The sequence below is a fragment of the Streptomyces sp. NPDC012888 genome, from assembly GCF_042900645.1.
Classification (GTDB): Bacteria; Actinomycetota; Actinomycetes; order Streptomycetales; family Streptomycetaceae; genus Streptomyces.
This window is the reverse complement of the sequence record NZ_JBIBBM010000010.1, coordinates 169,846-227,516: the sequence shown is the minus strand read 5'-3', so window position 1 is coordinate 227,516 and position 57,671 is coordinate 169,846. Positions and strand designations below refer to the sequence as shown.

The window sequence follows — 57,671 nt, the reverse complement described above, 5'->3', positions numbered from 1 at the left end:
CCTCGCACAGCGCGGCGAGCGTCGTGAACCGCACCGCCTTGGCGCGGCCGTTCTTGAGCACCGCCAGGTTGGCGGGCGTGATCCCGACGCGGTCCGCGAGATCGCCCACGGACATCTTCCGCCTGGCCAGCATCACGTCGATGTCGACGACGATCGGCATCAGATCACCTCGTCGAGCTCGGCCCGCATCCGTGCGGCCTCGACGTCGCGCGCGACGGCCTGGGAGAGCAGCATCCGCAGCACGAGCACGATGAGGGCGACCCCGAGGATGGCCACGCCGACCCCGCCCATGATCAGGGTGACGCCCGGGTCGTCCCGCTGGCCCGGCGCGTTGAGGGCCGTGACCGCGAACCACACGAGGGCCGCCGACACGATGGCGCCGATCACCAGGTCCACGTACCGGAAAGCGGCGAGGGAGAACACCGTGCCGCGCCGCACCATCGTCACCAGCCGCCACACGCTCACCAGAGCGACCTGGGCCGACACCATGCCGAGGATCGTGCACACGCGCAGCGGGGCCAGCGGGAGCGTCCCGTCCTCCGGGTCGGTGGCCATCGCCCACACCATCAGCGCCTGCACGAACGCGGTACCGGCGAGCACCACCACGAGCACGGCCCGCAGAGCACCCACTGTCAGCTTTCCCACGGCCCCTCCTTCCATCGAGTCACGATGGAAACCTATCGAAAATCGATAGGTCAGGGCAAGGTGTGTGCCGGACGGGGAGGTGCGGGCCCCGCCGGTGTCAGTGATCGTGCCGCGCGCCGTGCTCCAGCCGCTCGGACCGGGAGGCGCCCGAGGCCCCGCCGAAGGGCGTCACCGCCGTCCGTCCGCCGGGTCCGGTGACGGCGAGGGTGACGCCGAGGCTCTGGCACATCCGCTGGGCGCGGGCCAGCGCGCTGAAGGTCATGGGGGATGGGTCCTGCGTCGGCAGCTCCACCGCGACGTGACGGGGCCGGTGCGCGTGCACGAGCGCCTCGATCTGGAGGGCGGCCGCGGCGCGGTTGGTCACGTCCAGGTCCCGGACGATCCGCACGCGCAGGGTGCCATCGGTGATCTGGTGGGTGATCACCACGGTCCACCTCCCGCCCGCCGGCAACCGGCACCGTCACGTGCCCGCCGTGCGCGGGCGGGCGCCCGACACCAGTGTGGGCCACACCCCCGGCCCCGGCGAGTCCGCCGGATGGGCCGACGGCCCCCGGGGTCGCGCGCCGGGCTCCGGCGATGAGACGCCCCCATGAGTCCGCTACGTGGACGGGACGTGTGACGTATCGCGCGTTTACCCCGCGCCGTCGCCATCAACGCCGAGCTCGCGGCAGTGGGGTCGGAGCATCCGGAGGAATAACTCCCTTTACCCATTAGCCCCTTGTGCTTACGGTCCTGCGATTGCGTGCCCATTCGCACGCATGTCCCATTCTCCAGGGAGAGGACTCGACAGCTCGTGTCGTTACACAGCTCCATAGCGAAGCGACGTCTGCGCCCCGGGATCGTTCTGGTCGCCGGGCTGATGATGGCCACCGCCGTACCATCCGCCGTCGCGGCGGGCGGACCGTCCGGTTCGCCAGTCGCACCGCCCAAGGTCCACGGGGCGGAGCCGGCGTTCTCGGTCATGGCCGGGTCGCGGCCCGTGTCCGGCAGGACCCCGTCCGCCGGCCCGAAGTTCACCAAGTCCGGGGACACGTGGCGCGTCATCGCCCCCGAGGTCGTGCTGCGCAACACCGTCACCGACGCCGACGGTGAGAAGTCGACCCTGACGTTCGAAGTGTGGACGGCCAACGCGGACGGCACACCGGGAACCAAGGTCAAGCTGACCGACGCCAACCCGTACGGGGTGCTGGTGTCCCCGTACGTGGCGTCCGGCGGAACGGCGTCGGTCAAGGTCGACTACGGCAGGCTGAAGCCGCGCCACACCTACCTGGTGCGCACCAACGCCTACGACGGCAGCCTCTACGAGACGACCTGGTCCCCGTGGGCGAAGTTCCGCATCGAGCCCTACGTGACGTTCCCCACCGCGCAGTCCACGTCGGGAATCGACTCGACCGCGCAGACGACGGTGGAGTTCACCCGCACCGACCCGGACGGGTCCGCCACCGCGACGCCGTCCACGGCCACCGCGAAGTCCTCGCCCACACTGGCGGACTTCGGCAAGGAACAATGCTCCAAGCAGGACGGGGCCGACCGCACGGTGTGCTTCCGCATGGTCAAGCGGGAGAAGGCCAAGGCGGTGCAGGCCCCGCCGAAGCCCGGCAAGACCCGGGAGACCAAGCAGACGTTCACCGCGAAGTCGGCCGAGTCGGCGGGGATCATGTCGACGCCCGGCGGCAACGACGCGGTCGACCTGGTCGACTGGTGCACCAACGCCGCCGAGGGCCTGGACTACATGAACCGCACCGAAGCCTGCCTGAAGACCCTGGGCGAGGGCGAGCTGTGGTTCTTCGACGCCGATCCGCAGAAGCCGGCCATCGGACGGGGCACGTTCCTGTTCGAGCAGCGGATGAAGACCTACCGCAACAAGTCCGAATCCGGCAGCGACTTCGCCGAGTTCGACCAGCAGCTGGTGATCGCACCCACGTACATCGACCCCGCCCTGGAAGGCGTCACGATGCGGTGGGACATCGACTCGTCGTGCTCGGCGTGCGACGTGGCGCCGATCCAGTGGACCGACGACGGCGCCAACCCCGTCAGCGGCGCACACTGGGACTACGACCCCGCGCAGGACTACCGCAGCATGTGGGGCACCGTGGTGACCCGCTGGCTCGGCACCGGGAAGGAGCAGATCGACCTGGGCTGGTCGATCACCGCGACCGTCGACGCCAGCGACTCGGTGGACGCGACGGCGGACTTCGGCAGCAGCGGGGTCGCGTCCATGCGCGAACTCGCGCCCCGGTGCGACGACATCACCCGGGGCGCGGTGACCCCCGGCTGTGTGCTGCCCTTCTTCAAGCCGACGTTCACGCTGGACACGAACCTCTACCCGGCGGCCGGTGCCTACTACTGGCTGATGCAGGAGCGGATGCCCGACCATGCCGGCTCCAAGAAGTGGGACAGCCTGGCGCACTACCTGGGTGCGGACACCACGGTGAAGAACCCCTCCACGGGTGCGGCCTGGTCGTCCGACGACAGCCGCAAGGTCGTCTGCCCCAGCACGTGGACCAAGCACCCCGCCGACAGCATCGTCGGCACGACCGACTGCGACGAGTACGCGCCGGCGTCCACGCACGAGAGCGGCGGGTTCCCGGGCGGGGTGAACCAGGTCACCAGCGGCAACCAGTGCGCCCAGCTCTACACCGACTGGGTGTTCAACGGGGTCGGTGACGGGTCGACGTCGTTCGGTCTGCTCGCGGACACCCGCGTCGCGACCAACGGCCCCACCGGGACGGAGCGGTGCGGTCGCGCGGCGATCGACTCGTCGCAGAACCAGGGCGCGTTCCACAAGCTCCAGCCCAGCGTGTGGCGGCTGACCGACGGGGACGGGTTCTTCATCGACACCCCGGGCTTCAACCACTGCTCCGGCGTGGCGGTGACCTGCACCTGGCGCAAGGTGTGAGCCGCGGCTGACGGCAGGGAGCGGGAAGGGGCGGACACGCAGCGGCCTGTCCGCCCCGGCGCCCGCTACAGCCGTGTCAACCGTGTCAGCCGCTTCAGCGTGTCAGCCCGGGAACGGCCGCCACAGTTCGGCCTCCTCCGCGGCGAGCGGCGGACCCCACACCAGACGCTCACCGATCAGACCGGGCCGGTGGCCCACGGCGAGCTGCGGGTGCTCCAGCGTGTCGGCGATCTCCTCGAGCAGCTCCGTCAGCGACTTGTCCGACACGGTCCGCACAGCCGTGTCGTCCCACTGACCGATCTCGCCCGTCTCGGCGTCGACGAACAGACCGGCACTGACGTCCGTCACCGACCACGAGGCGAACGGGATCCAGGACGGCTTCCACAACCAGCCCTCGCCCACGTGTTCCCGCTGCCACTGCGACTGGCGCAGGTACACCCCGTGCACGGAGTCCAGCGGCATCAGCGCCCACCCGTGATCGGGAACCAGCCCCGCGCCCTGCACGTCCCGGGCCCCCGCACACAGTGCCCACAGCGCCCGCAGCTCGACCGGCACGGGCACCCAGAGCTCCCGCTCCAGGGCATCGACGTCCCCCTTGGCCGCGCCGGGCAGCAACGCCCCGTGCGAGGCCGGAGCGTTCGCCTCGAGCCATGTGGTGATGCGCCGCCAGGCACCGGTCACCTGCCGTGCCGCGGGCTGCCGCAGGAGCCGCTCGGGCGCGGAGGGCCGAACGTCGCCGGAACCGGGGGCGAGGCGGGAGAGGACGGTGTGCGCGTCGTAATCGCGCATCCCGGAGCGGACGAGCCGGTCGGCCTCGCGGACGAGGGCGAGGATGCCCACGACCTCACGGGTTCCGGGCCGGTCGGCTTCGCTGCGGGTGACCTCGGCCGCGCGAGCGTACACGGCGGACGCGGCTTCGAGCGCGGCGGAACGGCTGACGTCCGGCTCGGCGCCGGCGTGTTCGGCGGCGAGGCCGCCGAGGTGGTGCAGGAACGCGGTGACGCCGGGCGCGGTGAGGGCGGTGGCCCGGTTGATGCTGCGGCGTATGTCGTCGGGCAGTTCGAGGGGCATGGAGAGGTGGCCCTTTCCGGTGTCGAAGTGCTGGCGCTGGCCGTACCCCCGGAACGTTACTGCCGGCGCGCCCGGAGCCGTGCGCCACGACGCACGTCGGTGCGCCGCCGGCCTGCTCCGTCAGTCCGCCCGGCGGACCAGGCCGGCCATCGGGGAGCGCGGGGTCCAGCCCAGGGACTCGTACCGGGCCCTGCCCTCGGACGTGGCCACGAACCCCGTCCCGCGCCCCCGCCTCCCACGCGGCGTTCTGCAGCCTCCGTCCTCGCCGCGGACCAGGGCCTTGATCACCCCGCGCCGGGTCCAGGACGTCAAGGCGTAGCCGGTTCGCCGGGCCGGTCCTCTGACATGTCTCCCCCTGCGTACGCGCGTGGAGCCCGTGCAACACCCCAACACCCCAATGCCCCACCAACGCCCACTGGTTGTGCCGCCTCACGGGCCGGCGCCTGGACCGGCCGGCCCACACCGGTGGACGCCGCCCCCACGGGCGGGGTCGCCTGGTGTTCCCCGTACTCCCACTCCGTCACCGGACGCCGGCCACCGGCGACGGGCCGGCGAGGATCGCCCGGCGGGCACGGAGCGCGGCTGCCAGCAGACGCTCGTCGACCTCCGTCTCGGCGTCGCGCGTCGAGTCGTTGACGGGGATGCGCGTCCGCCGGTCGATCACCGCCCCCACCGCCGGCAGCGCCGGCATCGCGTGACGCCCCATACGCGCGAGGCCCGCCAGGTAGGCCTCACCGACCGTGTACTCCGCTACCCGCGGCGTCATCAGGGCGAGCAGCCGCGGCAGCGCCGCCGGCCCGGCGTGCCGCAGCCACAGCGGGGCGCATTCCGCCTGCACGGTGCCGGGATGGCGGAAGGTGAGGTTGTACAGCTGGGCCGCCTGCCGGAACGTCAGCGGGCCGGCGTCCAGCAGGGCGCCGAAGACCGCCGTGGCGTGCCGCAGGCGCCCGATCCCCACGGGCTTGGCGGCGAGGAGCGCGGCGGCGGACCCGCTGTCGTACGCCGGCGGGTCCGCGCACGGGCACCGGCGGGGTCGCGGGCCCGGCGCCGGGGAGCCGTACGGCAGCCGCGTGAGGAGGGCCGCGTGCGTCCGCCGCGCCTCCGCCGAGAGCAGGGCCGTCCGCAGGGCGTCCGCGAGACCCGGGTCGGTGTCCCGGCCACCGCCGTACCGGACGAGCAGCGGCAGCAGGGCCACCGGGGCCGCCCGCCAGGCGTGGCACGCCGTACGGGCGAGGCCCGCGCCGAGGCCCCGGGTGGCCGGGTCGGCGAGGAGCCGGGCCACCAGGGCGTAGGCGTGCCGCTCACGCCCCAGCCCGTACAGCACCCGGCCCCACCGGCACGCGAGGTCCTCCAGGTGGAGTGCGGCCTCCCGGGCATCGGAGAGGAGGGCCGTGTCCAGGGCGGGCCACCGCACCGGGGGAGCCGTCCGCAGGTTCTCCAGGTGGGCGAGGAAACGGACCGCCGCGAGGCGGTCGCTCCCCAGCCGGGCCACGGCGGGGCCGAGCGCCCCGGCCAGGACGGTACGCACCACGGGGTCGGAGAGGTCGCCGAGGACGGCGAGGAGGAGGCCGGGCTCCCCGCGACGCCCGACGAGGTGGGCGGCCGTCCGCCGTACCTCCTCGTCGGGGTCGGCGAGCCGGGTCAGCGCGACGTCGAGGGCCGCGGGCCAGTGCCGTTCGCCGCTGAGGCTGCGGAGCAGGTCCATGGCCGCGCGGCGTACGGACGGCTCTCCCGGGTGCCCGGCGAGCCGCAGGAGCCGGCGGGCGACGGGTCCGGTGCGGTCGGGGTCGGCGCGCACCGCGTCGAACAGGGCGATGCGGGAGGGGTGGGCGGCCGCCGTGGCGGTTCCGTCGGCCACGGCCGCGTCCAGCCACTTCACCGGCCGGGGCGGAGGCCGCCCTTCCGTGCAGATGATCCGATCATGCGGCCGATCCTGTCACGCGGACCCCGGCTCAACAAGCGAACACTGGCCGGCGGCGACCTCCTGGACCTCTTCGGCAGGGCCGGGACCGCCCGGGCCTGCGTGTCGAGACTTCCGCGCCGGATCAGCCGCCGGTGGAGCAGCCGCCCGCGAGGGAAGTCCCGCGAACCGGGGGCGGGATCAGGCCAATTCCCCTGATCCCGCCATACCGGGCCGCGCGCTCGGTAGCGTCCCGATACGGAAGATCCGTGCCGTCCGGCACATGACACCAACGGAGGACAGCCATGGCGAACGTGGAAGTGTCGCTCAAGGAAGCGATGACCTCGATCGAGGGCGCCCTGGGAGTGGCGCTGGTGGACTACGCCAGCGGGATGGCGCTGGGCACGCTCGGCGGGGGCAAGGACCTGGACCTCATGGTGGCGGCCGCCGGGAACACCGACGTCATCCGGGCCAAGCTCCGCACGATGGAGATGCTCGGCCTCCAGGACGAGATCGAGGACGTGCTGATCACGCTCGGCAGCCAGTACCACCTCATCCGCATCCGGCGCAGCCGGTCCGGCGGCGGTCTGTTCATGTACCTCGTCCTGGACCGGGGCCGGTCGAACCTGGCGATGGCCCGCCACCAGCTCAGCCGCATCGAATCCGATCTGGAGGTCTGACAACCGCGCCTTCGGGCCCACGCATGCCCAGGAGTTGAAGAAATCTTCAACTCGGAACATGTGAAACCGGTCAACATCGGTTCCGCACGGCTCGGCGAGACGCGACGATGGGTGAGGTGGTGAGCCTCACCCGAGTCGGAGTCGCAGCCGTTCGAGGAGGAACAGGAGCGTCGTGGGAATCCAGGTCCCGCTGTACCAGGCCAAGGCCGAGTTCTTCCGGATGCTCGGCCACCCGGTCCGCATCCGCGTACTGGAGCTCCTCCAGGACGGCCCGATGCCCGTACGGGACCTGCTGGCGGAGATCGACGTCGAGGCGTCCAACCTGTCACAACAGCTGGGAGTCCTGCGGCGCTCCGGCATCGTCGTCTCCACCCGCGACGGCTCGACCGTCACCTACGCCCTCGCCGGCGGCGACGTGGCCGAGCTCCTCCGCGCCGCGCGCAGGATCCTGACGGAGATGCTGGCCGGCCGCAACGCCCTGATCGCCGAGCTGAACGAGACCGAACCCGCCCCCGTCCGCACGTAGGGAAACCGGACCCCGGCGCCCGGGGCGGCGCTCGGACGGCGCCCGGACGGTCAGGGCGGGGTGATGCGGGACAGCAGTGCGCGCAGCGCGGCGGTGCGGGGGTGCGCCGGGTGCAGGTACCGCTCGCAGGCGGCCAGCGCCCGGCCGGCTTCCGCCCGGGCCTCGTCATCGCGGCCGAGGGCGTGCAGCGCGGTGGCCCGGTGGAGCTCCAGGTGCCCGGCGGCCCGCGGCGGCTGCTCCGGCAGGGGCACCAGGGACTCCGCCAGCGCCTCCTCGTGGCGCCCCAGGCCCGACAGGCCGCGCACCAGCAGCACACGGAGCGGGCCGGCCGCCTCCTCGTCGGCCCGCGACAGGTTGCCGCGGGCGATCGTCTCCGCCTCCTCGTAGCGGTGCTGTGCGCACAGGGCGTGTCCGAGGCAGATCAGCGCGGAGAGTTCGACCTGCCGGTCCCGGGCGGGCTGCGCGCGCCGCGCCAGGGCGCGCAGGACGTCACGGGCCTCCACCTCCGCCTCGACGGGCCGCTCTTCGTCGATCAGCACCCAGGCCCGGTTGAGGCGGGCGGGCAGCAGCAGGCCGTGGTGGAGGTCGTGCGTCTGCCCGGCCTCCGCGATCAGTTCGTCGAACTCGACCAGCAGCGAAGGCTCTTGGCGCCCGTGGGCGCGAGCGGCGAGGGCCGCGACGTAGGCGGCGAACCAGACGGTACCCGGGCGGCGGTCCCGCCCCGACCGGCCCGTCCGGGCCGCGGCCAGGGCCCGTGCGCGCGCCTCGGCTTCCTCGAACCGGCCTTCGCCCATCAGCTCGTACGCCTCGTCGAGGGCGGCGAGGTGCCATGGGGCCGGAGCGCCACCCGCCCACCCCACCCAGGAGTTCGGCCTCGCCATCCGTTTGAGGTACGTCATGGCAGGTGAGAGTACGTGGCCGCCGAGGAGACCCGGCCGGTACCCCAGTGGCGGGGGGCGGGCCGGCCGGGCTCCCGGCGTCCTCTCCCGTTACGCGGCCGAGCGCTTCGTTCCCGATCCCGACGCTCCCGAACGGTGGAGGGGCGGGTCGGTGATCGCCGGGTCCGGAGTGCGGTGGACCCAGGGGCCCGCACCGTCGTCCTGACGGTCGTTCGCGTCGTCCACGCAGTCGAGCTCGAACTGGCGCGGGGTCTGCGGATCACCCTCGTTGACGACGAAGCAGATCGTCTCCCACACCTCGCCGCTGTCGGTGAGGACCTCGACGGAGACGACTCCCGCCTGGGCGGCGATGGAAACGGAGCACGCGTCCGGGGGGTAGCCCGTGTGCGGCGCACGGGTCAGGTTGTGCCAACTCCACGGCGTGAGGTTGTCGTTGTTGACGAACCCGCCCTGGATGTCGCGGATGCCGACGTAGGTCACGCGGTCGACGAGCACGGCCTTGACCTCCTGGCTATTGCTCGGGAGGTAGGCGTCCACGTCGTTGCACGTACCGGCCGGCCCCTGCTCACCGGTCTCGCCCTGCAGCCCCTGCGGCCCCTGTGGCCCTTGCGGCCCTTGCGGACCTTGGGCGCCGGTCTCGCCGGGAGGACCCGCCGGACCCTGCGCCCCGGCAGGCCCCTGCTCCCCGGTCGCCCCCTGTTCCCCGGGCTCGCCCTGTTCGCCCTGTTCGCCCTGCTCACCTTGCTCGCCCTGTTCGCCCTGGGGCCCGGCCGGACCGCGGGCTCCGGGCGGGCCCGCCGGTCCCTGCGGGCCGGCCGGCCCCCGGGGCCCGGGAGGACCGGCCGGGCCCCGGCACTTGTCGTGCCCGCGCCCGTCACCACGGGCGGCGCCCTTCCGGGCGCCCCGATCCCGGTCCCGCGGCGGCTTCTTACGGAGCGGTTGACACCTGTCCCCTCCGCCGGCTGCAGCTTCGCCCGCGCTCACGGCGAGGGGAACGGGCTGCGCCGTCGCCGTACCGGGCTGCGCCACACCGACCAGCACGAGCGACAGCGCGGCCAGCACGCCTCCGGCCAACCGTCTCCGCCTGCGGCTGAGGGGGCCGAGGGCCGGGCCGGCCCTGTACTCACGGCTCATGCAGAAGCTCCTCTACGACAGCGTTCCACCGGAAGCAGGCGCTCCAGCGGGAAGGCAGCGCCTCTCCGGTCATATCGGATGATTTCCGCCACGCCCTGAGCGCTCCGCCCCCACGATCACCAGGTCGGCCCCATCCGGATGACCGGCGAGGTGGGCGAGTCCGGTCGGGGGAAGACGGGCAGGGCAGCAGGCCGGGCCGGCTCGCCGCGACCCTGCGGAGCACCGGTTCCCGGGACGCGGCGCAGGCGGCGAACCAGTCGCCGGACGGCTCGGTGACTGCACCTACGCCATCACCGAGCCGGTAACCCGGTCGCCCGGTTACGGACCGTCAATCCGCACCCCCCGCTCCAAAACCGTGGCGGCGCGGCATCGCCGATCCCCGGGTTCGTGCCCTGGGGGCAGCCGATCCCGCCGTCCCGGTTCCCCTGGTGGACGACCCCGAGGAGTCGATGCGCCGTGTCGCTGCGGCCAACCCGAGCCTGACGCCTCGAAAAGTTCACCTTCGGCGACGGCGGCGACGGACGAACCGTCAGTTTCGCTACCGCGGCCGCACTCAGGGGCGTCGGAGCGGCGTCGGCGGGTAGACGCGTGCGCACAAGGACTCCGGCCGTACAGGGAGGGAGCGCGCCATGGGGATGCGCGAAAGGCTCGCCGACGCACGGTTCCGGGCACGGCCCGGCCACGCACGGACGCGTACGGGGCAGCGGGAGCAACGCCCCGCGCCGCCGGTACCGCCCCATCCGCCCCGCGCGGGCGGGGTCGGCGAGCCGGCGGCGCCGCTCCAGCCGCCCGCCCGGCCGGTGGTGCGCACGCTCGCCATGCTCGCCGCCTTCGCCGGCACCGTCCTGTTCAGCCTCGCCCTGGCGCGGCTCACCCTGGAGCCGTCGGCGGCGTCGGCGGACCTCGTCCGCAGCAACGTCCGCCCGGGCGCCTCGATCAGCCTCTACCTCGACGGCACGTCCGTACGCGACGCCGCCAAGCAGCTCGGCGGGAACCTGCTGCTGGGCGTCCCGTTCGGCGTGCTCCTCCCCGTACTGCTGCCGCAGACCCGGGGCCTGCTGCGGGTGGCGGCCGTGACGGCCGTCGTGATGACCCTCGTGGAACTCATCCAGGGCGCCCTGGTCACCGGGCGGGCCTTCGACATCGACGACGTCATCCTCAACACCGTCGGCGCCCTGCTCGGGTTCCTGCTCCTCGGCCGCCGGATGAGCCGGGCCGTGCACCCGCGTCGCCGCCACTGGTGGCACCGGCTGTCCCGCCCCGGCCGCCGGATCCCCGCACCCGCGCCCGCACCGAAGGGCGTCCTGCCGCCGGAGCGGTGACCCGGGCCCGGGCGGGGCGGCGATCCGTCGGGCAGCGCGGGCCGCGAGGCTGCCGGTGGTCAAGCGCAGGAAGCTTGCGTCTGGTGGACCGGCTCCGCACACGGCGGGGAGATGGGCCTGGCCGCGTTCGCAGTGCTGTGCGGGCTGCTCATCGGCGGACTCGGAACGTTCGGCGTGGTCATGAGCGCCACGGACCGGGTGGCGCTCGCCCGGGGGCATCGGTGCGATCGCGCCCTGCCTGTGAGCGAGCCGGCGGTGCGCGCGCACGGAAGGGATGGAGAGGGCGTTGTCAGTCCCGGATGAGAGTCTGCGTGTCGCGGGCGGCCGGCATCGCCCGACGACGACGAGAAGGGGGCGACGATGGCCGACCACACGGCTGGAGTGGGTTCGAGGCGACCGGGCGGGCAGGTCGACGTCCTCGCGCGACCCGTCGAGTGCGCGGGTACGCGGGGAGCGACCGGCAGCGGGCGCCGCTTCCACGTGACGACGACGTTCCGGTCCGGCGGGCCCGTCGCCGAAGGCATCTGGCAGAGCGAGTCCGCCGCGCTCACCCGGTTCCGCGGCTTCATCGGCTCGTACGCCACCACCCGCGGCGGCGCCGTCTCCCTCACCCTCTGGGCAGAGACCGACGGCGAACCCCGCCCCCTGCGGACGTGGTCGACGGACCGGGGCGAGGAGATCCACCCCGTGCACTGAGACCCGCGCAGGCGCCCGCGCCGGCCGCCGGGCGGCCCGCGGCGGGGAGCGCCCCGCCGCCCGGCACCCCGGTGCCCGGCCCCCGCCCGGCGGCGGGGGCCGGGATGTCACGCCCCGCTGCCCTCGCGCGCCGACACCACGGCGTCCGCCGTCCCGATCCGTTCCGGGCCGGACCCGGCGGCCGCCGGCACGCGCGGCATCCGGCCCGCCCCGAGGGTGATGAACAGGGCGACGCCGATCGCCATGGCGATCCCCGTACGCAACGAGGTGGCCTCGGCCACGAAACCGATGAGCACCGGGCCGACGAGCAGCCCCGCGTACCCGATCGCCGACACCTGCGCGACGGCGGCGTCCGAGCCGCCCGGCACGGCGGCCCCGGCCAGCGACATGCACAGCGGAACCACGATGCAGACCGCCAGACCCGTCACGCCGAACCCGGCGATGGCCCAGGCGGCGGAGGGCGCCATGACCACCGTCAGCACCCCCGCGGCGGTCGCCCCACCGGCGGTCGCGAGGAGCCGGCGGCTGCCGAAGCGCAGCCGCAGTCGGTCGCCGAAGAGCCGCCCGGTGAACGTGGCGACCTCGTACAGCGGATAGGCGAGCGCGGCGACGGCCTCCGTCGTGTGCAGCTCCCGTGTCAGCAGCAGGCCGCTCCAGTCGGCCACCAGGCCCTCGATCAGCAGCGCCATGAAGGCCACGGCGCCGATCAGGTAGACGACGCCCGGCAGGTTGCGCCGCTGCCCGGTCTCGTCCTCCTCCTCGGCCGGCTCGTCGAGGTACGTCCAGCCCACCGCCAGCGCGAGCGGGAGGGACACGGCGGCCACGCCCAGCACCGAGGCGGTGTAGGGCACGTCCAGCGCGGCCAGCAGCACCGCGAGGAGTCCACCCGCCACCGCGCCGGCGCTCCACCCGGCATGGAAGCCGTTCATCAGCGGCCGCCCGGCACGCCGCTCCACCAGGCTGCCCTGGGCGTTCATCATCGCCTCGGCCACCCCGGAGGCCACTCCGAAACCGGCCGCGGCGGCGAGCAGCAGCGGGAACGACGGGCTGAGGCCGATCAGCCCGACGGAGACGGTGACCAGCGGCGTGCCCACGCGGAGCAACAGCCGGTTCCCCAGGGCCGCGACGATCCACCGCATGCACTGCATCGTCACCGTGGCGGCGACGCCCCAGGAGAGGATGACCAGCCCCACGTCACCGGTGTCCAGGCCGATCTTGGCGGCGAGCCCCGGCAGTCTGGCGGCCAGGACGCCGTTCACCACACCGACGAGGGCGAAGGTGGCGACGACCCCTCTGTGGGCACGTCGCAGGGCGCTTGCCGGGGAACTCCGCATGGTCCTCTTCCTGTGTGCGCCTACGGGCAACTGTCTTGCATGTCAAGCCTGTACGGCTGAAATTTCTTCTTGATCAGAAGTGTGCCGGAAGACTTGCGCTGATTACTAGATCATCTCGTAGGATCTTCACACCGGATGCGCGAGGGGAGTTGGGACAGGTACGGCTGCGACCAGCAGTCCATGAAACCTCGCACCCCTCCACCTCCAGCCCCAGGCATCCGACGCATCCACGCATCCGACGCATCCAGGCATCCCCATTCCAGGCATCGCCGCATCCCGATGCCTCCCCCACGCATCCCCGTGATCCAGCCGACACCGCGGCGCGCCGAGCGAGCCCCGCCGCGCGAGTGAAGGACGAAGGATTGATCTCCCGACTGCACGACCCCGCGTCGCGCGGCTTCGCCAGCGACAACTACGCAGGAATACACCCCGACATCCTGGCCGCCCTCGCCACCGCCAACGAGGGCCACCAGGCGGCGTACGGCGACGACGCCTACACCGAACGACTCCAGCACGTCTTCCGTGACCACTTCGGCGCACGCGCCACCGTCCACCCCGTGCTCACCGGCACCGGCGCCAACGTGGTGGGCCTCCAGGCCATGACCGTGCCCTGGGGAGCAGTGATCTGCGCCGAGAGCGCCCACGTCAACACCGACGAATGCGGCGCCCCGGAACGGATCGCCCACCTCAAACTGCTCCCCGTTCCCACCCCGGACGGCAAGCTCACGCCGGCGCTGATCGAACGGCAGGCGGGCGGCCGCGGCGACGTGCACCGCGCCCAGCCGACCGTCGTGACCATCACCCAGCCCACCGAACTCGGCACCCTGTACACCCCGCAGGAGATCGCCGCCATCTGCGCCTACGCGCACGACCGCGACATGACCGTCTACCTCGACGGCGCACGGCTGGCCCACGCCGCGGCGGCACTCGACGTCCCCCTGCGCGCCCTCACCACCGACGCCGGCGTGGACGTCCTCTCCTTCGGCGGCACCAAGAACGGCCTGCTGCTGGGCGAAGCCCTGGTCGTGCTCGACCCGGACGCCGTCCGCGGCACGGAGTACCTGCGCAAGGCCGCCGCCCAGCTCGCCTCCAAGATGCGCTTCGTCTCCGCCCAGTTCATCGCCCTCATGGAGTCCGGGCTCTGGCTGGCCAACGCCCGCCACGCCAACGCCATGGCGCGCCGCCTGGCCGGAGCCGTCAGCAGCCTGCCCGGCGTACGCGTCGTCCGCCCCGTACAGTCCAACGCCGTATTCGCCGTCCTGCCCGCGGACGTCACCGCCCGCCTGCAGAAGCGCCACCCCTTCTACGTGCGCGACGAAGGGACCGGCGAGGTCCGCTGGATGTGCTCCTTCGACACCACCCCGGACGACGTCGACGCCTTCGCCGCCGCCCTCGCCGAAGAACTGGCGGCGAGCGGGGCGGACACGGAACCGGTGACGCCGTGAACACCACGAACGCCACGAACGCCACGAACGCCGTGAACGCCGTGAACGCCGCGGACCGCAGCGGGCAGCCCCTCCCCGCGCGGGTCCGCCGAGCCCTCTTCACGGGAGACCACGCCGTCGAAGCCGGGCTGAACTGGAGCCAGCAGGAGATCTGGGCGCTGATCGCGAAGTCGGCACCCCACGACCACGTCTACAACGTCGTCGAGGAGTTCCGCGTACCGGCTGCCGCCCGCCCCACCGAGGACGAGTGCGTCGACGCGCTCTCCTTCTTCCTCTCCCGGCACGAGGCGTTGCGCTCGGTCTTCCCCGAGGGGCCGGACGGCCGCGTCGTGCAGCGCGTCCTGACCGAGGGCTACATGCCCGTCGAGTTCGTGGACACGCCGACCACCGACGGCGGGGAGACGGAAGCACTCAAGGCGTTCTTCGCCACCCGCCGGTTCGCGTTCGCCGACGAACTGCCCCAGCGCCTGGTGCTCCTGGTCACGAACGGCCGCGTGTGGGGCGGCGTGTACGTGTTCTCGCACATGGCGGTCGACTGGTACGCCCTCCAGCACCTGGCCGACGAGGTGACCCGGTACTTCCGCAACGGCCGCACGCTGCCACCGCTGCCCGCCGGCACGCAGACCTCGGCCGGCCTGGCCGCCTGGCAGGAGTCGCCCGCGGGCATCCGCAAGCGCGACCGCACCCTGGCCCACGTGACCTCGCTCTACCGCGACCGGCGGCCCCTCGCCCTGCCGCCCGCGGTGGTGGACCTCCCCGACGAGGCGGCGTACCGGCAGGCGGCCCTCCGGTCGCACGCCGCCCACCACGCGGCCGCCCGCATCGCGGAGGACACCGGCCTGAGCGTCGCGGCCGTCCTCGTCGGCGCGACGTCCCTGCTCCTGCGGGACCTGACCGGCAGCGACCGCGTCGACCTCCACCTGACGAGCTCGCAGCGCTTCGGCCGGGACAGCCGCACCACGGTGGCCACCTTGATGCAGGAGACCTACTTCTCGGTGGACCTCGCGGACGCCGACCTGCCCCAGGCCGTCAGACGGTCCTGGCTGTCGGCCATCACCGCCTTCCAGAACTCCGGGTGCGACGCCGACAGCATGAACCGGCTCCTCGCCGAGCTCGGCGACGGCCCCGACGCACCGCTGCGGTTCCCCTACTGCGTCAACGACCGGCGCACCCTGCCGGCGGACACCGCCGTACGGCGCGACCTGTCCGCCGCCGGCATGCTGCCCCGCACCACCCTCACCTGGCTGCCCGTCACCGAGCAGGAGCCCTTCTACCTCATCGTCGACGACGGGGAGGGGGACGGGGAGCCCGGCGGTGCCTACCTCGAGTTCTCGCTGACCTGCGACATCCGGCACGTCACCGAGGCCGGCATGGAGACCTTCCTCCGCCGGCTGGAGCACTCGCTCGTCACGCTGGCCGACTCGGACCGCGACCGCGACCGCGACTCGGACCGCGACCTCGTCCCCGACCCCGACAGCGCCCCAGCCCCTTGACCCGGTCCGCCGCCCCGGCGGCGGTGGCCACACGTACGCACCAGCACCAATCGAAAGATCGCATCACCATGGACGATTCCGGCTTCAGCACCATGCTCGCGCGCCTCTCCGAGAAGTCGCGCGACGACCACTACAACCCGTACACCAAGTTCACGTGGCCCGAATCCGTGCCCGAGGACCAGTGGTGGATGAACCCCGCCTACCTCACCGTCTCCGGCACCGACCTCATCGACGACGAGAAGACGCTGAAGGCGCTCGCCCGCTACGAGACCGTCAACTTCTTCAGCCTGCACGTGCACGGCATCCGCGAGCTGATGATCGAGGTCTCCAAGCGCATCCACACGCCCGACTTCGCCGACTACAACGAGTACCTGCACCACTTCATCGGTGAAGAGAACGCCCACATGTGGTTCTTCGCCGAGTTCTGCTACCGGTACACCGGCGGCATCTACCCGGAAGCGGCCTCCCCGCTGCGCCGCGAGGGGTTCGGAGACCTCTGGGACGACGTGGTCGTCTTCTCCCGCATCCTCATCTTCGAGGAGATCTTCGACTACTACAACAGCCGCATGGGCAAGGACCCGCTGATCCCGGACATCCTCCGCGAGATCCACTCGGCCCACCACCACGACGAGAGCCGCCACGTCGCCTTCGGCAAGCAGCTCGTCAAGCGCCTCTACGACCGCGCCCTGGCCGCCGACCCCGACCGCCGCGACGAGATCGAGAAGTACGTCAAGGACTACATGACGTACTCCGTGCGCAGCCTCTACAACCCGCAGATCTTCCGCGACTGCGGCGTCGAGAACCCCCTCGCCGTCCGCCGCGAGGCCCTGACGCACCCGGTGCGGGAGGCCTTCCACGTCAAGCTCATGGCCCGCGTCGACCGGTTCTTCGTCGCCAGCGGGATCTTCCACACCTCCTGGGGGACCGACCATGTCAACGCCTGAGACCACGACCCCCGCCACGCCCACCCACGCGTCGATGGACACCGTCCTCGCCTTCCTCCGGAAGCTCAACGCGGACGTGGACACCATCGCCTGGGACCGCGACCTCATCGAGGCCCGCGTCCTCGACTCACTCGCCTTCGTCGAGTTCCTCCTGCTCATCGAGGAACTCACCGGCGAGCCCGTCGACCTGGCCACGACGGACGTCGACAACTTCCGCACCCTGAACCGCATCAACGCGCTGCTCACGGAAGGTGCCGGCCATGCGCACGCCTAGCCCCGGACTCCGCGCACCCGTCGCCGTCACCGACGGCCTGGTCACCCTCGGCCCCGAGGCCGTCCGCCTCCGGGCCGCCCTCGACACGGTGTTCACCGGCTGGGCCCAGGCCGCCGGCGCCGCCGAGGTCCTCTACCCGCCGCTGATCCCGGTCGCCGACCTGGCGCGCTTCGACTACTTCACCAACTTCCCGCACCTCGTGCTGGCCGCGGCGCCCGTCGACACCGACGCGATCGCCGACCTGCCCACGCGGGAGGCCGGGCCCGGCACCACCCTCGGCGGCCACCAGCTCCGCGAGGCCGGCCTGGTCCTGCCCTCGGCCGCCTGCTACAACGCGTACCTGTCCCTGTCGGGCACCCACCTCGACGAGCCGGCCAGGTTCACCACCATCGCGCAGTGCTTCCGGCGCGAGTCGCACTACGACGGCCTGCGCCGCCTGCACGGCTTCACCATGCGCGAGATCATCGCCGTCGGCGACGCCGGAACCGTCAAGGAGCACCTCACCACCCACAAGGCCCTCGTCCTCGACTTCGCCGCCCACCTGGGCCTCCACCTCACCACCGACGTCGCCACCGACCCCTTCTTCGACGCGGACGGCTCACGGGCCGTGATGCAGCGGCTCTTCCCCACCAAGGAGGAGTTCGTCGCCGACGGCGGCCTCGCCATCGCCTCCGTCAACTACCACCGCAACTTCTTCGGCGAGCGCGCCGGCATCACGTACGCGGGGGAACAGGCCCACACGTCCTGCGTGGCGTTCGGCGTCGAGCGGTGGCTGCACGTCCTCGCCGCCCGCTTCGACGGCGACTGGGACGCCGCCGAAGCGGCCGTCAGGTCCTTCCCCGGCCCGCGGGAGGCGTCGTGACCGGGCTCCGCATGCCCGCGGAGTGGGAGCCGCACGAGGCCTGCATGCTGGCCTGGCCGCCGTACGAGTCGCTGTGGGGCGAGAGCTTCGGGTCCGTGGAGCGCGAGTACGCGGCGATCGTCCGCGCCATCGCCGCCTTCGAACCGGTGACCCTGCTCGTCCTGCCCGGCCAGGCCGAACGTGTGCGGGCCCTGTGCGAGGTCGACGTCACCACCGTGGAACTCCCCATGGACGACGCCTGGCTCCGCGCGACCGGCCCGATCGTCGTCCACGGCCCGCGGGGCCGCGTCGGCGTGGACTTCCGCTACAACTCCTTCGGCGAGAGGTTCCACCCGTACGACCGGGACGACAGGATCACCGAGCGTCTCCTGCCCCTCCTGGGCATCGAGCGCCGCGCCACCATGACGGTACTGGAGGGCGGGGCCATCAGCGTGGACGGCGAGGGCACGCTGATCGCCACCGAGCAGTGCGTCCTCAACGCCAACCGCAACCCGCGGCTCGGCCGCGCCGACATCGAAGCCGAGTTCGCGTCCCTGCTGGGCGCCACCAAGGTGATCTGGCTGCCCTACGGCCACCTCGCCGGCGACACCGACGGACACGTCGACCACGTCTGCCAGTTCGTCGCACCAGGCCGGGTCCTGGTGGAGGCGTGCGGCGACCCCGCCCGCCCCGACCACGCCCGGCTCAGGGCCAACCGCGCCGTACTGGAGGCCGCCACCGACGCGGCCGGACGCAGCCTGGAGATCCTCGAACTGCCGCCGCAGCAGCCGGTCCGCGTCCACGGCCAGGACGCGGTGGTGAACTACATGAACTTCTACATCGCCAACGGCGGAGTGGTCATGCCGCTGGCCGGCACCGAACGCGACGACGAGGCGCTGGAGGCGGCCGCCAAGGCCTTCCCCGACCACCGCGTCGTCGGCGTCGAGGCCACCACCCTGGCCACGGGCGACGCCGGAATCCACTGCATCACCCAGCAACTGCCCGCCCCGCTCCGCACCAACGGCTAGGGGACGCGCCCACCGGGACGGCCGGACCGGGCCGACGGGGGAGACCCTGCTACCGGCCCGCCCGGCCGCCCGGCCCGGTTCGGCACGCCCCGTCAGGGCGCGGAGGGCGAGGGAGACCGCCCCAGCCGGTCGTCGAGCCAGGCGAGGACCTCGTCCGTCACGGGGTCGGTGATGTCCGCGAACTCCTGGTGCTTCGTCAGGAACCGGGCCGCGTAGGGACACACGGGAACGATCCGCATACCGGACGCGCGGACGTCGGCCAGCGCCTGCGCGACGAGGACCGAGGCGAGTCCCCGGCCTGCGTGGCCCTCCCCGATCTCGGTGTGGAAGAAGACCCGGCGGTCGTCGCGGTCGCGGTAGGCGGTCAGCCCGGCGCGCTCGCCGTCGTCGACGAGGATCTCGTAACGGTGCCGGTCGTCGACGCGCCGTACGACGGGCGCGGGCGGCGGTGCGGGGTCGTGGTCGCTCATGGCGGTCCTTCCGGTACGGGTACGGGTCAGCGGGCGGAGCGTTCATACGGGCGGGCAGCCGCTCGCCGGGGCAACCCTCCACGCAGCCGCAACGGCCGGAGGCCCGCTCCCATTCCTCCCGGCCTCCCCGAGCACCTGGCCGACCGGGCGCAGCGGCTGCCATCATCGGACGGAGACCGACAGGGAGGTCCTCGATGGCCCCTACCGAACCGGATCCCGCACCGTTGATCGCTTCGATCAGCGGGTTCACGTGGTCGAGCGAGGAGTCCGTCGCCTACGAGGCCGCGATCGAGGCGATCAACGGAGCCGTGGGCGCCTACACCGCCCGCATCCACGCCGAGCGGGCGAAGCCGCACCCGGACCACGACCTCGTCACCGACCTGCTGGACGGACAGCGGCAGTGCGCGCGTGCCCGGGAAGAGCTGAAGCCGACCGATCACGCGCAGATCGCCGATACGCGCCGACGCTACGCCGACCTCGCCCGCCGCCTGATGGAGGGCCTGACGTGACCGACGCGGAGGCCGCACGCCACCTGCTCACCGAGCGACAGAACCGCCGGATCTTCCTCGACCAGATCGTCCCCCAGCAGTTCGCGGGCCGCTCACGCCAGGACACGCCGACGGTGGTGGTCCTCGTCGGCCAGCCCGGAGCGGGCAAGACCCGGGTGGGTCACGCCCTGGCCGAAGCGCTGAACGAGCGCGGCGGCTTCGTCGAGGTCGACAGCGACCTCTACAAGCCGTACCACCCCGCCTACGCCCGCCTGCTCCAGCAGGACGACGGACTCATGGCCGCGTACATCCGGGCTGACGGCCGCCGCTGGATGGCCCGGGCCCACGCATACGTACGGGAGAACCGCCTCAACGCGATCATCCAGGAAACCTCCCAGGACGCGGACGCCGTCGCCGACACCCTCCAGGCCTACCGGAGGAGCGGTACCCGCATCGAAGCCGTGTTCTTGGCCGTCTCGGAGGCGATGAGCAACCAGGGCATCGTCAACCGCTACCACGAGCAGGTCAAGGAACGGGGGAGCGGCCGGCTCACCGTCCAGGCGAACGCCGACCGGTCGTACACCGGCATCGTCCACCTGGCCCGCCTCGTCGACGAACACAAACTGGCCGACCACGTCGCCGTCATCCGGCGTGGCGAGGGCCGACCACGCTACGCCAACGCACTCGACGGCGCCGGCGAGTGGCAGGCGCCCCCCACCCTCGCCCCGGCGCTGGAAGCCGAGCGCTCCCGCCCCTGGACACCGGCCGAGACCGCCGACTTCCTCCGCTCCCAGGCCAAGCTCCGCACCGAATCGGCCCCCGAGTGGACCGCCCCACTCACCCGAATCGAAGCCCTCGCCAGGCCGCTCCGAACTCCGCCGGCCCCGTAGCCCCGCGCAACGGGAGGAGAGCCGCTCAGGAGCGGGCTTCGCCCGCCAGGGCTTTCGCGAGGAAGGCCTCGATCGGCGGGGTGAGCTCCGGGAGGTGGGTCTCCAGGGCGAAGTGGCCGGCGTCCTCGAACAGGTGCAGCTCGGCTTCGGGGAGGTCACGCAGGTACGCCTTGGCGCCCGCCGCAGTGAAGAAGGGGTCGCCGACGCCCCACAGGACCAGCGCCGGCGGCCGGTGTTCGCGCAGCCAGGCCTGCCAGGTGGGGTACAGCTCGACGTTGGACCGGTAGTCGAAGGCCAGGTCGGCCTGGGCGTCGGCGCGGCCGGGCAGGTCGAGGAAGTACTGGTCGAGGGCAGGGGCTGCCGGGTCGAGTCGGGTGGGGTCGGCGAGCCCGGCCTCGTACTGGAAGCGGGTGCCCCCGAGGGTGAACAGGTCTCGGACGGCCTCTTCGTCGCCGGGCACCTCGCGGCGACGGGCGATGAACTCGCGGGCGCCGGCGGACAGGCCTTCCTCGTAGGCGTTGCCGTTCTGGACGATCAGGCCGGTGACCCGGTCGGGGCGGCGGGTGGCGAGGCGGAGGCCGACGGGGGCGCCGAAGTCGAAGACGTAGAGGGCGTACCGGTCGAGGCCGAGGGCGTCGGTGAACGCCTCGGTGACGTCGGCGAGCCGGTCGAAGGTGTACGTGAAGCCGGCGGGTGCTTCGGTGCGGCCGAAGCCGGGGTAGTCGGGGGCGATCAGACGGTAGCGGTCGCCGAGGACGTCCATCAGCCGGCGGAACTGGTGGGAGCCGCTGGGGAAGCCGTGAAGGAGGAGCAGGACGGGTGCGTCGGCGGGGCCGGCCTCGCGGTAGAAGACGCGGACTCCGTCGGCCTCGACGGTGGCGTGGCGGTGCCGGACGGGAAGGACTTCGTTCATCACATGCCTCCTAGGGCTTCTCAAGCATTAGCCTTACCGATCATGCCTAACGGGTCAACCCCTTCCGATACCATTACTCGCGTGGATGTGAACGAGAACGCTGCGGCCCGTACGCCGGCGTCGGCCTTCCCGCTCGTCGGTGAGCCGCTCGCCCTCGACCTGCTCAACACCCGGCCCGCAGCCGCCGGTGACCTCATCGGCAGCCCGGCCGGCCTGGCGGCGTGGCTGCGCGAGCAGGCCGGCCGCCTGACGTCCGTCCCCCGGCCGGGCGCGGCCGAGCTGGCCGCCGTACACGCCGTACGGGAGGCGGCGGACGGCGCGCTGCGCGCGGCGGTACGGGGGCACCGGCCGTCCGCGGAGGCGCTGGAGGCCCTGAACGCGGCGATGGCCGCCGCGCCGGCGCACCGCGCGCTCACCTGGACGCCGGACGGGCTCGCGGCGGAGCGGGCCCGCACGGCCGCCCCGGCGGAACGGCTGGCGGCGGAGCTGGCGGAGGCGGTCGCCGACCTGCTGACCGACCCGAAGGTCACCTCGGTCCGGGCGTGCGAGGCGCAGGACTGCGTCCTGCTGTTCCTGCCCACCCACCCGCGCCGCCGCTGGTGCGTGGCCTCCGCCTGCGGCAACCGCGTGCGGGTGGCGCGGTACTACGCGCGGCACAAGGGGGAGCGGGGGGAGCGGGGGGAGCAGGGGGCGTCGGCGAAGGGCGGGGCGTAGCTCTTCGCGCGGCTCACCGCGCCGACGTACCCGGTCCGGAGTCCTGCCCGGACCACCTTCCAAGTGGGCGCGGCCGTCGGGCACCGGGCCCGGCCGCTCCCGCCGCTCGCCCCGGGGGACGCGCGGAGCCGCACGTCCCCCGTCCGGCGGCACGTGCTCCGATCGGGCGACGCCGCCACTGGCGAACCGTTCCGGTGCCGGCCGCCGCCCCTACTGTCACGGCATGCGCCTCCTCCTCGCCGCCGCCGCGGTGGCAACCATCGCCGCCGCCCCCGCCATACCGGGACCGGCCGCGGCGGCAGCGGCCCCCGCCGCCTGCGTCGGGAAGTGGACGGAGGACTCCCGCGGCCGGTCCTCCGTCGACGGCAGCGAGATCGCCTACGACGACGAGTCCTCGTTCGCCGACGCCGTCGCCCACGCCCGGAAGGTGTGGACGGCGAAACCGATGACGAAGGTCAGGGTGTTCCCGGACGGCGCGACCGCGTACGCCGACGTGGAGTTCCGCGACGTGGACTCCACCAAGGCGCCGTGGACGGACATCTACGGCCTGTGGGACGCCCAACAGGGCACCGACGTCATCTACCTGAACAAGGCGTACCTGCTCACCACCGGGATCCGGCGGACGATCGCCGCACACGAGCTCGGCCACGCCCTGGGGTTCTGCCACAAGGACCACCGCAGGTACGCGACGCTCATGGCGGAAAGGTCCGGAGACATGGCGGACGCCCCGACCGCCCAGGACAAGAAGAACTACACCGCCCTGTGGGGATGACCATGACCACCGTGAAGCCGAAGACCATCGCCCTGACCGCCGCCGCGGTCCTCCTCGTCGCGGCCGCCGTCGGCGCCGCCTCCGTCCTGGAGACCACCCCCGTCATCGCCACCAACCACGAGGCCATGACGATGACCTTCCGCGCCGACGACGACGCGCAACTCGCCGGGCACAGCGACGAGGTCGTGTGGGTCGAGATCACCGACACCACCACCTGGCCGGCATCCCTCACCGAGGACCTCGAACGCGTCACCTACGACGCCCGCGTGCTGAAGGCCTTCAAGGGCACCCCACCCGAGACGATCGAGGTGGAGGCGGTCTACGAGGGCGAGTCGGTCGAGCGGATGAAGGAGGGCGGCCGGTACGTCCTCGCCGCCGACCACGACGACGCCGGCGGCCGCCACGTCGTCTACTCCTCGTACCCGGTGGAAACCGCCTCCCTGGACGTCCCCGACACCCGCCACGGAGCCCACAACGCCGAACTGCGCCAGCCGGCTCCGTCGACACAGGCCGAGCGATGGACGCGGGCCGTCACCCACGCGATCACAGCGAACGCCGGTTAGCCCGCTCGGCCGCTGCGAGGCGCGCGGACCGGCCGCCGCACCTGGACCAGGCCGTGCGCGCAGCGGCGCGGCCTTTCGCCGGCGTGGCAATTACCTCCGGCGTCATCGCGCCGTCAGGCGCCTCCGCATAGGTTCGAGGTCATCGCCCGCGCCCGAACGAAGGAGCTCCGCCGTGCCCGCCTACGGCTTCGCCCATCTCCGCAGCCGCCGGAACCACCCCGACGTCATCGAGTACCTGGAGTCCATCCAGGAAACCCTCGACCCCTTCGCCGGCCGTTTCGTCATCCACGGCCCGCCGGCCGAAGTCCTGGAGGGGACGTGGCCCGGCAGCATGGTGCTGATCGAGTTCCCCGGCCTGGTCGAAGCGCGTGCCTGGTACGACTCTCCGGCTTACCGGGCGATCCTGCGCCTGCGCGCCGACCACATCGAAGGCGACCTCCTGCTGATCGACGGTGTCGGGCCGGACTACGACCCGGCCGAGCGCGCCCGCCGACTGCACGCGGAAGCCGGTGCGGAAGCCGGTACGGCGAGCCGGCCGACCCCGTAGACAGCACCCCGCAGACGGCCCCCGCGGACAGCCCCCGTGGCAGCACCCCGGCGACTGCCCCGACGACGCGGGGCGTCCGCCGTGCGGGCGGCGCTCTCCGCCACCCGCACGCCTTTCCCCGGCGGAACCGCCCCCGCGCACTAAACTGACGGGTTGTTCGGCGCCGGACCGGAACAACCCGGGCGCCCCCGGGCTCCGCCGGCGCCCGGGAGCTTCTCGCGGAGCTCCTCGGGAGCGAGACGCGAGGGCCGATGGCAGCCACACCTGAACGCGCTGAACTCACCCTGCACGCCGCGGCCGACGGGGGAACGGCCGACGAGCCCGGGAAGTCCGCCCGGTTCTCCGCCGGGCCGCCGGCGCCGCCGCGCACCCTCGTGGACGTCTTCGAGGCCACCGCCGCCGCCTGGCCCGACGAACCCGCCCTGGACGACGGCACCACCCGGATGACCTACCGGGCGCTGGCCGCCGAGGTCGAACGCCGCCGCCGGGCCCTCGTCGCCGCCGGCGTCCGCCCCGGCGACCGGGTCGGCGTACGCATCCCCTCCGGCACCAACGAGCTGTACGCCTCCGTCCTCGCCGTACTGGCCGCGGGCGCCGCGTACGTGCCGGTCGACGCGGAGGACCCGGAGGAACGGGCCCGGCTGGTCTTCGCGGAAGCCGGGGTCCGCGCGGTCCTGGGGGCCGGCCGGCACATCCGGACCACCGGCGCCGCCGTCGCCCCCGTAACCCCCGCCGGCCGCCCCCGGCCCACGCCCGAGCACGACGCGTGGATCATCTTCACCTCCGGTTCCACCGGCACGCCCAAGGGCGTCGCCGTCACCCACCGCAGTGCCGCCGCCTTCGTGGACGCCGAGGCCGCGCTGTTCCTCGCCGAGGAGCCGATCGGCCCCGGCGACCGGGTCATGGCCGGGCTGTCCGTCGCCTTCGACGCCTCCTGCGAGGAGATGTGGCTGGCCTGGCGGCACGGCGCCTGCCTCGTGCCCGTACCCCGCTCCCAGGTGCGCGGCGGTGCCGAAATCGGCCCCTGGCTGGTGGAGCAGGAGATCACGGTCATCTCCACGGTGCCCACCCTGGCCGCGCTCTGGGAGCCGGAAACCCTGGCCGACGTCCGGCTGCTGATCTTCGGGGGCGAGGCCTGCCCGCCCGAACTCGCCCGACGCCTCGTCACCGAGGGACGCGAGGTCTGGAACACGTACGGTCCCACCGAGGCCACCGTCGTCGCCTGCGCCTCGCTCCTGACCGGCGAGGAACCCGTCCGCATCGGACTCCCGCTGAACGGCTGGGAACTCGCCGTGGTCGACGAGTCCGGCGCCCCCGTGCCCATGGGCGGCAGCGGCGAGCTCGTCATCGGCGGCGTCGGCCTGGCCCGCTACCTGGACCCCGCCAAGGACGCCGAGAAGTACGCCCCCCTCGACGCCCTCGGCGGACGGCGCGCCTACCGCAGCGGTGACCTCGTCCGCGCCGAACCGGAAGGCCTGGTCTTCCTCGGCCGCGCCGACGAACAGGTCAAGCTCGGCGGCCGCCGCATCGAGCTCGGCGAGGTGGACGCCGCCCTCCAGGCACTGCCCGGCGTCTCCGGCGCCGCCGCCGCCGTCCGCACCGCGCGCGGCGGCACCCCGCTGCTCGTCGGCTACCTCGTCGCCCGGGACGACTTCGACCGCGCCGCGGCCGTCGAGCGACTGCGCACCGAACTGCCCGCCGCCCTCGTGCCGTTGCTCGCGCGGGTCGACGAACTGCCGACCCGCACCTCGGGCAAGGTGGACCGGGAAGCGCTGCCCTGGCCCCTGCCGGACCAGGACCGGGACCGGGGCCGGGACCAGGACGGGGGCCGCGGCCGGGACCAGGAGCCCCCCGGCCAGGCCGCACGGCTGCACGGCACCGAGGCCTGGCTCGCCGAGCAGTGGACCGAAACCCTGGGCGTGCCCGTCACCCGCGCCGACGACGACTTCTTCGCCATCGGCGGCACCAGCATCGCCGCCGCACGGCTCACCACCCGCCTGCGCACCCGCTACCCCTCCGCGGCCGTCCTCGACGTCTACCAGCAGCCCACCCTCCGCAAACTCGCCCGCCGGCTGGAGGCCGCCGCACCGGACGAGGGCCGCGTCCGCACCGTCGCCCCCGTCCCGCTCCGCTCCCGCCTGGTCCAGTGCCTCCTGCTGGTCCCCCTGTTCACCCTGGCCGGCCTGCGCTGGACACTGGCACTGGCGGCCCTCGGCAACGTACTGCACCGGTTCGGGCCCTACGTCTGGGCGCCCACCGCCCCCTGGTGGCTCCTCGCCGCCGGCGCCGTCCTGCTCGTCAGCCCGCCGGGCCGCCTCGCCGTCGCCGCCGGCGGTGCGCGACTGCTGCTGCGCGGGGTCCGGCCCGGACGTCACCCACGCGGCGGAAGCGTCCACTTGCGACTGTGGACGGCCGAACGCCTGGCCGAGTGCGCCGGCGCCACCTCGCTCACCGGCTCCTGGCTGGAACGCTACGCCCGCGCCCTCGGCGCCAAGGTCGGCCCGGAGGTCGACCTGCACGCACTGCCCCCGGTCACGGGCATGCTCAGGCTCGGCCGGGGCTGCGCCGTCGAGTCCGAGGTGGACCTCTGCGGCCACTGGCTGGACGGGGACCAGCTGGTCATCGGCCCGATCAGGGTCGGCGCGGGCGCGGTGGTCGGCACCCGCAGCACGCTGTTCCCCGGCGCCCGCGTCGGCAAGCGGGCCGAGGTGGCCCCCGGCTCCACGGTGATCGGGCAGGTCCCCACCGGCCAGCGATGGGCCGGCGCGCCCGCCGTCAAACTCGGCAAGGCCAAGCACAACTGGCCCCGCGAACGCCCGCCGCGCGGGGCGCGCTGGCGCGCCATGTACGGCGCTACCGGCTTCTGCTTCACCGCCCTGCCCGCGCTCGCCGCCCTCCCCGCCCTGCTCCTGGTGAGCGGCTTCGTACCCGCCGACGCCGGACCCGCCGCCGCGCTGCGCGGAGCGCTGCTCGCGGTTGTGCCCGGTGCTCTCGCCTACGGCTGCGCGTACGCCCTGCTGCTGGCCGCCTCCGTCCGGCTGCTCGGCATCGGCCTGCGCACGGGGACGTACCCCACGCACAGCCGGGTCGCCTGGCAGGCCTGGGCCGTCACCCAGCTGATGGACCTGTCCCGGGGAACCCTCTTCCCGCTGTACGCCGGGCTGATCACCCCCGTGTGGCTCCGGCTGCTCGGCATGAAGGTCGGCCGCGGAGCGGAGGTGTCCACCGTGCTGGCCCTGCCGACCCTGACCACCGTCGGCGACGGCGCGTTCCTCGCCGACGACACCCTCGCCGCCCCCTGCGAACTCGGCGGGGGCTGGGTGCGGATCGGGCACTCCGTGATCGGACGCCGGGCGTTCCTCGGCAACTCCGGGATGACCGCGCCCGGCCGGGCCGTGCCGGACGACGGACTGGTCGGCGTACTGTCCGCCACCCCGAAGAAGGCCAAGAAGGGCAGCTCCTACCTGGGCCTGCCGCCGGTCCGGCTGCCGCGCTCCGCCGCGCGGGCCGACCGCAGCCGCACCTACGACCCGCCCGCGCGGCTGCGGTGGGCGCGCGGCGCGGTGGAGTCGTGCCGGCTGGTGCCCGTGTTCTGCTCGGCCGCGCTGGCGGTCACGACCGCGGCGGCGCTCTGCGCGGCGGCCGGTCCGGGCGGCCCGGGCCTCGCCGGCGCCGCACTGCTGTCCGGCGTGCTGCTGCTCGCCGCCGGGACGGTCGCGTGCGCCGTCGCGGTGGCCGCGAAGTGGCTGCTGGTCGGCCGGCACCGGGTGGGGGAGCACCCGCTGTGGAGCGGCTTCGTCTGGCGCAACGAGCTCGCCGACACGTTCGTCGAGGTCCTGGCCGTGCCCTGGCTGGCCGGGGCGGTGCCCGGCACACCGCTGCTGGTGCTGTGGCTGCGGGGACTCGGGGCCCGCATCGGCCGCGGCGTGTGGTGCGAGACGTACTGGCTGCCCGAGACGGACCTGGTGACCCTCGGCGACGCGGTCAGCGTGAACCGGGGCTCCGTGTTGCAGACCCACCTCTTCCACGACCGGATCCTGAGGACGGACACTGTCATCCTCAGTGAGGGCGCCACCCTCGGCCCCGGCGGGATCGTCCTGCCCGGGAGCACCGTCGGTGCCCGCAGCACACTGGGTCCCGCCTCCCTCGTGATGGCCGGGGAGTCCGTCCCCGCCGACTCCCGCTGGCTGGGCAATCCGATCGAGGCGTGGCGGACGTGAAAGGGCGGCACCGGGCACAGCGCAGCAAGGAGCGGAAGAGGCAGTGAGCGGCCATCAGACGGCGGAACCGGATCCGTACTTCCCGGCCAACGGCGACCCCCGGTACCACGTGCACCGGTACGAGCTCGCCCTGGAGTACCGGCCCGTCCCCAACCGGCTGGCCGGCACGGCCCGGCTCAGCGCCATCGCCGGCCGGGCACCGCTCACCGAGTTCCAGCTGAACCTGGCCGACTTCCGGATCGGCCGCATCACGGTCGACGGCCGCACCCCGTACTACGTCCACCGCGGCGGCCGGCTCCGCGTCCGGCCGGCCAAACCGCTGCCCGCCGGCGCCGCCTTCACCGTGGAGGTGAACTGGTCGGGCAACCCCCGCCCGGTGCGCAGCCCCTGGGGCGGCATCGGCTGGGAGGAACTCACCGACGGCGCGCTGGTGGCCAGCCAGCCGGTCGGGGCGCCCTCCTGGTACCCGTGCAACGACCGGCCCGCCGACAAGGCCTCGTACCACATCTCGGTCAACACGCCGTCCGCCTACACGGTGGTCACCGGCGGCCGGCTCCTGACCAGGACGACCAGGGCCAGCACCACCACCTGGGTGTACGAGCAGCCCGCACCGACGCCCAGCTACCTGGTGGGCCTGTCCATCGGAGCGCACCGGACGGTGCTGCTCGGCGACCCCGGACTCGGCGGGGTCCCGCAGAGCGCCCACGTCCCGCCCCACCTCCTCGACCGCTTCTCCCGTGACTTCGCCCGCCAACCCGCCATGATGCGCCTGTTCGAGGAGCTGTTCGGGCCGTATCCCTTCGGCGAGTACGCGGTGGTCGTCGCCGACGAGCAGCTGGACGTCCCGGTCGAGGCGCAGGGCCTCTCCCTGTTCGGCGCCAACCACGTCGACGGGGCGGGCGGTTCGGAGCGCCTCATCGCCCACGAACTGGCCCACCAGTGGTTCGGCAACAGCGTGACCATCGCCGACTGGCGCCACATCTGGCTGAACGAGGGCTTCGCCAAGTACGCCGAATGGCTCTGGTCCGAACGCTCCGGCGGCCGCTCCGCGCACGAACTGGCCGTCCTCGCGCACCGACTGCTGACCGGCCTGCCCCAGGACCTGCGGCTGGCCGACCCGGGACGCAAGCTGATGTTCGACGACCGGCTGTACGAGCGGGGCGGGCTCGCCGTGCACGCCATCCGCTGCGCCCTCGGCGAGCGGGCCTTCTTCCCGATGCTGCGCGACTGGACCACCCTCCACCGCCACGGCGTGGTCACCACCCCCGCCCTGACCGCCCACATCACCCGCTACGCCCCCGCCCCGGTGGACGACCTGCTCAAGGCCTGGCTGTACGAGCCGTCACTCCCCCCGCTGCCCCACCCCGCACCCGCCCCCCGCACCCCGCAGGGCCACCCCGGCCCCTGAACCGGTCCGGGCGGAGTCACCCGGGTGCCCCGATCGGGCCCCGGCCGGAGCCACCGCCGCCGCGACCGTGCCCGCCCGGTCAGGCGGGGCGGCCGCCTTCCGCCGGCCCGGGGCCGACGTCCTCAGCAGCAGTCCGGCGGAGACCGTGGCCAGCAGTGAACCGGCGGCCAGTACCGCGAAGCCGTAGCGGGTGTCGCTGTGGTCGGTGACCGTCGCGACCAGGAACATCGCCCCGACCGTGGCGGCCAGCCCGGCGCCGTTGGCGAGTCCGAAGGCCCGGCCCACCGTCGCCTCGTCCGCCGACTCCATCAGCAGGGTCCGCGAGGCGATCCTGGCCTGCCCGAACACGAAGGCACCCAGGGGTACGCCGACCAGGTACCCGACGATCCCGAACTGGCTCTGCAGCACCAGCAACGCAGCGCTGAGCAGGAAGCCCACCACGGCGATGCGAAGGTCGGGATGGCGCCTGCCGACGATCCGGCAGGCGCCTGCGGCCGCCAGAAAGCCGAGGCACCCGAGGGCGTCGATCACTCCGAACACGCCGGCACCGAGCCGGAGTTCGCCGATCACGGCGGTGGGCAGCAGCGCGTTGAACACCGTGACGACCACGCTGCCCTGGGCGTAGAGCAGGATGAGACGACGGACCCTCAGCGGCCGCCGGGGCACCGCCGGCCCCGCCGTCGGCGTGGCCCCGGTGCCAGGAGCGTCAGGACCCTTCGACGGCAGGCCCGGCCCGCGCCCGACCGCGACCACGCAGAGCGCCGACACCACGAAGGTACCGGCGTTGAACACCAGCAGCGGGACGGCACCCAGCGTCTGGACGGTCAGTCCGCCGACCGTCGCCGACAGCAGCATCCCCGCCTGCGTCCCCATCTCGTGGCGGGCGTTGAACCGCCTCAGGCGATCGGCCGGGACCCGCTCCTTGACCAGCGCGGCGCACACGGGCACGAACAGCGCACCGACGACGGCCAGCGCGAGATTGACGGTGTAGATCCCCGGCCCCTGGGCGCCACCACAGACCAGCCACACCGGCAGCGCGAGGGCCAGAGCCGCGCTGACGGCATCGCAGCCGATCCACAGCACCCGGCGGTCGCAGCGGTCCGCCACACGTCCGAAGAGGGGAGAGAGCAGTGCCTGCGGACCGGCGACGGCGATGAACAGCCAGCCGACGGCCATCATCGTCTGCTGCTCCCGGATCATGAGCAGCGCGCCGACGATGAGTTGGACGTTGTTGCCGAGGGCGGTGGCGAAAGCGGCGGAAACCAGCAGCCGCTCGTTCCGGCGTGAGTACGAGCCGATGATCATGGCGTCAGTATCCGGGCATTCCCTGACACCTTCCGTCAGTGGAGCTGCCCGGGCAACCGGCGTCCCGCATGCACGCTCACCGCACGGGGGCGACGGCCCTGCCGAAGTCATCGCCCGGTAGAGGGGTCCTCCACCGGTGACGTCTCCCGCGAGCCGGGTCAGGCCACCGGGCCCGGCGTCAGGTCGTGACGGACGAACCACTCGGTCCCGAGGATCCGGTTCCTCGCCGCGACCGGCAGCCCGGCCAGCAGGTGGGGCAGGGACCGGTCCCGCGCTGCCTCGGAGGCATGGGCCCGGATCGCGGCCCACTTCCGGCCGACCCACGGCCGGACGTCGACCGTGACGGTGACGGCCTCGTCCGGCACGGTCCACAGCTTCTTGCCTGCACCGGCCACCAGATCGGCCAGCTCACCGGCGCCGGAACGCGGGTGCACGGCAACACGGACGGCGCCCGGGCGCCACGCGGGCCCGGCCTGCGGGTAGAGATCCGGCAGCCCGGCCGCACGGGCGGCGAGCAGGGTCACGCGATGGGTGTGGACGTGGTCGGGGTGGCCGGAGGAGCCGTAGGCGTCGTGGGTGACCAGGACGTCCGGACGGAACTCCCTGATGTGTCGGACAAGGCGCCCCACGGCCCCGTCCAGCGACGCGTCGAGGAACCGGGGGCATCCGGCAGCCGACTCGGGCACGCGGGCGTCGGCGTAGCCGAGCAGCCGGGGCACCCCCGCCCCGAGGATCCGCAGCGCCTCGCTCAGCTCGACCGCCCGGTGGGTTCCGGGCGCCCAGGTTGCGGTGACCACACCGGTGCGGGCGCCCGCCGCCGCGTGCCGGGCGAGAACGCCACCCGCGACGAGGGACTCGTCATCGGGGTGCGCGAAGACCCCGAGAACGCTGGGCAGCTGCACGGGTTCCTCCAAGGCTCGGTCGTCGCCGCGGCAGAGGTGGTGATGACCGTGTCGGCCTCCATGGATACCCAGGGGCGACGAGCCCTCACCTCGTGCGGGAATCGTCGAACCCCAGGCCGGCCATGACAACGGGTCGCGCCGGGCGCAGGGCAGCGGCCCCGGCGCGCGGGTGGCGTACCCGCCCGGCAGCGCCGCGTCAGCTGCCCGGGAGGGTGGCCTGCAACCAGTCGAAGACCACCTCGCAGTGCAGCTGGGGGGCCATGGGGGAGCAGTGGAGCTGCGCGCCCTGTGCGGCCGTCAGCCGCATGTAGTCCTTGGGCGAGGTGAGTGCGTCGTACATCCGGCGCGGCTGGCCGGGGTAGAACTGCTCGCCCTCGTAGTCCAGCACCAAGGTGGGCGCCTTGACACGGCCGATGACGTCCGTGATCGACAGGGCCCGGATACGGGTCGCGGGCGTGTGGAAGTCGGTGAACAGCTTCCCCTGCCGGGCTTCGAGCATCGCCGGGACGGAGAACGGCTCGAAGCGCTTCTTCATCACCGCCGCGGCCGCCGGGGGCAGCTCGGGCACGACCTCCTTGTTCCAGATGTCGTTCGTCTGCTGTTTGTCGGGCGTGAGGATCCGGCGGATCTCGGGCGGAAAGCCCAGCCACGGCTCCACGCACCCCGGCATCGCCACCAGCGCGGCGATCCGGCTTTCGAACGCGGCCGCCCGCGGCGCGAGGTCACCGGCCATGCTCAGGCCCGTCAGGGCGATCCTGGCCGGGTCCACGTCGGAGCGGGCCGTCAGCCAGTCGACGAGGGGAGTGACGACCTTCTCCCACGTGGGCGTGAACACGACCCGGTCGACGAACAGCAGTTGGCCCTGCCCCGGCCCGTCGTAGACGAGGGCGTTCCAGCCGCGGTCGAGCGCGGCGGCGACCCCGTACGTCCACATGTCGACGTTCTGGCCGTCGCTGCCGTTGGTCAGGATCATGGTCGGGCGCCGGTCGCCGCCGGACGCGTCGGGCCGGAAGAACCACACCGGCAGCGGTGTCGTGCCGTACGGCACGTTCGCCGTGACCGGGGGAGGCTCGCACAGGCCGCAGAAGGTGTCCCAGGCCGCCCGGCCGGCCCGGTACAGTTGCTCCTCGCTGCCCGGGTCGTCCGAGCCCAGGACGAAGAACAGGGCCTGACCGTAGTACTGGGCCGCGCGCAGCGCCCGGAAACGCTTGGTCTGGTCGTCGGCCGGGGCGCCGGGGGGCGGCTCGAGGAGCCGGTCGCCCAGCTTGCGGAACGTCTCGACGTACGACTGAGCGGACACCCCGGCAGCGTTGATCGCGTTCACGGCGGTCAGGACCTCGCCGACCTCGGCCGAGCCCGCGCCGGACGCGCCGAGCGCCAGAAGCCCGTTGAAGTTGTACGCCGGGTCCTCGAACAGCGTCATGGCCCCCGGGGTGATCCCGCCCGCGGCGGCGCTGGGCGTGGCGGAGCCCGTGGCGGTCGCGGTGACCGCCGCCGGAGCGCCGGCCCCGGGCGCGCCCTCGCGGGCGCAGCCCGCGACGAGAGCGACGCCGGCTCCGGCGGTCAGCAGGGCGCGACGCGAGGGACCGGCCGGACCGTCGCCTGATCTGTGCGGCTTCATACCATCGGAACCTAGCCGCAGCCCGGGGCACCGGCATCCCGTCCTCGGCACGCGAGCCCCCGCCCCGCCGCCCCCGGCCCACTTCCCGCCCCGGCGCCCGGTGCCCGGCCCACCGCTGCCGCGACCCCCTGCCGCGAGCTCCGCCGTCCGGGTGCTCTCGCCCTCCTGCTACGCACCGCCCGGAAGGCCTACGCGCTTCCGGGAGCACCGGTTCCGGGTGCGACCGCCATCACTGGCCCACGCGTCCGTCGATCCTCTCGCGCAGGAGGTCGGCGTGGCCGCAGTGCCGGGCGTACTCGGTGATCTGCATGACGAGGATCTCCCGCAGCGGCGCCTCTCCGGTCCGCGTGCCGAGGTCGGCGACGCCGGCGATGAAACGGTCGGTCGCCTCGCTCTCGGCCCGCCACTGCTGCCAGGCGTCCTCCACGACCGCCGGGTCGGCGACCGCGCCGTTCCACTCGCCGTCACGGTCTTCGGCGGTGCGGTAGATCCTCGGCGCCTCCACGCCCGCCAGCCGGCGGAAGTGCCGCTCGTCCTCGGCCATGTGCCGTACCAGCCCGAGCAGGGACATCGTGGACGGCGGTACGGAGCGGCGGGCCATCTGCCCCGCATCCAGGCCGGCGCACTTCATCTCGATGGTGAGCCGGAAGTGGCGCAGACTCTCCAGCAGCGTGCCGCGTTCGTCGACCGTCTCGACGCCGCTCTCGCGAGGGTCGTCGTCCGGGTCGACCCACATGTCGGGGTAGACGGTGGAAGGGGTCCACCGAGTCACCGCTGCTCCGTCGTCGCGCTCGTCCAAGTCCATGACCGCATCATCGTGAACACCGGCTCCGCCCACCAGTGAATATCGCCTCGGGGGCGGCGACCCCCGGAAAGGAGGGCCCCCAGCCGAGCAGAATGAGCGGCATGGCCATGGCGAAAGACATCGAAGTCCGGGGCATGCAGCACTGTGAGACGACGGCGCTGGGGGTGCTGCTCCGGCACGAGGGGTTCGACTTGTCCGAACCCATGCTGTTCGGGCTCGGGTCCGGGCTCTCCTTCGTCTACTGGGACACCAGGAGCATGGACTTCCCCTTCCTGGGGGGCCGGGTCAAACCCTTCGAGCTCACCCGGAACCTGACCGCCCTGCTCGGACTCGAGCTGCGGGTCGCGGAGACCACCTCCCCGCGCAAGGCGTGGCAGAACGTGGCGGCACCCATCGACGAGGGGCGGCCGGCGGGCCTCCAGCTCGACAGCTACCACCTGGACTACTTCACCACGAAGGTGCACTTCGGCGGGCACGTCGTGGCCATGTACGGCTACGACGAGCAGGACGCCTACCTGGTGGACACCGACCCCCAGGGCGGAGCCGTCAAGACCAGCCTCGCAAGCCTGGCCAGGGCGAGAGCCGAACGCGGCCCCATGACCGCCAAGCACCGCTCCTTCACCATCACGGCGCCCACCAGCCCGGCGTCACCGACGGACCGGATCGTCCCCGCGATCAGGTCCTGCGCCGAGGCGTTCCTGAACCCGCCCATCGCCAACCTGGGTCACCGGGGCATCGAGAAGGCCGCCGAGCGAGTGCCCGGCTGGCTGCAGCGCAGCGCCGACCCGCGCCACGACCTCCCACGAGCCGCCGCCCTCATGGAGAAGGCCGGCACCGGCGGCGCGCTGTTCCGCAACCTCTACCGGGACTTCCTCGCCGAGGCCGCCCAGCTGATCGACAACAGCCACCTGCGGACCGGCCACCGCCTGTACACCGAGGCCGCACCCCTCTGGACCCAGGCGGCCGCACTCATCGCGACGGCGGGCGAATCCGGCGACGCGCAAGACCTCGCCCTGGCCGGATCCGTCCTCCATGACCTCTCGCGCATCGAACGCGACGCGATGCGGGCCCTCAGCAAGCTCTGAGCAGGAGGGCAGGAGGGCAGGAGGGCCAGGCGACCCGCGGACGACCCCGGCCGTCCTGCGGGTCCCTGCGCCGCGCCCCCGGTCAGGCCGCCACGGCCTCGATCAGGTAGAAGGGAGGCGCCTCCTCCAGCGGAGTCACCGACACGACGGACAGCCCCGCGCGTCGGCAGACCTCCTCGAAGTCCTTGCGCGTACGTTCCCTCCCGCCCAGGTTCACCAGCATGTTGAGGTCGCTGAGGTAGGTGGTCCCGCCGTCCGCGGCGTGCCCGGCGGCGCCGGTACCGACGACCTCGGGCAGCACCGGCTCCACGATCAGGACGCGGCCACCGGGCGGCAGCACCTCACGGCAGTGACCGAGGATCGTGACCGCCCGGTCGTCCGACCAGTCGTGCAGCACGCTCTTGACCAGGTACAGGTCCGAGCCGCCCGGAACGGCCCGGAAGAAGTCGCCGGCAGCGAGGGAGCAGCGGTCCGCCACCCCGTGCCGGTCAAGCGTCTTCGGCGCCTGGGCCAGCCCGTCCTCCGTGTCGTGGACGACACCGGTGAGCGCCGGATGCGCAGCCAGTACACGGGCCAGGACGCTCCCGTCACCGCCGCCGACGTCGGTCACCGACCTGAAGCGGCCGAAGTCGTAGGCGTGCGGCAACACGGCGGCCGTCTCCTCCGACGCCTGGCTCATCGCCGCGTTGAAGTCGGCGGACAGCTCCGGGTGCCGGCCGAGGTGGCTGAAGAAGTCGGTTCCGAAGACGCTGTCGAACGCGATCCCGCCGGTACGGACGCTGACGTCCAGGCCGTCCCAGGCCCGCACGACCGCCGGGTCGGTGAACACCCGGACGAACGAGGCGAGCGAGTCGGGACGGCCGGATCCGAGGAGTGCGCCGGCGGAAGTCACCGAGAACGCCCCGGGTTCGTGCTCCTCCAGCAGGCCCAGACCGGCGAGGGCGCGCAACAGCCGCGTCATGGGCTGGTGCTCGGTGCCCGCGTCGGCGGCCACATCGACGGCCGACCGCCGGCCGTCGCCGAGCAGGTCGAAGACTCCGAGCCGCACGGCCGCACGCAAGGTCTGCGAGGCCATGCTGCCGAAAGCGAGCCGGACGATCAGACCCCGGCCGGCCATGGCCTCCCGGGCAGCCGCTGTGTCCATGGTGCTCACGGATGAATTCCTTCCTCGTCTGGATCGGTGGTGGTGGTGATGTCCGGGCCTGGGCGGCGAGGTCAGACGCCCACCAGGGCACGGGGCGTGCACCCCGCGAAGGCGAGGACGTCGCGGTGCAGGTGGGACTGGTCGGCGTAGCCGTGCGCCAGGGCGACGTCCGCGGCGTTCCCGCCCGCCCGCAGCGCCCTGGCGGCCTGGTCGAAGCGGACGAGCATGGCGGCGCGCTTGGGGGTGAGGCCGGTCTGGGCGCTGAACCGGGACCACAGCCGCTTGCGGCTCCACCCGCAGGAGGCGGCGAGGTCGTCGACCCGTACCCGGCCCCCGTGCGCCACGATCGTGTCCCACACACCGGCGACCTCGGGCGTCATCGCCGGGCCCCCGGCGGCCCGGCGCGCGAGGAACTCGCCGACCAGCGCGAAACGTTCCTCCCACGCGGTGGCTTCGGCCACGCGTTCACGGAGCCGCCGCTCCTGCCGCCCCCACAGGTCGTCCAGGCCGACGACCGCCCCCTCCAGTTCGCGCGGGGAGACACCCAGCAGGCTGTAGGCGGCGCCGGGCGTCAGGCACATCTCGACGCACTCGACGTCCCGGCCGCGGATCCGCGCGGGCCCGGGCGACAGCGACGCGACCAGGCTCGCGTTGTCGCGGTGCGGGCTCGCCGGGCCGGCTTCGACCCTGAACGGCTCGTCCCCCAGACCGATGACCACGACCACGGCAGGCTGGGGCAGAACCCGCAGGTCGAGGGCCCGGCCGACACGATCCCGGAACCCGGCCATCCGGACTCCCGCGACGGCGGCCGCGCCGCCGGGCCGCGGCCGCGCCACTTCCCACCCACTGCCTTCGCCACGGCCGCCGCCGGAACCACGGCCCCCGGCCACGGATCCGCCCTCGGCATCCACGTCGTCGCTGTCCATGCCCCCACCCTGACGGACCCCGGACCGCCCCGTCTTGGAGAAAAGTTCCGCAGGCCGACGCGGAGCCCCGAGCGTGCTCGGCGCCGGTACGCGGCCGTCGCGGTACGGCCTGCAAAAGTGGTTCGTGCATACTTTTGCAGGAGGGGTACGGCGTACCGGCTGGACCGCACTGACCAGGGGACACGCACACATGGACACCGGTACACCGGTCACCGGCGGCTTCGGCACGCTGCTGCACCGTCTGCGGACGGAGGCCGGGCTGAGCCAGGAGGAGCTGGCGCACGCCGCGGGGGTGAGCGTGCGGGCGCTGTCGTACATGGAGCGCGGTCATTCCCGGGGGCCGCAGCGCCGCACCGTGCAGGCCCTGGCCGCAGCCCTCGGCCTGGACGAGGCCAGCGCCCGGGAGCTGGAGCACACCGCCAGCCTGGGCCGTCCCCGCCGGGCCCGCACCATGGAGGCCCCGCCGACTCCCGGCGCACCGGCCGCCGGTGCGCACACCGGTGCGCACACCGGTGCGCCCGACCTGCTGCCGCGCGCACCGCGCGGCTTCCACGGGCGGGCGGCCGAACTCGACGCCCTGACCCGGGCCACCACCGCGGGCGAGGCACCCGTCTGTCTGGTCGTCGGACCCGCCGGCGTGGGGAAGACGGCCCTCGTGCTGCACTGGGCCCACCACGACCGCGCCGCGTTTCCCGACGGGCGGCTCTACGCCGACCTGCGGGGCTTCGGCGACACGGGCGAGCCCGCCCTCATGGAGGTGCTGCGCGAGTTCCTGGTGGCGCTCGGTGTGCCGCACGGCCGGATACCGGAGTCGGCGAACGGCGCGGCCGCCCTGTTCCGGTCGCTCGCCGCCGACCGCCGGCTCCTCGTGGTACTCGACAACGCGCGGGACTCCGAGCAGGTCCGGCCGCTCCTCCCGGGCGGTCGCGGCTGCGTCACCGTCGTCACCAGCAGGCACCGGCTGCCCGGGCTCATCGTCACCGACACCGCCCGGCCCGTCGCCGTGGACGTGCTCGGACCGGAGGACGGCACGATGCTCCTCGCCGGCGTGCTCGGCAGGGAACGGGTACGCGCGGAGCCGGTGGCCGCGCGACGCCTGGCCGAGCTCTGCGGCGGGCTGCCCCTCGCCCTGCGGGTGGCAGCCGCCCGGCTGGCGCAACGCCCCGGCTGGTCGCTGGACGCGATGGCCGCCGAACTGTCCGACGAGACGCGCCGGCTGAGCCTGCTGGACGTGGAGGACACCGGCGTCCGAGCGGCGCTGCGCGTGACGCTGCAACAGCTCCCGCCGCACGTCTCCCGCCAGTTCGCCCACCTCGGCCGCCACCCCGGTACGCAAGTCGACCGGTACGCGGCGGCCGCCCTGGCGGATACGGACCCGGCAGCCGCCGAGGCCTCCCTGGAGCGGCTGGCCGTCGCGCACCTCGTCACGGAGACGGCGTCCGGCCGATGGACCATGCACGATCTCGTGCGGCTCTACGCACGGAGCCTGGACGTCGGGCCCGAACCACTCAAACGCGTGCTCGACCACTACATCGCCACGGGCCTCGCGGCCGTGGCGGCGGCCGAGCCCGGCAACGAGGGGTGCTTCCCGCTGCCGGCGGACCACCTGCCGCCCGTCGCCGTACGGGAGTTCGGCGACCGGTCCGCCGCCGTGGCCTGGTACGCGGCGGAGCGGGACGACCTCACGCTGGCCGTGGCCGCGGCGCACACCGCCGGCCTGCACGGCAGGACCTGGCGGATCGTCCTGACCCTGTGGCCGCTGATCGTGTGGCGCGTCCGGGACGGCTGGGTCCCTCTTCTGGAGACCGCGCTCGAGGCGGCACGGGCGGACGCCGACCAGCACGGCGAGTCACGGGTGCTCAACGTGCTCGGCTGGGTGCTGATCGAGGAAGGCCGCGTCGAGGAAGCCCTGACCCACCTCGGCGCAGCCTCCGCACTCGCCTCCCGGGCAGGTGACACTGTGGCCGAGGCGAACGCCCTGATCGTCCTGGCCATGGCGCAGGCGGCGCACGGCGGCCTGGACGAAGCCGCGCAGGGATGCGAGCGGGCGGTCGGGCTGGCGCGCAGGGCCGGCGACCGGACCATCGAAAGACTGGCCCTGCAGCACCTCGCCCGCCATCGGGCCGACGCCGGTAACTGGCGCCGGGCGCTCGACACGGCGACCGAGGCCCTGGCCTTCGACGACCGGCCGGGCACGGCCGACGTGCCCCGCATACTGCTGCTCATGGTGAGGGGAGAGTCACTGCTGGGACTCGGGAACGAGGCCGAAGGCATCGCCCAACTCGACCTGGCGGCCCGGGAGGCGGAGTCCTCCGGCTACGAGGACGGCGCCGTACGCGCGCTCGAGGTCCTGATGAAGGTCTCGGCGGATGCGGGACTCCGGGCACGCTACGACGCGGCAGTCGCGCGGCTCACGACGCGGACGTGAGGCGGGCAGCGGGCGCCGGCACCTGCGCCCTGAGCCCTGAGCCCTGCGCCCTGAGCCCGGCTCCCCACTGCCTTCGACCGGCCCGCAGAAGTACGCCGGACCGTACTTCTGCGGGCGGAACTGCCTGGCCCGCCTCCGCTTCCGCACGATTGGGTGGGGTCGACCCGGAAGGAGGCTCGACCAGCCTCCCGCCGGGCGGGTCCGTCGCGCCGTACAGCCCCCAGTAACCGCGCGGCGGACCCGGGGAAAACGTGCGGACTTCGACCAGGGAATTCCATATGAGAACCAGTCGTGCCGGGTCCCGTCCGGGCTCCGGCCGCTGCGCCCGCCTCCTGCGGCTGTTCGCCCTGCCGGCGATCCCGCTCCTCGTCCTCCCGTCCATGCTCGCGGCGCCTGCGGGCGCGGTGGCGACGGACACCGGCGAGTACGGCTCCGCCCGTCACGACCAGCGGTCGTGGGTCACCACGCACGACGCCCACCGACGACCGGACCGGGTACCCCCTCCCACCGAGCCGGCAGCGCACCCTCACGGAGCAGCACGAGGACAGGGTGCGCGCCCTGACGCTCGGCACCTGCGACCCCCACGGACCCGGCCCCGTCCGGCTCTTCCACCCCATCACCACCGTCCGTGTACGGCCACGGCGCGGGCAACGCACCGTCGGGCCGCGATGTCCGGGACGACAGTAAGCCCCTGGACACCACGGTCGTGCCGGGCACGGAGATGACCTCGCCCTTCGCGATGCTCAGTCCTCGTCCTCCCAGTCCTCGTCCTCGTCCTCGTCACGCTCCTCCGGGACGTAGGCGAGCGGTTCGGCCACCCAGCCCGCGGCGAGGACCAGCCTGGAGGACCGCTGCACCGCGACGAAGCCGAAAGGCCGGTCGAAGCGGAGGTCGATGGTCCGCACCCGGTACGGCGGTCGCGGAAGGACGCCCGCCCCCACCGCACCGAAAGCGGTGACGGCGGCGGCCTCGAACCCCTTCGCATGGAACCGCGCCATCGCCGACTGGCTGCCCGACTCGATGAGGAGCGGGTCACTGCTGACACCGGGAAAGTGACCGGACGGGTCCCGCGTGGTGGCCGTCTCCAGCCCGAACAGCCCGGCGTGCAACAGCAGGTCGTGCTCCGCCTCGACCGCGAAAGCCACCGTCTGGACGCTCAGACGCGGTTCGGGCCGGTACGCCGCCCCCCGCCCGATCCACAGCCCCGGCCCGGGCGTCCCTTCGGGCAAGGAGAAACCGTCCACCGACGGCACGGCCCGGGTCACGGCCGCGATGCCGCCGGCCAGCACCTGCCCCGCCCCGGCATCCGGATCGCCGAGTACGAGGTGGACGTCCACTCCGCCATCGCCGACGACCTCGAACACGGTGACGGGACCGGCGGGCGTCCCGGCCACCCGGACGCGGTGCAGCAGCGAGGTCGTGCGGCCCAGCCGCAGGACCTGCCGGTCGGCCCACGGACCCTCCTGCAGCACCCCCGGCCACTCCCGGAACGGCCGGATCCAGCGCAGCCGCAACGCCAGCGCGGACGCCAGGACCAGTCTGGTCCGCTCGGTCACCTGCACCGGCATCCGCTCGATGAGGCCACCCGTCCGCGAGGCCGTCCAGTCGTCGAGCAGCTTCCGGTCGGCGGCCCGGTCACCGGTGAGCCGGCCCCGGCTCCCCTCGGGCAACCGGGAGGCCCAGTCCGTGTGCAGCGGCAGGTCCGCCCTCGACCACAGCCCGGCGGCGGCCTCCAGCCCGGGTACGCGCCCCAGGGCGGTCAGCAACTCCCGGGCGGCCGCGGAGGCACGGTCGGCGGGTATGCCGAGCGCGCCGGCCAGTTCGTCCCTCGCCGGACCACCCGCACCGTCCGCCAGCAGGGCCAGCAGCGGCCACACCCCGGCCCCGGTCAGGACCGTTCCGGTACGACCGTCGGGCGCTACCGCGGCCTCCGCCCAGCGGCCGGTCAGCCGGTTGACCGCGCGGACCGTCGAGTTCTTCATGCTCATGCCCGGAAGCGTACGTAGAGGACGCCGCCGGACCAGAACGCTTTTCCGCGCCCGGCGCCGCCACGGCCGGACCCGCCGGATCCGGCCGGCGGCCGGCACCAGTAACCTGCCCCTTGCCGGAAGCAGCGCGAGGCGAGCCGGCGCCCCCCTTTCAGCCCGCTTCCCAGGAGGACGCCCGTGTTCAAGGTCAACGAATACTTCGACGGTTCGGTGAAGTCGATCGCCTTCACCCAGGAACAGGGGCCGGCGACCATCGGCGTCATGGCTCCCGGCGAGTACGAGTTCGGCACGGCCGCCCCGGAGACCATGCACGTGATCAGCGGCGCCCTCACCGTCAGGCTCCCCGGTGCGGCGGACTGGGAGACCTTCCCCGCCGGCAGCCGGTTCGAGGTAGCCGGCGACAGCACGTTCCGGCTCACCGTCGCCGTCGAGACCGCGTACCTCTGCGAATACCGCTGACCCGCCCCCGGGCCTTATTCCTTCGGCCCGGGCGCCGGAGGGCGGCAGACTGGGTGGGTGACCGACTTCGAATCGACCCATCGCACGCCGGGACCGGAGCGCTACGGGCGCCTGCGGGTACGGACGGCCGACCTCTCCCCAGCCGACTGGCTGGCCGAACGGCGCCCCGGGTCCGGGCGCTTCGGCACCGTCGGCGGCGTGACCGCCCCCGGCTTCGCCGCGTACGCCCGTATCCTCCACCCCGCGTACCTCGATGAGCAGCCGGTGCGCTGGGAGAGCGTCGGCGCGGCCTACGGTCGCACGCCCTCCGGCACCCGGCCCTGGCACGACCTGCTCGGCGTCACCCGGGACGAGTCGTACGGCGGCGACCTCCACCTGCCAGGCGTCTGGGACGCACCCCCCGACGAGGGGCCCACGCCGGGCCACGTGGCACGCGCCCTCGTCCCCGTCCTGACCCGGCACACCGGCACGCCCGACCGGTGCTGGTACGCGCTGTGGGAGGGCTACGGACGCTGGGACTGGGACGCGGTGCCCCGCTTCGAGACCCCCCACCGCGACCGGGTGCTGATGAGCGGCACCCTGGCGGACTCCGTCTCCCCGCACTCACTCGACCCCCACGCGGAACTCCCCGACCTGTGGTGGCCGGAGGACCGCGCCTGGTGCGTGGGCGGCGACACCGACCTGAAGAGCACGTACGTCGGCGGCTCGGAGGACTTGATCGCCGACCTCCTCGCCGCACCGGCCCTGGAGGCACACCGAGTGACGGAGACCGACCTGCTCGACTAGCGACCCGAGCCGGAGGACCCCTGCCGGATCTCCGCGATGCTCCGCACCCCGAGCCCGCCCGATCGCCCGCGCCCGCACCGAAGAGGCCGCGGCGATCGCGAGTCGGCCCGTACGATGCGGTGACCATCGACGAGGACGGGAAGGCAGGGGGACGGCCCATGCGATTACAGGTCGTGGTCCGGGAAGAGGACCGGGCCCTGATGCGGAACTCCACGTACAGCGAGCTCTGCTGTTCCGAACTGCACTGGGCGGGCGTCGGCGTCGGCGACGACCGCTGGCGTGCTCTCGACCGGGCCCTGCACGAGGGGCTCTTCGAGGTTTCCGTTCCCGACACCGGGCTGACCGTCGGGGAGCTCAAGGACCTCTGCCTGCGGGAAGCGCGCCGCATCGGCGCCGCCCGACCGGAGTCACCGCCGGTATCGGAGAGCCTGCCGGAGATCGGCCCCGTGGGGTCGCCCGAGCGGATCGAGGCGGTGCGCGCGGCGTTGGAGGACCGGCTCCACCGGAGCCACGTATCGGACGTGTGGCTGTGCGACGCCGCGACCGACCAGCGCCTGCCGGACCGGCAGCCCCTCGCGGAGTCGGACCTTGCCGAGGATGATCTGGTGGTGCTCTGCATCGAGCGCCTGCCCGCCGGGGCGTACCTGCTCGCCAGCCCAAGGAACGCGGAGGAACTGTTCGCGTGGCTGCCGCTCGCGGCGGACGTGCCGGCGCCCTCCGGGGGACCCCGCCTGTGGGGCGTCCTGCTGTACACCGAGGCCGACGCCGAGCTCGCCACGTACGTCCGGACCCATTTCGGCGACCTCAACGCCCTCTCGGGGCCGGACACCCGGGTCTTCGCCGTCGAACGGGTCGCCGGCCGGGCCGACGCCAGGAGGTACTGGCGGCAGCACCTGGAGCCCGAGCTGTACCGCGTCATGGCCGGGGTGCGCTGGCTCCGGTGGGTGCCGCACGACCCGCAGGGGGCGTACGAGGTGGCCGCCAGGCTCGGCATCGGAGCGGAACGACTGCCCTGCCTGGCCTTCTTGCACCACTCCGAGGAGCCGGTGCACCAGCGCGATCGGGAGAAGGTCGTCTTTCCCGTCGAGCACCCCTCGACCGAGTACCTCCGGACCCTTTTCGCCGGCATCAGGCGCGTCCTCGACGCCGACGCGGTGGGCCGGCCGCCAGGTGGTCCGCGGGCCGCGGACGCCGCGGCCTTCGCCGCCCTGAGGAACGCCGAGGCGGACATCAAGGAGACCCTGCGGCCGCTCGTCCCGGCCAAACCCGGACTTTCCGTCAACCACAGCAACGTCGTGATCCTGGAGGCCTCAGTGTCGGAGAACTTCCACTTCGAAGGCGAGAACACCACCTTCATCAACCGGCCGCAGGACACCGTGGTGCGCGACTTCCAGAACAAGCACACGGCCGCCGCCGCGACGGACGACCTCGCCAGGCTGCTCCGCCTGACGCTGACCAGCCGCGACGTGCCCGACGAGGCCCGTCAGGAAGCGAGCGTGGAGATCCACCGGCTGGCCGACCTCGCCGAAGCCACCGAGCCGGACGGCCCCGCGGTCCGGACCCGCATCGAACGGCTGCGGGCCCTGCTCGGCCCCGCCACCGACATAGCCCAGCCCGCACTGGCCATCCTCGCCTCCCTGGCCACCGTCCTCGGAGCCTAGGCGGCGCGGCCGGTCAGGGACGGGGCGGCCGTGGACCAGCGGGGGTGGGTGAACTCGAAGCCGGCTTCTCGGAGGCACCCCGGTACGACGCGACGGCTCTTCAGCAGCAGCTCGGTGTCCGAACGCAGCGCGAACGCTCCCAGTTCGGCCATCCAGCGCGTCGCGGGCAGCCCCACCGGCACGCCCCAGGCCCGCCGCAGCTGCCGCATGAAGTCGCGGTGCGGCAGGGGGTCGGGCGCGGCGAGGTTCACCGGCCCGTCGAGGTCGTCGCGGGCGATCAGGAACTCGACCGCCCGGACGAAGTCCTCCTCATGGATCCACGAGACGTACTGCGTGCCGCCCGCGACCGGACCGCCCAGTCCCAGCCGCACCAGCCACGACAGGACGTCGAACACGCCGCCCCGGTCCCGGCTCATGACCATCGCCGCGCGCAGCGCGACCTTGCGGGTCGCGGGGGTGGGCGCCTGGGCCTGGGCCCGCTCCCAGTTGCGCGCGATCTCGACGCTGTACGCCCAGTAACCGGGGACCCCGTCCTCCGAGCCGCCGATCAGCCCGGTCGCCTCGTCGTTGGCGGCGTCGAAGCGGTGGGCGTAGACGGTCGCGGTACTCATCTGCAGCCAGACGCGCGGTGGCCTCCCGGCGGCGGCGATCGCCTCGCCGACGACGCGCGCCGAGTCGACGCGGGAGTCCATCATGGCCCGGAGGTTCTCCGGGGTGTAGCGGCAGGAGACGCTCCGCCCGGCCAGGTTGACCACCACGTCGCTGCCGTCGATCACCGAGGCCCAGTCCCCCAGGGTGGTACCGTCCCAGTGGACGTGGTGGGCCCGGGTGGGCCTTCGGGTCAGCACGGTGACCTCGTGTCCGGCCGCTGCCAGCGCGCGGTGGAGAATCGTTCCTACCTGCCCGGTTCCCCCGGCCAGCACTACCTTCATCGGAAACCCCCTCGGCTTCGCTCCGCCGCCCCAGCATAGCCCCGTTTTTGAACGCGTTCAGCACTGGGCTCGACCAGCGGGCCGCGTACCGGCTGGCCGAGGCCGGGGCCGGGCGGCCGGTCGGGCCGTGGTGTTCGAACCGCAGCGGCTCCGCGGTGTCCCCGACCCCGAGTGCGGACCCGGAGGCGACCCCGAAGCGGCCCCTCCCGCCGTGGGGCCGACGTCCGGGTGATCACCCATGTCCCCGTGCGCGGCGGGCGGCAGGGTGAAGGCATGACAGAGCGCGCAGCAAGACTCACCCGGTTCTCCCTCGTCGCGGCACCCGTACTCATCGTGGTCTACGGGTCCGTCCGCCTCCTGGTGGACGGGGCCAAGGAGCCCGGCACCGCATGGGCAGCCGGCCACTTCGCCTTCCTCTTCGCGGTCCTGCTCTTCGGAGTGGCCTGCGAGGGGCTGCGCCGCACCGTGGCCGCCTCCGGTGGGCCGGCCCGGCGGCGGATGGCCGGGGCGGGGACGGTGGCGGGGCTGGTGGGCACGACCGCGGCTGCCGCCCAGGCCGTGATCGACCTGTACGCGGGATTCCGGGCCGCCGACAAGCCGGAGATGCGGGAGATCTTCGCCCAGGTCCAGGGCGTTCCCGGGGTGATGCCCGCCGTGTACACCGTCGGGCCGCTCTTCCTCTACCTGGGGATGATCACGCTCCTCGCCACGGTCCGGGGTCCGGGTTCCGTCCGCTCGCTGCTGCTCTTCGTGCTGGGCACGGCCGCGATCGCGACGAATCTGGACCTCATGCCCCTCGGCGGCCTCTGCTACCTCCTGGCGTTCGCACCGCTGCGCCGTCGCGTGCCCACCCCGCCCGGGACGGGCACCGCCAGTCCGGTCGCCACCGGCAGCCGCCCGGCCTGACGCCACCGGCCCCGGGGTCCGGCCCCGTCGCACCGACGATGGTGAGCGGGACCGACCCGCCGACGGCCCGCCGGCTGCCCCCCCGCCCCGGCGCGCGGGGCGGTACCTCCGTCGGGGAATCCACGCCCGACCACGCACGACGGCCGGGACGCGTCACGCGTCCCGGCCGCCGTGCGTCGTGGTGACCGACGGTCAGTTCTGCTGCTCCAGGAACAGGGCCCGCTCGCGGGTCCAGTTGCCGGGGGCCGCGGACCAGCTGCCGACGGGGGAGTTCAGCTTGCCGTCCGCCTTCGCGGTGAAGGTGAACATGCGCACGCTCCCGTCGTCGTAGCCGTAGAACGCACCGAAGTCGTCACGTCCGTCGCCGTTGTAGTCGCCGGTGACCAGCTTGGCGTTGCCGCGCCACCAGTTGTCCGGACCGACGGTCCACGCCTCGTAGCTGGAGGAGAAGGTTCCGGTGGTGCTGGCGGGGAAGGCGATGATCGAGTCGTGCCCGTCCGCGTAGTCGTACCAGGCCGCCACGTCGTCGCGGCCGTCGCCGTTGAAGTCGCCGGCGTGGAAGGTGGTACGGGCCCAGTCACCCCAGGTGGCGGACGACCACGACGCCTCGGGGACGAACTTGCCCTCGGCGGTCGCGCGGAAGGTCCACATCTTCTCGCTGCCGTCCGCGTAGCCGTAGAAGGACGCGAGGTCGTCGCGGCCGTCGCCGTTGAAGTCGCCGACCACGGTCTTCGCGCGGGCCTGCTCCCAGCTGTTGACGGCGGTCCAGTAGCTGACCGGGTTGTTGAAGCCGCCCTTGACGGTGCCGGTGAACACCCAGATGGTGTCGTGCTTGTCGGCGTAGTCGTACCAGACGGCGAGGTCGTCACGGCCGTCGCCGTTGAAGTCGCCGCTGTACGGGGTCATCCGGCTGAAGGTCCACTGGCCGGCCGGGACGTTCCAGGACTTGACCGGGCCGTTGAAGGTGCCGTCGCCCTTGCCGATCCAGGTGTACGCGGCGACCGAGCTGTCGGAGTAGCCGTAGAACACGGCGACGTCACCGGTGCCGTCACCGTTGTAGTCACCGGTCACCCGCTTGGTCATCGAGGCGGTCATGTTCCCCGCCGGGACCGACCAGCCCGTCCTGGGCGGCTGGAAGGTGCCGTCCGAGTTGGTGGCGAAGGTGTGGATGGCGTCGTGGCCGTCGCCGTAGTCGTACCAGTTGGCCATGTCGCTGCGGCCGTCGGCGTTGTAGTCGTGCCGGGCCGTGGTGCCGCTGGACCACTGGGACTGGCTCTTGACGTCGAACACGACCAGGTCGCCGCGGTCCTGGAGCATGGCGTACCCGCCGGCCGCACTGGTGCCGGTCTGCCAGGCCACGCTCACCCCGTCGGCCTTGTAGACGACCAGGTTGCCGTCGGGCCGCATGACCGCCTTCGCGCCGTGGTTGCCCGCGGTCTTGGACGACCAGAGCGGGACGCCCGCCTTGGAGGTGATGACGAGGTTGCCGTCGGCCTGCATGGTGAGCTTGGTCGAGCGCGAGGACAGGGACTCCCCGGAGTTCAGCGTGGTGTTCGACGGGATGCGGGCACCGCCCACGATGCCGTCGATGACGAACGCCGCACCGAAGATCTTGTCGTCGGTGCCGGGGACCTTGCCGTACCAGCCGATCATGGTGTTGTCGGTCTTGCGGGCCCACAGGTCGGCGATGCCGTCCCCGTTCAGGTCGCCGACCGAACCGATGGCCGGGTAGGCGGTGGCCTGGTAACCGACCGCCACCTTCACGCGCGCGGTGGTCCTGCCCCACGTGGTGGGGTCGAGGTAGCCGTTGCTGCCCTTGCTCCCGTACGCGCGGTAGACGTCGCCGGTGGCGTCCTCGCGCATCCACAGGTCGGGGACGCCGTCCTTGTTGGTGTCGCCCGGGGCGATCACGGTGAAGCGGTCCCAGTCGTCACCGCCGACGAGGACGGGAGCGCGGGTGCTGCCGAGGTCCAGGTCGTAGGTGGCCCGGTTGCCGTAGTACGCCCAGAGGAACTTGCCCTGCTTGACGAGGAGGTCGGGCTGGCCGTCGCCGTTCAGGTCACCGGGCGCGACGATCTGCTGGGCGTCGTGCCAGTGGTCGTCACCGGTCCACTTCTCGTCCTCGCCCACGCAGCCCGTCTCGACGTCGGGCTTGGGGCAGGTGACGGTCAGTTCGGTGGCGTTGGCGCCGACGACGCCCTTGCCGTTGTTGGCGTAGGCCCACAGACGCTTGCGCTTCTCGACCTCGTCGAACTCCAGGGCCACGAGGTCGTTGTAGCCGTCCTGCTGCCAGTCGCCACGGGACTCGACGTCGGCTCCGGAGAAGTACTTGCCGCCGTTGGTGGCCGCGGCGAACTCGCCGTTGCCCTGGCCCGCGTAGGTCAGGAGCGTCCCGTTGGAGTCGACGTTCCAGATGTCGCTGTTGGTGTCGCCGTTGAGGTCCGTCGGGCCGTCGCGCAGGGCGGAGCGGCCCGCGTAGTACACGTAGGTGGCGGTGTCGGAACGGTTGCCGACCTTGTCCACGCTGTAGGCGTAGACGAAGTGGGGGCCGTACCCGGGCGTCCAGACGGGGGCCTTCACTCCGGGTGCGGCGTCGTTGGGGATCTCGTCGAAGTCGGTCCACCAGACGTAGTGGTCGATGTCGTCGGCGCCGTTCGGCGCGAAGGTGAACTCGCCCCACTCACGGGCCTTGCCCGTGACCGTGGGCCACCCCTGCTCGCCGCTGGGGTACTTCCCGCCCACCGAGGAGATCACCGGCGGCTTGCTGGGGCGGTTCCGGTCCACGGTGAACTTGCAGGTCGCCGACCAGGGAGAGGTGGCGTTGTCCTGGTCCCTGGTGCGGGCCTTCCAGGTCCAGTCACCCGACGGGAGGTCGACGTCCGGTACCGCCCAGGTGGTGACCTTGCCCTTGTTGGCCGGCAGCGACATCGTCTTGTGCGCCGTGGTGGAGGTCCCCTTGAAGAGCTGGAACTCCGCCGTCAGGTTGCCGCCGTCCTTGTCGTCGAACTTGGCGTACAGACTGACGCGGGTGTTGCCGATCACGCCGCCGGCGGAACAGTGCGTCCGCGGGTTGGTGCCCAGGGCGGTGGGGGCCTTCGGCGGGTTGTTGTAGATCGTCTCGAGGATCGCGGTCTTGGCGTCGAACTTCTTCCAGCCGAAGGTGTCCTCCTCGTTCGACGCGTAGAGGCCGAGGGTGATCGTCGCCCAGCCCTTGGAAGCCGCCTCGCGCATCTTGGCGGTGGTGTCGAACTCCAGGTTGCCGGCGGCGCAGTCCGTGCTCCAGCCCTTGGCGTCGTCGACCGTGTCCAGCGGCGCGGTGCCTATCTTGCCCGGCTGCCGGTTCCAGGTGGTCTTCTTCGAGATGGCGGTGGTGTGCCACAGCTGCACCGGCCGGTCCTGGCAGGACCACGACCAGGTGTTCTTGATGCGGAAGACCGACGACTTGACCTGTGCGTGACGGGTGTCGCTGGTGTCGAGCTGGACGAAGGACCGGGAGATGCGGTCCGACCCGCCGGTCTGGGCCTCGTAGCCGACCCGGATGGGGTCCTTGGTGTTCCAGAACGAGGTGTTCGGATAGCGCTTGTAGACGCGCGTCCAGTTCTGCTTCTCGCCCCAGGCCCACGAGGGGTCGATGTAGACGGGGTACTGGGTCGCCGCGCCGGTCAGCAGGGCCTGGTCCGGCTTGATCTCCAGGGTGTCCCCGGTGACCGTCGTCGGCATCTGGGCGTCCTTCGCACCCGGCGCCGGGTCGAAGGCCTCCGCCGGGGGAGGGGTCTCGCCGGTCGTGGTGGTCTCGGCGGCGGCCGCGGCGGCGAAGGCCGTCCTCGCGGCGGGTGCGGTGCCGCTCGACGCGGTGGTCGAATCCCACATGAGCGGGGACGGGCTGGTGAAGACGGTCTGGCCGGCCGGGTTGACGGCGCTGACGCTCCCGGTTTCGGCGTCGGTGGACACGTCGAGGCCGACGGTGTCCAGCTTGTACTTGAGCGTGGCGAGTTCGGGGTTCTTGGCCGCTTCGGCGGTCTTGACGACCAGCAGCTGCGAGAAGCCCTCGACCTCGGCCTTGAGCTGGAGGTCGACGCCGGGCAGGACCTCCGCGTAGGTCGCCACGTTCTCGGCGAGCGTGGGCGTGGGCAGCGCCTTCGGCCAGGTCAGGGAGAGCGTACGGCCTTCCTTGACGCCGGTCAGCAGGGGCCCGGTGCCGCCGCCGGAGAACGTGACGTCCACGGTGGAGGCCTTGGGAGCGACCGTGCCGTCGGCGGCGAAGGCCAGGGTCGCGTCGGTGGGTACCCACGTGCCCGCGCGGAGCAGGCGGACGGGCGTGCCGTGACGCTTGACGCTCCAGGTGCCGTCGGGCAGCGCCCAGGTGTCGGTCGACTCGGTACGCGCGGAGACGAGCTCGAAGGGCAGACCGGTCTCCTTGGCCTGGCCGAGCGCGTGGTCCTCCTCGCTCTGCGAGCCCTCCGCGACGGGATCGACGAATGTCGAGGCGGTGGCGGTGGACGGCAGGGCAAGGGAACCGGAAGCAAGAATTACGCTTGCCAGCGCGAGGGATATGCCGCGAGTGCCCGAGCTCATTACCGGCCCGCGCCGGGGGATTCTTCTTTGGTGCACGCCAACCTCTCAGATGGACAACTCGTCGGACACTACCCGGAGTTTCCCCAGGTCACGAACCACTGGAAGCACCCTTTTCATTGTTCTCGATCGGTATGTCGCAATTCATCTGGCCCGCCCGGCCGCCTGTTGGCTGCGCCGGATCATTTCCGACTTGAACGTGTGGTGTGCGTGAAATACTTGGACAGGCGCCGAATACCGATGGTATTGGCCGCCATATTCCTGGCCGGGGCCCCGCCCGGTACGGGAGGCGAGAGTGCGCCGGAGCGGGGCCTCACCGGGCCCCGCTCCGGCCGGCCCTCACTCGAAGTACAGCCGGCCCTTCCCCGGTGCCCCCAGGAAGTTGGACCAGCCGGCGCTCGCCGGCGTGCCGCCGTCGAAGTACGTGCCCGTGTTCTTGCGGTAACTGACCTCGCCGCCCGCGGTGTGGACGACCAGGTCGGCCTTGCCGTCGCCGGTCACGTCGGCGAAGTACAGCCGTCCTTGGCCGGCGTGGCCGAGGAAGTTGCCCCAGCCGGCGGTCATCAGCGTGCCGCCGTCGAAGTACGTGCCCATGTTCCTGCGGACGTGGATCTCGCCGTTGGTGCCGTGGACCATCATGTCGGCCTTGCCGTCGCCGGTCACATCGGCGAAGTACAGCCGTCCTTGGCCGGCGTGGCCGAGGAAGTTGCCCCAGCCGGCGGTCATCAGGGTGCCGCCGTCGAAGTACGTGCCCGTGTTCCTGCGGACGTGGATCTCGCCGTTGGTGCCGTGGACCATCATGTCGGCCTTGCCGTCGCCGGTGACGTCCGCGAAGTACAGACGGCCCTGACCGGGGTGGCCGAGGAAGTTCGACCAGTTCGCGCTCATCAGCGTGCCGGTGTCGAAACCGGTGCCCACGCGGTCGTTGCGGCGGACGATGATCCTCCCGTCCGTGCCGTGGGAGAGAAGGTCCTTCGTACCGTCGCCGTTGACGTCGGCGAAGTACAGGCGCCCCTGTCCCTCCTGGCCCAGGTGGCTCTCCCAGCCCCAGCTCACCGCCGTGCCCGTGTCGAAGAAGCGGGTGACGGGGTCCTTGCGGCGGATGGACAGCGTGCCGTTCGGCTCGTGCACCACCATGTCCGCGAACGTGTCACCGCTCATGTCCGGCTTGCCGGGCGTACCGCCCGCCACCCCGGCCGGCAGGGTCCGGCTGATGCCGAACGGGGTGCCGAACGCGACTCCGTCGGCGCCGGGCGCCTGTCCCGGCCAGCCCAGCAGCGCGTTGTCCGACCGGCGGGCCCACAGGTCCGCGATCTCGTCACCGGTGACGTCCCCGGAGGAGGAGACGACCGGGAAGTCGGCCTCCTTCAGGCCCTGCCCGATCCGGACCCGCTGCTCCGGGGCACCCCAGGTAGTGGGGTCGAGGTACCCCCGCGGGCCGTTCTTGCCGTGGGCGCGCAGGATCTCTCCGGTGGCCCGGTCCCGCAGCCACAGGTCGGGCACGCCGTCGCCGTTGGTGTCGCCCGGGGCGATCACCGTGAACCTGTCCCAGTCGCCGCCGCCGACCAGGACGGGCGGGGTCGTGTTGGCCAGGTCGAGGTCGAAGCTTCCCCGGTTGCCGTAGTAGGCCCAAAGGAAGGTGTGCTGCTTGACGAGCAGGTCCGGCTGACCGTCGTTGTTGAGGTCGCCCGGTGCGATCACCTGGTCGGCGTCGAACCAGTGGTCGTCGGCCGCTTCCGGGCAGCCGGCGTCCACGTCGATCTTCCGGCAGGTGACGGTGAGTTCCGTCCGGTTCTGCCCGTCGATCATGCCGCGGCCGTTGTTGCGGTACACCCAGAGCCGCTTGCGTCCCTCGACGGGGTCGTGCTCCATGCTGACGAGGTCGGTGTAACCCGTGCCGGTCCAGCCCCCGCCGAAGACGACCTGGGCGCCCGCGAAGGACTTGCCTCCCGTGACCGCGGCTGAGAACTGGCCGTTCCCCGTCCCGGCGTAGGTGAGCAGGGCGCCGTTGGTGTCCAGGCTCCACAGGTCCGCCGAGCCGTCCCCGTTGAGGTCCTTGGGGCCGTCGCGCAGCGGGCGCCGGTCAGCGTACAGCAGGTAGACCGCGGTGTCGGACCGGTTGCCCGCGGCGTCCACGCTGTAGGCGTACACGAAGTGCGGCCCGGCCCCGGGCGGAGTGAGGGGGACCTTGGCGACGGACTCGTCCACGGTCGTCGTCGCCGGGTCGTCCGCGGTGACCGGCTCGTCCCTGACCGTGGGATCCCAGCTGGTGGAGTAGTAGTACTTGCGGACGTCGGTGACGCCGTTCGGGGCGAACGCGAACATACCCGCGTCCACGCCGCCGGTACCGGTCACGGCGGGCCACCCGTTGTTGCCGGGCGGGTACGCGTTGTCCGCGGAGGTGATCAGCGGCGGCTTGACGGGCCGGGTGCGGTCGATGCTGAACTTGCAGGTCGCGGACCAGGCGGAGTGGACGCCGTCCTGGTCCTTCGCCCGGGCCTTCCAGGTCCAGTCACCGCTGGGCAGGTCGGCGTCCGGTACCGCCCAGGTGCTGATCCTGCCCTTGACGGCGGGCACGGCGGCCGCCTTGTGCGGAGTGGCCGTCCCGGCCTTGAAGAGCTGGAACTCGGCAGTCAGGTTGCCCCCGTCCCTGTCGTCGAAACGGGCGTACAGGCTCACCCGGGTGTTGCCGAGTGCGCCGCCCGTCGCACAGCTGGTCCGCGGACTGGTGCCCAGGTCCACCGGCGCCATCGGCGGGTGGTTGTAGACGGTCTCCAGGACGGCCGACTTGGCGTCGAACTTCTTCCAGCCGAAGGTGTCGGTCTCGTCCGCGGCGTACAGGCCGAGGTTGAGGGAGGCCCAGCCCTTCGCCGCGGCCTCGCGGACCTTGGCCGTGGCGTCGAACTCCAGGTTCCCCGCGGCGCAGTCGGTGCTCCAGCCCTTGGCGTCGTCCACGGTCGCCAGCGGGGCGCTGCCGATCCTGCCCGGCTGCCTGTTCCAGGTGGTCCTCGGCGAGATCGGGCCGACGTGCCACAGTTGCACCGGACGGTCCTGGCAGGACCACGACCACGTGTTCCGGATTCGGAAGACCGAGCTCTTGACCTGCGCGCCCTTCACGTTCGCGGTGTCGAGCTGGAAGAAGGACCGGGACAGCCCCGAGGTCTCGTTCTCGTACCCCACCCGGACGACCTCCTTGGTGTTCCAGAAGGAGGTGTTCGGATACTTCTTGTACACCCGGGTCCAGTTCTGCCGTTTGCCCCACGCCCAGGACGGGTCGATGTACACCGGGTACCGGGTGCCGGCACCGTTGAGGAGGGCCTGGTCCGGCTTGATCTCCAGGGTGTCGCCCGTGACCGTGGTCGGCATCTGCGCGTCCAGCGATCCGGGCGCGGGCTCGAACGCGTCAGCCGGGACAGCGGTCGCGGAGCCGCCGTCCGCGGTCGTGGTGCCAAAGGCGGCGAAGCGTGCGGGCGCCGCCGGTGCGGTCGCTCCCTCGGAGGTGATCGTGGTGGAGTCCCACATGAGCGGCGACGGGCTGGTGAACACCGTCTCACCGGCCGGATTGACGGCGGTGACACTGCCCGTCTCGGCGTCCGTGGCCACGCTCAGACCGACGGTGTCCAGCTTGTACTTGAGCGAGGCGAGGGCGGGGTTCCTCGCCGCCTCGGCGTTCTTGACCACGAGCAGCTGGGAGAACCCCTCCACGTCGGCCTTCAGCTGGAGGTCGACTCCCGGCAACACCTCGGCGTACGTCGCCACGTTCGCGGCCAGTGCGGGCTTCGGCAGGGTGCCGGGCCAGGTCAGCGACAGGGTCCGGCCGTCCATGACACCGGTGAGCAGCGGCCCGTCGCCGCCGCCCGAGAAGGTGACCGCGACCGTGGTGGCCTTCGGGACCACGCTGCCGTCCGCGCCGAAGACGAGCGTCGGGTCGGTGGCCACCCAGGCGCCGGCCCGGAACATCCGTACCGGTGTGCCGTGCCGCTTCACCTGCCACGTGCCGTCGGGCAACGCCCAGGTGTCGGAGGCCTCCGATCGTGCGGAGAGCAGCTCGTACGGCTGCCCGGTGGCCTTCGCCCGTGCCAGCGCGTGGTCTTCCTCGCTCACCGCACCGCTGGCCACCGGGTCGGTCACGGCGGTCCCGGCGGCCGCGGCGGAAGCCCGCTCCGGCAGGACGGCCGGCCCGGCCACGCCGAGGACGCCGGCCAGGGCGACGGAGACGCCGCCCCGGAACAGGCGCCTTCCGGCGGACGGCCGCGCGGGTCTTGTCTGTGACACTGGTACCTCTCAAGATCGGATGACGACCGGACTGCACCACCGGCCGGTCGGCACCGCCGGGCCGGACGGCTCCGCAGCCGCGGTCACGGCTCGGGACGAGCCCCGCGGGATGAGACACACGAGGCCCCCGGGCGGTTGTACGGATCGACGCAGCTCTTTCTCGTCACGGGCCGGAGCCGCCAGAGACGATCGGGTGTCGGTGAAGGAACCGGCTTCGAGCCCCCACGATCCGGACCAGCCCGGGCCCGGCTCCGCCGGCGACCCCCGGGGCCGGCCGATGGCAGCCCACGCCTGAGCGCGCTGAACGGCCCCTGCCCACCGACGCGGGAGTGGCCGAGGTGCCGGGAAGTCCGCCCGGTTTTCTGCCGGGCCGCCGGGCGCCGCCGCGCGCCCTCGTGGACGTCTTCGAGGCCACCTTCGCCACCTGTTCGACGAGCAGCCCCGGGGGAGGGCAGAGGACCGGACGGCGCGGACGGCCCCCGAGTCGACGCCGTCCGAGGGCCGCGGGCACTCCAACGGCGTGCAGCCCCAGTCGTCTTCTAGGGTCACCCGTATGATGATCGACACAGAGCCCGACGGCTCTCTCTTCGCGTCCCTACGGGCGGACGCCCTCACCGGCCCCGACCAGCTCCGCGAGCTCTACCCCACACCGAGCCCGAACGCGCTCCGCAAGGAGACCGACCGCCTGAACGACGAGACCCGGGCACTGATCGGCTGTTCCTCGCTGGTCTTCATCGGCAGCGCGGACTCCGAGGGCCGGGCGGATGTGACACCGCGGGGCGGCCCGGCCGGCTTCGTCGCGGTGCTGGACGAGCGGACCCTGGCGATACCCGACGCGACCGGCAACAAGCGGCTCGACACCTTGCACAACGTGCTGGAAACCGGGCGCGTCGGCCTGCTCTTCCTCGTCCCCGGCCGCCCGACCACGCTGCGCGTCAACGGCCGGGCCTGCGTCTCGGCGCGCCCGGAGCTGCTCGCCCGGCTCACCCCGGTCGGAAAACCGCCGGTCTCGGCGATCGTGGTGCAGATCGAGCAGGTCTATCCGCACTGCCCGAAGTCCCTGATGCGCGCCCACGCCTGGCAGCCGGAGCAGTGGGTGCCCGCCGACGCCCAGCCGACCAGCGCCGAGGTGACCCTGGCCCAGCTGGACCTGCCCGGCCTGACCGTCGACCAGATCGAGGAAGTCGAGCGGGAGTCGCTGCGCCTGCGTTTCGAGTAACCCGGACCGACTTCCCTTGCCCATATCCCCTGTAGGGGGACGCCTCGTCCGAGGGCCCGGTGCGGCACGGCGTGGCGCCCTGCCCGGTACCACGCGGGCTCGGCGCCGCGGCCGCACACTCATGCGAGACGGCACGTCTCGTATTGACCGGCCGCCCACGAGCCTGCATACTGGCCGTCGATCACTCAAGACGAACCGTCTCGTCGCGTGAGGAGTGGCTGTGAACCAGCGGACGATCCCCGTCAACACCGAGGTGCGGCTGTGGACCCAGGAGTGCGGCGACCCCCGCAGCCCGGCCCTGCTGCTCGTCATGGGCGCCGGCGCCTCGGGCCTCGGATGGCCCGACGAACTCGTCACGGCGCTCGCCCGGCAGCACCGCGTCATCCGCTACGACCACCGCGACACCGGCCGCTCCACCTGGTCCTTCGACGAGCACCCCTACAGCATCCTCGACCTGGCCTCGGACGCGGTCGCCGTTCTCGACGCGTACGGGGTGGACCGCGCCCACGTCGTCGGCATGTCCATGGGCGGCATGCTGACG

47 protein-coding genes (2 of these 47 only partly in view) are annotated in these 57,671 nt (G+C 72.8%); 27 read left to right on the top strand and 20 right to left on the bottom strand.

The genetic code is table 11. The annotated features are described in order from the left end of the window. From ACFY61_RS19675 to ACFY61_RS19665, 3 genes are all read right to left on the bottom strand, one after another. Positions 1–160, bottom strand: the 5' portion of a protein-coding gene (locus ACFY61_RS19675) for a helix-turn-helix domain-containing protein (protein WP_389473562.1). The gene continues 62 nt to the left of window position 1, outside the view; the window shows 160 of its 222 coding nt (coding positions 1–160); it begins with the start codon at positions 158–160; the stop codon falls past the left edge of the window. Continuing rightward, the gene (locus ACFY61_RS19670; RefSeq protein WP_389473560.1) at positions 160–645 is read right to left on the bottom strand and encodes a DUF2975 domain-containing protein; all 486 of its coding nucleotides are present in this window, start codon (positions 643–645) and stop codon (positions 160–162) included. The genes ACFY61_RS19675 and ACFY61_RS19670 overlap by 1 nt, the downstream gene beginning before the upstream one ends. 97 nt (positions 646–742) lie before the next feature. Next, positions 743–1,069, bottom strand: a complete 327-nt coding sequence (locus tag ACFY61_RS19665; RefSeq protein WP_389473558.1) for a hypothetical protein — start codon at positions 1,067–1,069, stop codon at positions 743–745. Positions 1,070–1,438: 369 nt separating this feature from the next. On the opposite strand from ACFY61_RS19665, the gene ACFY61_RS19660 reads away from it, so the two are divergent. Beyond that, on the top strand, positions 1,439–3,544 hold the full coding sequence (locus ACFY61_RS19660; protein ID WP_389473556.1) for a hypothetical protein: 2,106 nt from the start codon (positions 1,439–1,441) through the stop codon (positions 3,542–3,544). A 102-nt stretch (positions 3,545–3,646) separates the two neighbouring features. Here ACFY61_RS19660 and ACFY61_RS19655 read toward each other — a convergent pair whose 3' ends face one another. Together ACFY61_RS19655 and ACFY61_RS19650 are read right to left on the bottom strand one after the other, a co-directional pair. Next, the gene (locus ACFY61_RS19655) at positions 3,647–4,615 is read right to left on the bottom strand and encodes an SMI1/KNR4 family protein (protein ID WP_389473554.1); all 969 of its coding nucleotides are present in this window, start codon (positions 4,613–4,615) and stop codon (positions 3,647–3,649) included. A gap of 520 nt (positions 4,616–5,135) precedes the next feature. Next, the gene (locus ACFY61_RS19650; protein ID WP_389473552.1) at positions 5,136–6,494 is read right to left on the bottom strand and encodes a HEAT repeat domain-containing protein; all 1,359 of its coding nucleotides are present in this window, start codon (positions 6,492–6,494) and stop codon (positions 5,136–5,138) included. A gap of 326 nt (positions 6,495–6,820) precedes the next feature. Here ACFY61_RS19650 and ACFY61_RS19645 point away from each other — a divergent pair, with 326 nt between their 5' ends. Both ACFY61_RS19645 and ACFY61_RS19640 read left to right on the top strand, forming a co-directional pair. Beyond that, entirely contained in the window at positions 6,821–7,195 is a 375-nt protein-coding gene (locus ACFY61_RS19645) for a hypothetical protein (RefSeq protein ID WP_389473550.1), read from the top strand. Between the two features lie 178 nt (positions 7,196–7,373). Beyond that, on the top strand, positions 7,374–7,721 hold the full coding sequence (locus tag ACFY61_RS19640; protein ID WP_389473660.1) for an ArsR/SmtB family transcription factor: 348 nt from the start codon (positions 7,374–7,376) through the stop codon (positions 7,719–7,721). Between the two features lie 50 nt (positions 7,722–7,771). Here the strand turns inward: ACFY61_RS19640 and ACFY61_RS19635 are convergent, their stop codons facing one another. Together ACFY61_RS19635 and ACFY61_RS19630 are read right to left on the bottom strand one after the other, a co-directional pair. Beyond that, positions 7,772–8,620, bottom strand: coding sequence for a hypothetical protein (locus tag ACFY61_RS19635; RefSeq protein ID WP_389473548.1), 849 nt, complete (start codon positions 8,618–8,620; stop codon positions 7,772–7,774). 90 nt (positions 8,621–8,710) lie between these two features. Next, on the bottom strand, positions 8,711–9,157 hold the full coding sequence (locus ACFY61_RS19630; RefSeq protein WP_389473546.1) for a hypothetical protein: 447 nt from the start codon (positions 9,155–9,157) through the stop codon (positions 8,711–8,713). A gap of 1,226 nt (positions 9,158–10,383) precedes the next feature. Between ACFY61_RS19630 and ACFY61_RS19625 the strand changes: the two genes are divergently transcribed. After that, positions 10,384–11,076: a VanZ family protein gene (locus ACFY61_RS19625; protein WP_389473545.1), complete on the top strand. Its 693-nt coding sequence runs from the start codon at positions 10,384–10,386 to the stop codon at positions 11,074–11,076. Between the two features lie 360 nt (positions 11,077–11,436). Further along, on the top strand, positions 11,437–11,772 hold the full coding sequence (locus ACFY61_RS19620; RefSeq protein WP_389473543.1) for a hypothetical protein: 336 nt from the start codon (positions 11,437–11,439) through the stop codon (positions 11,770–11,772). A gap of 107 nt (positions 11,773–11,879) precedes the next feature. On the opposite strand, the gene ACFY61_RS19615 is transcribed toward ACFY61_RS19620, so the two are convergent. Beyond that, complete coding sequence (locus ACFY61_RS19615; protein ID WP_389473542.1) at positions 11,880–13,106, bottom strand: MFS transporter; 1,227 nt, start codon at positions 13,104–13,106, stop codon at positions 11,880–11,882. A 362-nt stretch (positions 13,107–13,468) separates the two neighbouring features. Here ACFY61_RS19615 and ACFY61_RS19610 point away from each other — a divergent pair, with 362 nt between their 5' ends. The 6 genes from ACFY61_RS19610 (at position 13,469) to ACFY61_RS19585 (ending at position 19,131) form a co-directional block, all read left to right on the top strand. After that, on the top strand, positions 13,469–14,551 hold the full coding sequence (locus ACFY61_RS19610) for a threonine aldolase family protein (RefSeq protein ID WP_389473540.1): 1,083 nt from the start codon (positions 13,469–13,471) through the stop codon (positions 14,549–14,551). Next, complete coding sequence (locus tag ACFY61_RS19605) at positions 14,548–16,044, top strand: condensation domain-containing protein (protein WP_389473538.1); 1,497 nt, start codon at positions 14,548–14,550, stop codon at positions 16,042–16,044. The genes ACFY61_RS19610 and ACFY61_RS19605 overlap by 4 nt, the downstream gene beginning before the upstream one ends. A 68-nt stretch (positions 16,045–16,112) precedes the next feature. Then, a complete protein-coding gene (locus ACFY61_RS19600; protein ID WP_389473536.1) occupies positions 16,113–16,988 on the top strand; it encodes a diiron oxygenase in 876 nt (291 codons plus the stop codon). Beyond that, a complete protein-coding gene (locus ACFY61_RS19595) occupies positions 16,975–17,262 on the top strand; it encodes a phosphopantetheine-binding protein (protein WP_389473534.1) in 288 nt (95 codons plus the stop codon). Before ACFY61_RS19600 ends, ACFY61_RS19595 begins: the two co-directional genes overlap by 14 nt. Continuing rightward, positions 17,249–18,124, top strand: a complete 876-nt coding sequence (locus tag ACFY61_RS19590) for a hypothetical protein (protein ID WP_389473532.1) — start codon at positions 17,249–17,251, stop codon at positions 18,122–18,124. The genes ACFY61_RS19595 and ACFY61_RS19590 overlap by 14 nt, the downstream gene beginning before the upstream one ends. Further along, positions 18,121–19,131, top strand: coding sequence for an agmatine/peptidylarginine deiminase (locus ACFY61_RS19585; protein WP_389473530.1), 1,011 nt, complete (start codon positions 18,121–18,123; stop codon positions 19,129–19,131). Before ACFY61_RS19590 ends, ACFY61_RS19585 begins: the two co-directional genes overlap by 4 nt. A 92-nt stretch (positions 19,132–19,223) precedes the next feature. On the opposite strand, the gene ACFY61_RS19580 is transcribed toward ACFY61_RS19585, so the two are convergent. Continuing rightward, positions 19,224–19,601 (bottom strand): GNAT family N-acetyltransferase, encoded by a 378-nt coding sequence (locus ACFY61_RS19580; protein ID WP_389473528.1) that lies wholly within the window; start codon positions 19,599–19,601, stop codon positions 19,224–19,226. Positions 19,602–19,795: 194 nt separating this feature from the next. Here ACFY61_RS19580 and ACFY61_RS19575 point away from each other — a divergent pair, with 194 nt between their 5' ends. Beyond that, positions 19,796–20,110 carry a hypothetical protein gene (locus ACFY61_RS19575; RefSeq protein WP_389473526.1) on the top strand — a complete coding sequence of 105 codons (315 nt, stop codon included), beginning with the start codon at positions 19,796–19,798 and terminating at the stop codon, positions 20,108–20,110. Then, positions 20,107–20,979, top strand: coding sequence for a zeta toxin family protein (locus ACFY61_RS19570; RefSeq protein WP_389473524.1), 873 nt, complete (start codon positions 20,107–20,109; stop codon positions 20,977–20,979). Before ACFY61_RS19575 ends, ACFY61_RS19570 begins: the two co-directional genes overlap by 4 nt. Positions 20,980–21,004: 25 nt before the next feature. On the opposite strand, the gene ACFY61_RS19565 is transcribed toward ACFY61_RS19570, so the two are convergent. Then, positions 21,005–21,892 (bottom strand): alpha/beta fold hydrolase, encoded by an 888-nt coding sequence (locus ACFY61_RS19565; RefSeq protein ID WP_389473522.1) that lies wholly within the window; start codon positions 21,890–21,892, stop codon positions 21,005–21,007. Positions 21,893–21,973: 81 nt separating this feature from the next. On the opposite strand from ACFY61_RS19565, the gene ACFY61_RS19560 reads away from it, so the two are divergent. From ACFY61_RS19560 to ACFY61_RS19535, 6 genes are all read left to right on the top strand, one after another. Further along, positions 21,974–22,606, top strand: a complete 633-nt coding sequence (locus tag ACFY61_RS19560) for a CGNR zinc finger domain-containing protein (protein WP_389473520.1) — start codon at positions 21,974–21,976, stop codon at positions 22,604–22,606. Between the two features lie 223 nt (positions 22,607–22,829). Further along, positions 22,830–23,378: a hypothetical protein gene (locus ACFY61_RS19555; protein WP_389473519.1), complete on the top strand. Its 549-nt coding sequence runs from the start codon at positions 22,830–22,832 to the stop codon at positions 23,376–23,378. 2 nt (positions 23,379–23,380) lie between these two features. Then, positions 23,381–23,941, top strand: a complete 561-nt coding sequence (locus tag ACFY61_RS19550; RefSeq protein WP_389473517.1) for a hypothetical protein — start codon at positions 23,381–23,383, stop codon at positions 23,939–23,941. Positions 23,942–24,113: 172 nt separating this feature from the next. Then, on the top strand, positions 24,114–24,488 hold the full coding sequence (locus tag ACFY61_RS19545; RefSeq protein ID WP_389473515.1) for a DUF1330 domain-containing protein: 375 nt from the start codon (positions 24,114–24,116) through the stop codon (positions 24,486–24,488). Between the two features lie 251 nt (positions 24,489–24,739). Beyond that, positions 24,740–28,708, top strand: coding sequence for a Pls/PosA family non-ribosomal peptide synthetase (locus ACFY61_RS19540; protein ID WP_389473513.1), 3,969 nt, complete (start codon positions 24,740–24,742; stop codon positions 28,706–28,708). A gap of 43 nt (positions 28,709–28,751) precedes the next feature. Next, on the top strand, positions 28,752–30,116 hold the full coding sequence (locus ACFY61_RS19535; RefSeq protein WP_389473512.1) for a M1 family metallopeptidase: 1,365 nt from the start codon (positions 28,752–28,754) through the stop codon (positions 30,114–30,116). Here the strand turns inward: ACFY61_RS19535 and ACFY61_RS19530 are convergent. The 4 genes from ACFY61_RS19530 to ACFY61_RS19515 form a co-directional block, all read right to left on the bottom strand. Continuing rightward, entirely contained in the window at positions 30,051–31,421 is a 1,371-nt protein-coding gene (locus ACFY61_RS19530) for an MFS transporter (protein WP_389473510.1), read from the bottom strand. The genes ACFY61_RS19535 and ACFY61_RS19530 overlap by 66 nt on opposite strands. A 158-nt stretch (positions 31,422–31,579) precedes the next feature. Continuing rightward, positions 31,580–32,323 (bottom strand): PIG-L deacetylase family protein, encoded by a 744-nt coding sequence (locus tag ACFY61_RS19525; RefSeq protein WP_389473509.1) that lies wholly within the window; start codon positions 32,321–32,323, stop codon positions 31,580–31,582. A gap of 196 nt (positions 32,324–32,519) precedes the next feature. Continuing rightward, on the bottom strand, positions 32,520–33,944 hold the full coding sequence (locus tag ACFY61_RS19520) for an alpha/beta hydrolase family protein (protein WP_389473507.1): 1,425 nt from the start codon (positions 33,942–33,944) through the stop codon (positions 32,520–32,522). 229 nt (positions 33,945–34,173) lie between these two features. After that, positions 34,174–34,749 carry a DinB family protein gene (locus tag ACFY61_RS19515; protein WP_389473505.1) on the bottom strand — a complete coding sequence of 192 codons (576 nt, stop codon included), beginning with the start codon at positions 34,747–34,749 and terminating at the stop codon, positions 34,174–34,176. A gap of 101 nt (positions 34,750–34,850) precedes the next feature. Here ACFY61_RS19515 and ACFY61_RS19510 point away from each other — a divergent pair, with 101 nt between their 5' ends. Next, positions 34,851–35,834: a BtrH N-terminal domain-containing protein gene (locus ACFY61_RS19510; RefSeq protein ID WP_389473503.1), complete on the top strand. Its 984-nt coding sequence runs from the start codon at positions 34,851–34,853 to the stop codon at positions 35,832–35,834. 82 nt (positions 35,835–35,916) lie between these two features. Here ACFY61_RS19510 and ACFY61_RS19505 read toward each other — a convergent pair whose 3' ends face one another. Both ACFY61_RS19505 and ACFY61_RS19500 read right to left on the bottom strand, forming a co-directional pair. After that, a complete protein-coding gene (locus tag ACFY61_RS19505) occupies positions 35,917–36,978 on the bottom strand; it encodes a methyltransferase (protein WP_389473659.1) in 1,062 nt (353 codons plus the stop codon). A gap of 71 nt (positions 36,979–37,049) precedes the next feature. Then, complete coding sequence (locus ACFY61_RS19500) at positions 37,050–37,904, bottom strand: helix-turn-helix domain-containing protein (protein WP_389473502.1); 855 nt, start codon at positions 37,902–37,904, stop codon at positions 37,050–37,052. A gap of 190 nt (positions 37,905–38,094) precedes the next feature. Here ACFY61_RS19500 and ACFY61_RS19495 point away from each other — a divergent pair, with 190 nt between their 5' ends. Next, on the top strand, positions 38,095–40,332 hold the full coding sequence (locus ACFY61_RS19495; protein WP_389473501.1) for a helix-turn-helix domain-containing protein: 2,238 nt from the start codon (positions 38,095–38,097) through the stop codon (positions 40,330–40,332). A 743-nt stretch (positions 40,333–41,075) separates the two neighbouring features. Here the strand turns inward: ACFY61_RS19495 and ACFY61_RS19490 are convergent. Continuing rightward, positions 41,076–42,320 (bottom strand): serpin family protein, encoded by a 1,245-nt coding sequence (locus ACFY61_RS19490; RefSeq protein WP_389473499.1) that lies wholly within the window; start codon positions 42,318–42,320, stop codon positions 41,076–41,078. A 177-nt stretch (positions 42,321–42,497) separates the two neighbouring features. On the opposite strand from ACFY61_RS19490, the gene ACFY61_RS19485 reads away from it, so the two are divergent. The 3 genes from ACFY61_RS19485 (at position 42,498) to ACFY61_RS19475 (ending at position 45,226) form a co-directional block, all read left to right on the top strand. After that, a complete protein-coding gene (locus ACFY61_RS19485; RefSeq protein ID WP_389473497.1) occupies positions 42,498–42,779 on the top strand; it encodes a pyrimidine/purine nucleoside phosphorylase in 282 nt (93 codons plus the stop codon). A gap of 57 nt (positions 42,780–42,836) precedes the next feature. Further along, entirely contained in the window at positions 42,837–43,565 is a 729-nt protein-coding gene (locus ACFY61_RS19480; protein ID WP_389473496.1) for a hypothetical protein, read from the top strand. A 158-nt stretch (positions 43,566–43,723) separates the two neighbouring features. After that, positions 43,724–45,226 (top strand): hypothetical protein, encoded by a 1,503-nt coding sequence (locus ACFY61_RS19475; RefSeq protein ID WP_389473494.1) that lies wholly within the window; start codon positions 43,724–43,726, stop codon positions 45,224–45,226. Here the strand turns inward: ACFY61_RS19475 and ACFY61_RS19470 are convergent. Beyond that, on the bottom strand, positions 45,223–46,158 hold the full coding sequence (locus ACFY61_RS19470; protein ID WP_389473492.1) for a TIGR01777 family oxidoreductase: 936 nt from the start codon (positions 46,156–46,158) through the stop codon (positions 45,223–45,225). The two genes, ACFY61_RS19475 and ACFY61_RS19470, sit on opposite strands and share 4 nt — an antisense overlap. A gap of 273 nt (positions 46,159–46,431) precedes the next feature. On the opposite strand from ACFY61_RS19470, the gene ACFY61_RS19465 reads away from it, so the two are divergent. Beyond that, positions 46,432–47,064 carry a hypothetical protein gene (locus tag ACFY61_RS19465; protein WP_389473490.1) on the top strand — a complete coding sequence of 211 codons (633 nt, stop codon included), beginning with the start codon at positions 46,432–46,434 and terminating at the stop codon, positions 47,062–47,064. Between the two features lie 192 nt (positions 47,065–47,256). On the opposite strand, the gene ACFY61_RS19460 is transcribed toward ACFY61_RS19465, so the two are convergent. Together ACFY61_RS19460 and ACFY61_RS19455 are read right to left on the bottom strand one after the other, a co-directional pair. After that, entirely contained in the window at positions 47,257–51,639 is a 4,383-nt protein-coding gene (locus tag ACFY61_RS19460) for an FG-GAP-like repeat-containing protein (RefSeq protein ID WP_389473488.1), read from the bottom strand. 336 nt (positions 51,640–51,975) lie between these two features. Then, positions 51,976–55,911, bottom strand: a complete 3,936-nt coding sequence (locus tag ACFY61_RS19455) for an FG-GAP-like repeat-containing protein (protein WP_389473487.1) — start codon at positions 55,909–55,911, stop codon at positions 51,976–51,978. Positions 55,912–56,464: 553 nt separating this feature from the next. On the opposite strand from ACFY61_RS19455, the gene ACFY61_RS19450 reads away from it, so the two are divergent. Together ACFY61_RS19450 and ACFY61_RS19445 are read left to right on the top strand one after the other, a co-directional pair. Further along, a complete protein-coding gene (locus ACFY61_RS19450; protein ID WP_389473485.1) occupies positions 56,465–57,130 on the top strand; it encodes an MSMEG_1061 family FMN-dependent PPOX-type flavoprotein in 666 nt (221 codons plus the stop codon). Positions 57,131–57,350: 220 nt separating this feature from the next. Continuing rightward, positions 57,351–57,671: the 5' end (the start) of an alpha/beta fold hydrolase gene (locus ACFY61_RS19445; protein WP_389473484.1), read on the top strand. Its footprint extends 612 nt past the window's final position; 321 of the gene's 933 nt are visible here — the first part of the coding sequence; the start codon lies at positions 57,351–57,353; its stop codon lies beyond the right edge, outside the window.

Coding starts and splice junctions, on each gene's coding strand:
- ACFY61_RS19655 (WP_389473554.1), bottom strand. CDS start 4,615: ATGCCCCTCGAACTGCCCGACGACATACGCCGCAGCATCAACCGGGCC.
- ACFY61_RS19645 (WP_389473550.1), top strand. CDS start 6,821: ATGGCGAACGTGGAAGTGTCGCTCAAGGAAGCGATGACCTCGATCGAG.
- ACFY61_RS19635 (WP_389473548.1), bottom strand. CDS start 8,620: ATGACGTACCTCAAACGGATGGCGAGGCCGAACTCCTGGGTGGGGTGG.
- ACFY61_RS19625 (WP_389473545.1), top strand. CDS start 10,384: ATGGGGATGCGCGAAAGGCTCGCCGACGCACGGTTCCGGGCACGGCCC.
- ACFY61_RS19620 (WP_389473543.1), top strand. CDS start 11,437: ATGGCCGACCACACGGCTGGAGTGGGTTCGAGGCGACCGGGCGGGCAG.
- ACFY61_RS19615 (WP_389473542.1), bottom strand. CDS start 13,106: ATGCGGAGTTCCCCGGCAAGCGCCCTGCGACGTGCCCACAGAGGGGTC.
- ACFY61_RS19600 (WP_389473536.1), top strand. CDS start 16,113: ATGGACGATTCCGGCTTCAGCACCATGCTCGCGCGCCTCTCCGAGAAG.
- ACFY61_RS19595 (WP_389473534.1), top strand. CDS start 16,975: ATGTCAACGCCTGAGACCACGACCCCCGCCACGCCCACCCACGCGTCG.
- ACFY61_RS19590 (WP_389473532.1), top strand. CDS start 17,249: ATGCGCACGCCTAGCCCCGGACTCCGCGCACCCGTCGCCGTCACCGAC.
- ACFY61_RS19580 (WP_389473528.1), bottom strand. CDS start 19,601: ATGAGCGACCACGACCCCGCACCGCCGCCCGCGCCCGTCGTACGGCGC.
- ACFY61_RS19575 (WP_389473526.1), top strand. CDS start 19,796: ATGGCCCCTACCGAACCGGATCCCGCACCGTTGATCGCTTCGATCAGC.
- ACFY61_RS19565 (WP_389473522.1), bottom strand. CDS start 21,892: ATGAACGAAGTCCTTCCCGTCCGGCACCGCCACGCCACCGTCGAGGCC.
- ACFY61_RS19555 (WP_389473519.1), top strand. CDS start 22,830: ATGCGCCTCCTCCTCGCCGCCGCCGCGGTGGCAACCATCGCCGCCGCC.
- ACFY61_RS19550 (WP_389473517.1), top strand. CDS start 23,381: ATGACCACCGTGAAGCCGAAGACCATCGCCCTGACCGCCGCCGCGGTC.
- ACFY61_RS19540 (WP_389473513.1), top strand. CDS start 24,740: ATGGCAGCCACACCTGAACGCGCTGAACTCACCCTGCACGCCGCGGCC.
- ACFY61_RS19530 (WP_389473510.1), bottom strand. CDS start 31,421: ATGATCATCGGCTCGTACTCACGCCGGAACGAGCGGCTGCTGGTTTCC.
- ACFY61_RS19520 (WP_389473507.1), bottom strand. CDS start 33,944: ATGAAGCCGCACAGATCAGGCGACGGTCCGGCCGGTCCCTCGCGTCGC.
- ACFY61_RS19515 (WP_389473505.1), bottom strand. CDS start 34,749: ATGGACTTGGACGAGCGCGACGACGGAGCAGCGGTGACTCGGTGGACC.
- ACFY61_RS19510 (WP_389473503.1), top strand. CDS start 34,851: ATGGCCATGGCGAAAGACATCGAAGTCCGGGGCATGCAGCACTGTGAG.
- ACFY61_RS19505 (WP_389473659.1), bottom strand. CDS start 36,978: ATGGACACAGCGGCTGCCCGGGAGGCCATGGCCGGCCGGGGTCTGATC.
- ACFY61_RS19500 (WP_389473502.1), bottom strand. CDS start 37,904: ATGGACAGCGACGACGTGGATGCCGAGGGCGGATCCGTGGCCGGGGGC.
- ACFY61_RS19495 (WP_389473501.1), top strand. CDS start 38,095: ATGGACACCGGTACACCGGTCACCGGCGGCTTCGGCACGCTGCTGCAC.
- ACFY61_RS19490 (WP_389473499.1), bottom strand. CDS start 42,320: ATGAGCATGAAGAACTCGACGGTCCGCGCGGTCAACCGGCTGACCGGC.
- ACFY61_RS19475 (WP_389473494.1), top strand. CDS start 43,724: ATGCGATTACAGGTCGTGGTCCGGGAAGAGGACCGGGCCCTGATGCGG.
- ACFY61_RS19470 (WP_389473492.1), bottom strand. CDS start 46,158: ATGAAGGTAGTGCTGGCCGGGGGAACCGGGCAGGTAGGAACGATTCTC.
- ACFY61_RS19465 (WP_389473490.1), top strand. CDS start 46,432: ATGACAGAGCGCGCAGCAAGACTCACCCGGTTCTCCCTCGTCGCGGCA.
- ACFY61_RS19460 (WP_389473488.1), bottom strand. CDS start 51,639: ATGAGCTCGGGCACTCGCGGCATATCCCTCGCGCTGGCAAGCGTAATT.
- ACFY61_RS19450 (WP_389473485.1), top strand. CDS start 56,465: ATGATGATCGACACAGAGCCCGACGGCTCTCTCTTCGCGTCCCTACGG.